The sequence below is a fragment of the Stenotrophomonas sp. STEN018 genome (assembly GCF_056760235.1).
Genome location: NZ_JBRREK010000007.1, coordinates 1 through 57,671, shown reverse-complemented (window position 1 = coordinate 57,671; position 57,671 = coordinate 1). Strand labels below are relative to the sequence as shown.

The window sequence follows — 57,671 nt, the reverse complement described above, 5'->3', positions numbered from 1 at the left end:
GGCAGGCCGATGGCCAGGCCGAGAAGTCGGTGTCGCCGGTATCGCTGGTGATCACCGCGTTCGCCCCGGTCAGCGATGCCCGCCAGCAGCTCACGCCGCTGCTCGACCGCGAAACCGAAAGCGAGTTGTGGCTGATTGGCCTGGGCGCTGGCAAGCAGCGTCTGGGCGGTTCGATCCTGGCGCAGACCCAGGCCGATCACAGCGCGCTGCCGGCATTCGCCGGTGAAGTGCCGGATCTGGACGACCCGCAACGTCTGCGCGCGTTCTTTGAACTGATCTGCGATGCACGTGAATCCGGCCTGTTGCTGGCTTACCACGACCGCAGCGACGGCGGTGCTTTCGCTGCACTGTGCGAAATGGCATTCGCCTCGCGCATGGGCCTGGACATCGTGCTTGATGCCTGGGGCGATGATCCGTTCCGCAGCCTGTTCAACGAAGAGCTGGGCGCCGTGGTGCAGATCGCCAAGGAAGACCGCGCTGCGTTTGCCGATCTGGTCGAACGCCACGCACTGACCGAATGTGCACAGCGCATCGCCCGCCCGACCACCGCACCGGTGGTACGCGTGCAGCTGGCCGGCGACAGCGTGGTGGAATGGCGCTGGGAAGAATTGTTCGATGCCTGGTGGTCGGTCACCCACGCCATGCAGAAGCTGCGTGACAACCCGGATGCGGCTGATCAGGAACGCGCCATCGCGCGCAACTTCAACGCCCCGGGCCTGAAGCCGAAGCTGGCATTCGATCCGGCCGACGATGTCGCCGCACCGTTCATTGCCAGTGGCCCACGACCGAAGGTAGCGATCCTGCGCGAGCAGGGCGTCAACGGCCAGATCGAAATGGCCAACATCTTCGAGCGCGTTGGCTTCGACGCCTACGACGTGCACATGAGCGACCTGATCGAAGGCCGCGTGCAGCTGAGCGACTTCCGCGGCATCGCTGCCTGCGGCGGTTTCAGCTACGGCGACGTGCTGGGCGCAGGCCGCGGCTGGGCAACCTCCATCCTCGAGCGTCCGGTACTGCGTGAGGCCTTCGCGGCCTTCTTCGCGCGCCCGGATACCTTCGCGCTGGGCGTGTGCAACGGTTGCCAGATGATGAGCCAGCTCAAGGACATCATTCCCGGTGCCGAACACTGGCCGAAGTTCCTGCGCAATGCCGGCGAGCAGTTCGAAGCACGTACCGCATTGCTGGAGATCGTCGAGTCGCCGTCGATCCTGCTGCGTGGCATGGCCGGCTCGCGCCTGCCGGTTGCGGTGGCACACGGCGAAGGCCGCGCCGAGTTCGACAGCGCGGTAGACCAGGCCGCTGCCAGCATCTCGCTGCGCTACGTCGATGGTGACGGCCGCGTGGCCACCCAGTACCCGCTGAATCCGAACGGTTCGCCTGATGGCATCACCGGCCTGACCACCACCGATGGCCGCGTCACCATCCTGATGCCGCACCCGGAGCGTACTCCGCGCAGCATCAACCTGAGCTGGGCGCCGAGCAGCTGGGGCGAAGATTCGCCGTGGCTGCGGATGTTCCGCAACGCGCGAGTATGGTGCGGCTGAGCAGGTAAGGAAGCAGAAGCTTCATTGCTGCACATTGAAGTTTGAAGAAGCCCGCAGGCCAAGGTCTGCGGGCTTTTTTTATTCTGCAGTGCCGATTTGTAACCCGTCGCCCGGCTGTATCCGAAAGCCGAAGAGCTTCGTAAGGGTCTCGATTGGGAGCGCCGCAGCCACAGGCATCCTGCGGTTCGAGTGAATCATCGTCTTGTGACCGCTCTGGCGAGCATCACGCTGAGCCTCTGTCGGCAAGGCGCGGCAGAGACTTGACGTTTCCGTGAGATCTATCTGGTCGTTTCGCGCTTCGGCCGGTGGCAATTGGCGCAACTGACCTTGCTGCAATGCAACTGTTCCCCTCTTTTAAGGAAGATGAATCCATTTGTTTCGTGGGCGCGTTGAGATCAGCTAAAGGCCCGCAGCCCAAGGCCTGCGGGAAGCTTAACGCCTTCATCTTCCGCGGAGCTGAAATCGATACCTCAGCGCGCAGTCGCGACTAGGCAACTGTTTCAGAAGTAATTTTTTTGAAGATCTCACTAAATTGAGAGATTTGTGGAGTTCCTCACAAAACTTGTTTTCAAGCCAAATATTTGACGAATCATGAATCGTCGATTAAGACTCCATCCATCCCGTAGTCACCCGACAGGTATGGAGTTAGGGGGGTAGACCACGACAGGCGTGAGCCTCACGTGCCCAGCTGTACCGGGACCGGGACCACAACACCACAGGGGGATCGCAGGGCACGTACGGCTCAGCGATGGCGCGTTTCTGCAAGGAAAAAACCCGTCCACTTGAGGAGCAGCAGCGATGAACCGGATCTACCGCAAGGTATGGAACAAGGCATTGGGGCAGTTGGTGGTGGCGTCGGAGTTGGCATCGTCCAGCTCGGCCGGTGTGGTCATGGATGAGCGGCATAGCGCCGGGTTGCGCCTGCAAGCCTTGTCGGTTGCCGTTGCGTTGGGTCTAGGAGCAGGTGCCTGGGTAACCGCGGCACAGGCACAGTCGGTGGAAGTGGGCGGCAACGCGCAGTGCATCGTGCTCGGCAGTGCGACCCTGGTGGATTGCGCCATCGCCAGCAGCGCCGATGCCTCGGGTACGAATGCAGTCGCCATTGGCGCTGGAACGGTGGCCTCTGCCGCTGGCAGTGTGGCACTGGGTGCAGGCTCCATCGCTGATCGCGCCAATACGGTGTCGGTCGGTTCGGCTGGAAACGAGCGTCAGATCAGCAATGTTGCCGCCGGTACCGCCGGTACCGATGCGGTGAACCTCGATCAACTCAATGCAGCTGCAGACGGCGCGCTGTTAGCCGGTCGCTACTTCAAGGCCAATGGCGCTGCCGATGGCAGCGATGATGCGGTGGCCAGTGGTGAGGGTGCGATGGCTGCGGGTGTTGGCTCGCTGGCAAGCGGCGTGGAAAGCACCGCGGTGGGTAGCTACAACGTGGCCGCTGGCGACTACTCCAGCGCGGTTGGTTATGTGAATACCGCCAACGGCGAGAACAGTTCGGCAGTTGGCAATTTCAACCAGGTTGATGGCGCCAACAGCAGCGCCTTCGGCTCCGGCAATCTGGTGGACGGTGCCAACGCGATTGCGCTGGGCAGCAACAGCATCGCCAGCGGCGAAGGCAGTGTGGTGATTGGTGACGGCGCCTATGCGGCAGCCGATGACGCCACTGCAGTGGGTTCGCGCAGTGTGGCCAGCGAGCAGGGCAGCACGGCCGTTGGCAGTGATGCTGAAGCCTCGGGTGCCTTTGCAACCGCGCAGGGCAGTCAAGCGCTCGCCTCCGGGCAGCAGGCAACGGCCAACGGTTTCCGTGCCGATGCCAGTGGTCGCGGCACCACCGCGCTTGGTGCCTACAGCTCAGCCTCTGGTGACCTCGCTTCCGCAGTGGGTTATGGCGCTGACGCCAGTGGCGACTACGGTGTTGCGATGGGCCTGGGCGCTTCCGCCTCGGCTACCAGCACCACGGCCGTAGGCGAATCGGCTATCGCTTCGGGTGAAGAATCCACTGCGGTTGGTGGCACCACCTTCGGTGGCTTCATCAGCACCGAGGCGTCGGGCACCGGCGCGTCGGCATTTGGCAACGGTGCGTGGGCGATAGGTGAGTACGCCACCGCGATTGGCTTCAACAGCTGGGCCGACGCCGACAACTCCACCGCGCTCGGTCAAAGCGCCACCGCTGCTGCAGTCAACAGCGTCGCCATCGGTGCCAATTCCTGGGCCGATCGCGAGAACAGCGTGTCGGTAGGTGATGTCGGCAGCGAACGGCAGATCACCAATGTCGCTGCCGGCACCGAAGACACCGACGCGGTGAACAAGTCGCAGCTGGACGAAGTCGCAGCGGTTGCTGAAAACACCAGAAAATATTTCAAGGCAAGCAGTAGCGCCGACAGTGATGCCGGTGCGTATGCGGAAGGCGACGCAGCGACGGCGGCGGGTGAAGCCAGCAATGCGATCGGCAATGGCGCTTCGGCCTATGGCAACGGTGCCAATGCTGTCGCCAACGGTGCAACTGCAGTCGGCATGAACGCCTTGGCCACTGGCCAGAACAGTGCCGCGTTTGGCCAGAACGCCGAGGCCACCGGTCCAGCAGCAGTCGCCGTGGGTGGCAATGCAGTCGATGCCGATGGCAATCCCTTGATCACCTTTGGCGGACAGCCGGTAACGACCGGTGCGACCAGCGCCGGTCTCGGCGGTACCGCGCTTGGTGCCAGTGCCAGTGCGGAAGGCTTCGCCGCCACCGCCGCTGGTCTTGGCGCCTTCGCGCAGGGCGCGCAGTCCTCCGCATTTGGTGCGGTAGCCAATGCAACCGGCGACTACAGCACGTCGGTAGGTAGCCAGAGTGCAGCGTCGGGCACCAGCAGCGTCGCAGTCGGTGGCCCGATCGATCTCATCCCGGGGCTGGGTTTCTTCGTTGATACACAGGCCAGTGGCGAAGCGTCCACGGCGCTGGGTGCTGGCGCGATTGCCTCCGGGGACTATGCGCTGGCATCAGGCGCACTGAGCGAAGCCGCAGGGGCGGAAAGCACCGCTGTCGGCTACTTCGCCTATGCGGCCGGCGACAACGCCAGTGCACTGGGCGCGGAGAGTTGGGCCAGCGGCGCCAACAGCACGGCAGTAGGCTTCTACAGCACCAGCCTTGGCGCAGACAGCACCGCGCTGGGTGCGAACGCCACCGCCCGCGCCGCCAACAGTGTTGCCTTGGGCGCGAATTCGCTGGCAGATCGTGCCAACAGCGTGTCGGTTGGGGCCGAAGGCGCCGAGCGGCAGATCACCAATGTTGCTGCCGGTACCGAAGGCAGTGACGCGGTCAATGTCGACCAGCTCAATGCCGTGGCTGATGGCGCGGAGTTGACCGCGCGCTACTTCAAGGCCAATGGCGCTGCCGATGGCAGTGACGACGCGGTGGCAAGCGGCGATGGTGCAACCGCCGCCGGTGTGGGTTCGCTGGCCAGCGGTGCGCAGAGCACCGCAGTTGGCAGCTACAACGTTGCTGCCGGTGATTACTCCAGCGCGGTTGGTTATGTGAACACCGCCAATGGCACGAACAGCTCAGCGGTAGGCAACTTCAACCAGGTGGACGGCGAAAACAGCAGTGCGTTCGGCATGGCCAACCTGGTCGATGGTGCCAATGCAATTGCCTTGGGCAGCAACAGCGTTGCCAGCGGTGACGGCAGTGTGGTGATCGGCGATGGCGCCTTGGCTGATGCAGACGATGCAGTTGCTATTGGCTCCGGAAGCGTTGCCAGTGGCGACAGCAGCAGTGCTTTGGGTGCAGGTGCGGAGGCCTCGGGTGCGTTCGCTACGGCACAAGGTACGCAGGCGGTCGCGTCCGGCCAGCAGGCGCTGGCCAGTGGCTTCCGCGCGGAGGCCAGTGGCCGCGGCACCACGGCGGTTGGCAGCTATGCCGTTGCCTCCGGCGACCTCGCCTCGGCGGTCGGTTATGGCGCGCAGGCCATTGGTGATTACGGCGTTGCGATGGGTTTGGCTGCAGAAGCATCCGGCGCCAGCACCACCGCAGTGGGTGAATCGGCGATTGCATCGGGTGAGGAGTCGACCGCAGTCGGCGGTACCACCTACGGCGGCTTGATCAGCACCGAGGCCTCGGGCACCGGAGCTGCGGCATTCGGCAATGGCGCCTGGGCCTTGGGTGAATATGCAACTGCAATTGGTTTCAACAGCTGGGCCGATGCGGACAACTCCACCGCACTGGGCCAGAGCGCCGTGGCCGAAGCGGTCAACAGTGTCGCCATCGGTGCCAACTCCTGGGCCGATCGTGAGAACAGCGTGTCGGTGGGTGATGTCGGCAGCGAGCGCCAGATCACCAACGTTGCCGCGGGTACCGAGGGTACCGATGCGGTCAACAAGAACCAGCTGGATGAAGTGGCTGCGGTGGCTGGAAACACCAGCAAGTACTTCACCGCAACCGGCAGCGCTGACAGCGATGCCGGCGCCTATGCAGAGGGCGACAACGCCACTGCCGCCGGTGAAGCCACCAATGCGATTGGCAGTGGTGCATCTGCCTTCGGCAGCGGCGCCAACGCTGTGGCTGATGGCGCAACCGCGGTCGGCATGAACGCCTTGGCCAGCGGCCAGAACGCAGCCGCGTTCGGCCAGAACGCGCAGGCGATGGGTCCGGGTGCGGTGGCCGTGGGCGGTAATGCGGTGGATGCGAACGGTGATCCGCTGATCAACGTGGGCGGTGCGCCGGTGCAGACTGGTGCCACCAGTGCCGGTGTCGGCGGAACCGCGCTCGGTGCCAGTGCCAATGCCGAGGGCTTTGCGGCCACCGCAACCGGTGTTGGTGCCTATGCCAAGGGCGATCAGTCCACCGCTAGCGGTGCGGTTGCCAATGCACTGGGCAATTACAGCACCGCCAGCGGCTCGCAGAGCTATGCAGAAGGTGTGGGTAGCACGGCAGTCGGCTACAACGCAGCTGCTTATGAAGATGGCAATGTCGCCGTCGGTCGCAACGCGTCGGCCTTGGGTGCGGGCAGCCTGGCTATCGGTGATGGTGCCGAAACCGGCTTTGGTTTGTTCGGTATCGGCGCGACCAATGCGGTAGCGATCGGCAGCGGCAGCTGGGCCTTTGGTGATGATGCAACTGCTGTCGGCGCCAATGCCTGGGCCTTCGGTCAGCAGAGCACCGCCATCGGCACCGGCGCCGAAGCCGGTTCCACCAATTCGGTGGCACTGGGTGCAGGCTCGATTGCTGGACGCGACAACACCGTGTCGGTGGGCGATGTGGGGGCCGAACGGCAGATCACCAATGTGGCTGCCGGTACTGAAGGAACCGATGCGGTCAATCTGGATCAGCTCAATACCGCAGCCGAAGGTGCACTACTGGCCGGACGCTACTTCAAGGCCAATGGTGCGGCCGATGGCAGTGACGATGCGGTCGCCAGCGGTGACGGCGCAACCGCCGCCGGTGTTGGCTCCGAGGCCTCCGGTGCACAGAGCACCGCCGTGGGTAGCTACAACGTCGCCGCCGGTGATTACTCCAGTGCCGTCGGCTATGTGAACACCGCCAACGGCAGCAACAGCTCGGCGTTCGGTAACTTCAACCAGGTGGACGGCGCCAACAGCAGCGCGTTCGGCTTCGCCAACCTGGTTGATGGTGACAATGCAATCGCACTGGGCAGCAACAGCGTGGCCAGCGGCGAAAGCGCCATCGTGATCGGCAACGGTGCCAGCGCCTTGGCCAGCGGCGCGGCTGCAATCGGTATGAATGCAGTGGCCAGCGGCCAGAACGCAGCAGCCTTCGGCCAGAACGCACAGGCCACCGGCCCGGGCGCAGTGGCTGTTGGTGGCAATGCGGTGGATGCCAATGGCGATCCGTTGATCACCTCCAATGGTCAGCCGGTGCAGACCGGTGCCACCAGTGCCGGTGTCGGTGGCACCGCGCTCGGTGCCAGTGCCAATGCCGAGGGCTTCGCCGCTACCGCTACCGGTGTCGGCGCGTGGGCGCAGGGCAATCAGTCGACCGCCAGCGGTGCAGTTGCCAATGCGGTGGGTAACTTCAGTACTGCCACCGGTTCGCAGAGCTACGCCGAGGGCGTGGGTACGACGGCGGTAGGCTACAACGCAGCCGCCTATGAAGACGGCAACGTCGCCGTCGGTCGTAATGCGTCGGCATTGGGCGAGGGCAGCTTGGCGATTGGTGATGGTGCCGAGACCGGCTTTGGTTTCTTCGGCATCGGTGCGACCAACGCGGTAGCGATTGGCAGCGGCAGCTGGGCGTTCGGTGATGATGCAACTGCGGTGGGCGCCAACGCCTGGGCCTTTGGTCAGCAGAGCACGGCCATCGGTACCGGTGCGGAAGCCGGCGCCACCAACTCGGTGGCGCTGGGTGCAGGCTCGATTGCCGGCCGCGCCAACACGGTGTCGGTGGGTGACGTAGGTGCCGAGCGGCAGATCACCAATGTTGCAGCCGGTACCGAGGGCACCGATGCGGTCAACAAGGACCAGCTGGATGAAGTAGCTGCAGTCGCGGCGGAAGGTCAGACCACGGCCAAGTACTTCAAGGCCACCGGCAGTGCCGACAGCGATGCCGGTGCGTATGCCGAAGGTGACAACGCCACGGCTTCCGGCGAAGCGACCAATGCCATCGGCAACGGTGCATCGGCTTACGGCAGCGGCGCCAATGCGCTGGCTGATGGCGCAACCGCAGTCGGCATGAACGCCTTGGCCAGCGGCCAGAATGCAGCCGCATTTGGCCAGAACGCACAGGCGATGGGACCGGGTGCGGTGGCCGTGGGCGGCAATGCGGTGGATGCGAACGGTGATCCGCTGATCAACGTGGGCGGTGCGCCGGTGCAGACCGGTGCCACCAGCGCCGGTGTTGGCGGTACCGCGCTCGGTGCCAGTGCCAATGCCGAAGGCTTTGCGGCAACGGCAACCGGCGTTGGTGCTTACGCCAAGGGCGATCAATCCACCGCCAGCGGTGCGGTGGCCAATGCACTGGGCAACTACAGCACCGCTACCGGGTCGCAGAGCTATGCCGAAGGTGCGGGCACCACCGCAGTCGGCTACAACGCAGCCGCCTATGAAGACGGCAACGTTGCGGTCGGCCGCAATGCCTCAGCTCTGGGCGAAGGCAGTCTGGCGATTGGTGATGGCGCCGAGACCGGCTTTGGCTTCTTCGGTATCGGTGCGACCAATGCGGTAGCCATTGGCAGCGGCAGCTGGGCGTTTGGCGATGACGCAACTGCAGTTGGTGCCAATGCCTGGGCAGTTGGCCAACGCACCACCGCGATTGGCATGGGCAGTGAGGCCAGTGGTGAGAACGCGGTGGCCTTGGGTTCCGGTTCGGTGGCCAGTCGTGACAATGCGGTGTCGGTTGGCGATGTAGGCGCAGAGCGTCAGATCACCAATGTCGCCGCCGGTACCGAAGCAACCGATGCGGTCAACAAGTCGCAGCTGGATGCTGTGGCTGGCGTTGCCGGGGAGACCAACAAGTACTTCCGCGCGACCGGCGATGGCGTGGCTACTGCCAGTGGTACCAATGCAGTCGCTTCGGGCTCGGCAGCGCTTGCCAGTGCCGAGCGCAGTACCGCGCTGGGCGCTTCCAGTACTGCCAGTGCCAATGGGGCAACCGCGGTGGGTGCGGATGCCGCAGCGAAGGCCAGCAACAGCACTGCACTCGGCCGGCAGACCTCGATCACCGCAGTCAATGGTGTCGCCATCGGCTACGGCGCGTTTGCCAGCAACGGAGTCAACAGCGTTGCTATCGGTGCTGGTGCCGGCGTCTCTGGTGCCAACTCGGTGGCCTTGGGCGCAGGCTCGCGTGCGGTGGAGGCCAATGTGGTGTCGGTGGGCGGTGGCACCGGGACCAATGGCCCGGCAACCCGTCGCATCGTCAATGTCGGTGCTGGGCGTATCGCTGAAGGCAGCAGCGATGCGGTGACCGGCGGCCAATTGCATGTCACCAACCAACGCGTCGGTGCGGTGGAAACCCGCGTTACCGACATTGATGGACGGATCGGCAGTATCGAAGGCGTAACCGCCAATGCGGTGACCTACGACGATGCCAGCCGCGACAAGCTGACCCTTGCAGGAGTCCAGGGAACCACGCTGGACAATGTGGCAGCCGGTGCCATCACTGCTGGCAGCATGCAGGCCATCAACGGCGGGCAGCTGTTCCAGTCACTGGGCAATATGGCCAGCTTCCTCGGCGGCGGTGCCGGCGTTGGCATGCAGGGTATGTTTGTAGCCCCGACCTATGTCATCCAGGGGGCCAGCTACAACAACGTGGGTGCAGCGTTGTCGGCGCTCGATGGTCAGGTCACCTCCCTCAACAACCGTATTGCCAGTAATGGGAATGGCAACGGCAACGGCAACGGCAATGGCAATGGCAACGGCAACGGCAATGGCAACGGCAACGGCAACGGCAACGGCAATGGCAATGGCAATGGCAATGGCAATGGGCCGCGAGAGGCGACTGCGGGCGGCGTAGCGCTGGGCGAGCAGGCCAAGGCCAACAGCGTGGCCGGCAGTGCGGTCGGCAACAACAGCTATGCACATGGCCCCAACGACACCGCGATAGGCAGCAACTCCCGCGTCAACGCCGACGGCAGCACCGCGGTAGGTGCCAATACCAGCATCGCAGCGGCGGCCACCAATGCGGTGGCGATGGGCGAAGGAGCTACCGTCAGTGTTGCCTCGGGTACGGCGATTGGTCAGGGCTCCAGCGTCACCGCAACCGGTGCGGTCGCCTTGGGGCAGGGGTCGATTGCCGATCGCGCCAACAGCGTGTCGGTCGGTAGCAGCGGCCACGAGCGGCAGATCACCAGTGTTGCTGCTGGTACGCAGGCCACCGATGCGGTCAACAAAGCGCAGTTGGATAGCGGGATCACTGCCGCCAATACCTATACCGATACCAAGTTCAGCGGCATGGCTGACAGCTTCGACATCTTCCGTGGCGATATCGACAAGCGTCTGCGTCATGTTGACCGCCGGCTTGATCGTCAAGGTGCGATGAGTGCGGCCATGTTGAACATGGCGACCAGCGCTGCGGGTGTACGCACGCAGAACCGGGTCGGCGTGGGTGTCGGTTACCAGGGCGGCGAATCGGCGCTGTCCGTGGGCTACCAACGCGCCATCAGTGAGCGCGCAACCATCACCTTGGGTGGTGCCTTCACCAGTGACGACAGCTCGGTGGGTGTGGGCGCCGGCTTCGGCTGGTAAGCGGTTGGGTTTTTGCCCCCGCCTGCTGCGGCGGGGGCTTCCAGGTTCATCGGTAGTGGCTGTGCTGCCCCCGCAGTACGGCTGTTGCGAGCCAGGACGGCAAAGCGATGCAGCGTTGAGTTCCATCCCTGTTCTATCAAGACGAGAGATCCGACATGAAGAAGAAGACCCAGCTTGGTTTGGCGATTGCCGGTGCCGTACTGATGGCTTCGATCGGTGTGCCTGCCGCATCTGCTGCAGAAATTGGACCTGCGAAAGTAATTGGCCTGAGTTCGTCCACGGTGGACAGCAGCGGTGGCTATCGGTTCGTGGTGAAGTACCGGGCCGGCACCAGCGAGCTGCGTGATGCGGCCACGCTCAACCGTGGTCTTGGCGCAGCGGCATCGCGTGCCGGCCTGGACCGGGCGGTGGCAAAGACTTCCCGGGCGGCTGCGCAGCCAGCGGTCCAGGCCGCGCTGCTGCGTCGGATGGGCGCGCCTGGCTGGAGTGTGGTCAAGACCTCGCGTGCGCTCAACGCGCAGGAGGCGGCCGACTTCGTCCGTGAGCTCAAGGCCAATCCAGCAGTGGAGCGTGCAGATATCGATCGCATGTACCAACGCATGGTCGACGTCGCACCGTCGATGGTCCCGACCGACCCGAATTACGCGCAGTACCAGTGGAACTTCTTCAATGCGACCTCGGGCGTACGTGCGCCGCAGGCCTGGGACATCTCGCAGGGCGAAGGTGTGGTGGTGGCGGTGATCGATACCGGCATTGTCCAGGGTAATCCGGACCTGCAGAACAATGTGATTCCCGGCTACGACATGATCAGCGACAAGCGCGTGTCGCGCCGCGACACCGATGCACGCGTGGCCGGTGGCTGGGATATGGGTGATTGGGTCGAAGCCAACTACTGCACCGGCTGGGCTACCGGTGGCTCGCACGCCGCCGATGTCAGTTCCTGGCATGGCAGCCACGTGTCCGGCACCATCGCCCAGGAAACCAACAACGGCAGAGGTCTGGCTGGCCTTGCCTACAAGGCCAAGGTAGTGCCGGTCCGCGTGCTTGGTTCCTGTGGTGGTTTTGGTAGCGATATTTCCGACGGCATCATCTGGGCCGCAGGTGGTGAAGTGCCTGGTTTGCCGCTCAACGCCAATCCTGCCGAAGTGATCAACATGAGCCTGGGCAGTGGTTCTCCCTCGGCCTGCCCGACCGAGTACCAGGAGGCCATCGATCTGGCCAACAGCAAGGGCGCCATCGTAGTGGTGGCTGCGGGCAACGACAACGCCAATGCCGCCACCTACACCATGTCATCCTGCAACAACGTGATCAGCGTCGGTGCTACCGGCATTGCCGGCGGACGCGCCTATTACTCCAATTACGGCCCCCGCGTGGACCTGTCGGCACCGGGCGGTGGTGGTGCAGGCGACGGCAATCCGAACGGTTACATCTGGCAGGTGATCAACGGTGGCAAGCAGGCACCGGAACCGACCAACTGGATCCTCGGCGGCATGGGCGGTACCTCGATGGCCTCGCCGCATGTGGCCGCTGCCGTGGCAATGGTGCAAAGCGTGGTCGACACGCCGCTGACCCTGAACCAGATGCGCGACCTGTTGAAAAAGACCGTCACGCCCTTCCCGGTAGCGATCCCGGCTTCCACCCCGATCGGCGCTGGCATCCTCAACATCAACGCTGCATTGGTAAAGGCGACCACGCCGCCATGTGATCCCAACGTGGAGCAATGCGGTCCGGACGCGACCGCTTTGGTGAACAAGGTCGCCGTGACCGGTATTGCCGGCAGCAGCGGCAGCGAGGCGGTGTACAGCTTCCAGGCCGAGGCCGGCAAGGTGCTGACCTTCATGACCTATGGCGGCAGCGGCGATGTGTCGGTGTATGTCCGCTACGACGCGGTGGCGAGCAGCACTACGTTCGACGCCAAGTCCACCCGCGCAGGTAACAGTGAAACGGTGCGCTTCAATACACCGCAGGCCGGGACTTACTACGTCACCCTGGTGGGGGCGAGCTCCTATAGCGGTGTGAGCTTGGTCGCCCGTCAGTAATTCTGACCATCTGCGCGACCTTGGAACCCCGGCGCTGCCGGGGTTCTTTTTGCCTGTAGTACGGGTTCATGTGCACGACCCGTGGGTGTGAACTGCTAAAGTTCAGCCAACACAGGAGGATTGCGTGAACGCGGTAGCCCACGACGCCCAACTTGCGCCATCACCTGCCGATCGCATCGTCACCGAACTGCTGTCGCAGGGGCGGCTGAAAGAGGCTGACCTGCAGCGTGCCCGTCAGCTGCAGGGTGAGTCCGGCGGCGACCTGCTGGTATTGCTGGCCCGGTTGGGGCTGGTGTCCGAGCGTGACCACGCCGAGGCCTGTGCCAAAGTACTGGGGCTGCGGCTGTTGGCCGCCCGCGAACTGCCCGAACACCCACCGGAATTGGTGGAAGGTGCCGAGCCGGTGCCGTTGCGCTTCCTGAAGCAGTTTCTGGTGCTGCCGCTGGGTGAACAGCGCGGCCGCATCCTGTTGTGGATGGCCGATCCACAGGACGGCTACGCAACCGATGCGATCCGCTTGGCTACCGGTTGCGAGGTTGCGCCGGTAGTTGGTGTGCGCAGCGAAGTGGATGAGCTGATCGAGCGCTGGTATGGGCAAGGCCGCACCGCGATGGGCACCATTCTGGAAACCACCGATGGTGAGCTGGCGCCGCTGGACGACATCGAGCATCTGCGTGACCTCGCGTCGGAAGCACCGGTCATCCGTCTGGTCAATCTGTTGATCCAGCGTGCGGTGGAACTGCGCGCATCGGATATCCACGTCGAGCCGTTCGAGAACCGCTTGAAGGTGCGTTATCGGGTTGATGGTGTGCTTGTCGATGGCGAGAGCCCGCCGGTCAATCTCACTGCGGCGGTGATCAGCCGCATCAAGATCATGGCCAAGCTCAATATCGCCGAACGCCGCCTGCCGCAGGATGGCCGCATCATGCTGCGGGTACAGGGCAAGGAACTGGACCTGCGCGTGAGCACCATGCCAACTGCACATGGCGAAAGTGTGGTGATGCGCCTGCTCGACCGCGAAGCGGTGGTGTTTGATTTCCAGCGGCTGGGTTTCAGCGAGGATTTCCTCCCGAAGTTCCGCAAGGTGTTGGAGCAGCCGCACGGCATCCTGTTGGTTACCGGCCCCACCGGCTCGGGCAAGACCACCACGCTATACACCGCGTTGAACCAGCTCAATACCGACAAGGTCAAGATCATCACCGTCGAAGACCCGGTGGAGTACCAGCTGGAAGGCATCAACCAGATCCAGGCCAAGCCGCAGATCGGGCTGGATTTCGCCAACGCCCTGCGCAGCATCGTGCGCCAGGACCCAGACATCATCATGATCGGCGAAATGCGCGATCTGGAAACCGCACGCATCGCCATCCAGTCCGCGCTTACCGGCCACCTGGTGCTGTCCACCCTGCATACCAACAACGCCGCTGGTGGTATTACCCGTTTGCTGGACATGGGCGTGGAAGACTACCTGCTCACGTCCACCATCAACGGCATCCTTGCCCAGCGTCTGGTGCGCAGGTTGGAGCCGACCCATGCGCAGCGCTACCGTGCGTCGGACGAAGAAGTGGAGCGCTTTGGTCTGCGCCGCTTCCAGCCGCAAGGCGATATCCATCTGTACCGCGCACAGCCCTCGGCACAGGCGCCCACCGGTTACCTGGGCCGCACCACCATCGTCGAGTTCCTGGTGATGGACGATTCCTTGCGCAACGCAGTGATGCGCAAGGCGGGCATGGGCGAGATCGAACAGCTCGCGCGCAAGGCCGGCATGCGCACCATGTACGAAGACGGCATCGGCAAGGCCCTGCGCGGTGAGACCACGCTGGAAGAAGTATTGCGGGTGACGGAGGACGCATGAGCCATTACGTTCATCCGGAGCGGAAGCACTGATGCCGCGGTACCGTTACAAGGCACTGGATGCCCGCGGCGACCTGCTCGAAGGGCAAATGGATGCGGCCAACGAAGGCGAGGTGATCGCGCGCCTGCAGGAGCAGGGTCATCTGCCGGTGGAAGCCAGGCCGGCAACCGGCTCGGCATTCGAGGGTGGCGGTTGGAAGCAATGGCGGCAACGTCCGTTTGCCGGTGCCACCCTGGTCCAGTTCACCCAGCAGCTGGCAACCCTGTTGAGCGCCGGGCAGCCCTTGGACCGGGCCTTGTCGATCCTGATGGAAACACCGGAAGACCAGCGCTCGCAACGGGTGATTGCCGACATCCGCGACAGCGTACGTGGCGGCGCGCCGTTGTCGCAGGCATTGGAGCGCCAGCACGGCCTGTTCTCGCGGCTCTACGTGAACATGGTGCGCGCGGGCGAGGCTGGCGGCAGCCTGCACGAAACCCTGCAGCGCCTGGCCGACTATCTGGAGCGCAGTCAGGAACTGAAAGGGCGGGTCATCAACGCCCTGATCTATCCGGCCATCCTGCTGGTGGTGGTAGGTCTGGCCCTGTTGTTCCTGCTTGGCTATGTGGTGCCGCAGTTCTCGCTGATGTACCAAAGTCTCGATGTGACCCTGCCGTGGTTTACCCGCGTGGTGCTGGAAGTCGGCTTGCTGGTCCGCAAGGGCTGGTTGGTCTTTATCGTGGTGCCTGCGCTGTTGCTGCTTTGGGTTGAACGCAAACGCCGCGATCCGGTATTCCGCCTGGGCTTTGATACCTGGCTGTTGAAGCGGCCGATGATTGGTGGGCTGGTTGCCAAGCTGGAGAGCGCGCGGCTTGCGCGCACGCTTGGCACCTTGCTGCGCAATGGTGTGCCGTTGCTGGCTGGGCTGGGTATTGCCCGCAACGTGCTTGGCAACCGCGCCTTGGTCGCTGACGTGAGTGAAGCCGCCGAGGCAGTGAAAAACGGTGCCGGGCTGGCCTCGTCGTTGGGCCGCAATGGGCGCTTCCCGCGCCTGGCCCTGCAGATGATCCAGGTTGGCGAGGAATCCGGCACGCTGGAAAGCATGTTGCTCAAGACCGCCGATACGTTTGAGCAGGAAACTGCCCGCGCCATCGACCGCATGTTGGCGGCCTTGGTGCCGGTGATCACCTTGTTGTTGGCGTCGGTGGTAGGCATGGTCATCATCGCGGTACTGGTGCCGCTGTATGACCTGACCAATGCCATTGGTTAATCCCTGAGTTTTTGCGAAGGATGAAGAAATGAGGCGAACCCTGAAACAACCCATGTCGCGCGCAGGCCAGGCCGGCATGAGCTTGTTGGAAATCATCATCGTCATCGTGCTGATCGGCGCAGTGCTGACCTTGGTCGGCAGTCGCGTGCTGGGCGGCGCCGATCGTGGCAAGGCCAACCTCGGCAAGACCCAGATCCAGACCCTGGCGAGCAAGGTGGAAAACTACAAGCTCGACACCGGCCGTCTGCCGACCAAGTTGGAAGATCTGTCGACGCAGCCTGCAGGCGTACCGGGCTGGCTGGGCCCGTATTCCAAGCCGGCCGAGTTCAATGATCCGTGGGGCAATCCGGTGCAGTACCGGGTGCCGGGCGAGGGGCGTCCGTTTGATCTGATCAGCCTGGGCGCCGACGGCCAGCCCGGTGGTGAAAGTTACAACGCCGATATCCGCTACGAATAAGCCTTGATGGTCGCGCCGCGTTTTCCGCTCCCGCTTGCCGCCGTGCGTGTAGTACCTGCGCGGCGCAGTGCAATGCGCGGCATGTCCTTGCTGGAGATGGTGCTGGTACTGGCGCTGGTGGCCGCGCTGGCTTTGATGGCGGCGATGGCGATGAGCGGCGGCATGGATGGCATGCGGCTGCGTTCGGCCGGCAAGGCCTTGGCGGCCGAGTTGCGTTACACCCGCACCCGCGCGATCAGCACCGGCGTCGTCCAGCAATTGCAGATCAACCCGGGCAGTCGGCGCTGGCAGGGCGCGGATGGTCATCATGGCGAGCTGCCGCAGGCGCTGACGGTGAGCTTCATCGGTGCCGGTCAATTGCAGGCGCGCAGGGACGAAGGTGTCATACGTTTCTTTGAGGATGGCGCCTCCAGCGGTGGCCGCATCGAACTGCGTGCAGGCGATGCGGTGTGGCGTATCGATGTGGCGTGGATCACCGGCGAGGTCAAGGCCGGCCCGCTGCGCGAGGGCGCTGGATGAAGCGCCAACGCGGTTATTCACTGATTGAAGTGATTGTCGCCTTCGCCTTGCTGGCCTTGGCGATGACGCTGTTGTTGGGCAGTCTGTCTGGTGCCGCGCGCCAGGTCAGCTTGGCTGATGGCTATGGTCGCGCTGCCTTGCACGCGCAGTCGTTGCTTGCATTGGCCGGCGTCGAGGCGCCGTTGAGCGCTGGTCGCCAGCAGGGCGAGTGGGAACAGGGCCGCTATCACTGGAGTCTGCAGGTCTCGCCTTATGTGGAGCCACGCCAGCAACAGGCGCGGCTATGGTTGCTGGATCTGCAGGTACGCTGGGGCGAGAGTGCGCAGGAACAACTGCGTTGGCGCACGCTGCGGCTGCGTGGCAACGCGCCGCTGGAGGCACCGCCATGAAGCGTTCACTGCGCCCATGGCGTCCAAGGCGTATGAGCGGCTTCACCTTGATCGAGGTGCTGCTGGCCACTGTGTTGCTTGCCGCCGGCATGGCGCTGGCATTCGCCGCGGTGCGTTCGACGCTGGCCATCAGCAGCCGTGGTGAGGCGATTGCCAGTGGCAATGAGCGCATGCGTGCGGTCGAAGGTTTCCTGCGCAGGCGTCTGGTTTCGGCGATGCCATTGCCTTTGCAACGAGATGCGCTGAGTGGCAACGCCAAGGTGTTTTCCGGCACGCCGCAACAGCTGCAGTTTGTCGCCAACGTGCCGAATTATCTGGGCCGCGGCGGTCCCTATCTGCACACGCTTGAGGTCAGCGGCAGCGCTGACAAGCAGGAGCTGCGGATTGGCCTGACCCTGCTGCAGAACGGTGAGCTGCTGGAGGAGAACCCGCCGCGCGGCAGTGAGTTGCTGGCCGACGATCTCAAACAGGTGAAGCTGCGCTATCGCGGCCCCGACCCGAACACCGGCGCAATGGGCCGTTGGCAAGACAGCTGGGATTCGCCGGGTCGCATGCCGGCCTTGGTCTCCATCGAGATCACCCCCGCACGTGGCCCCGCGTGGCCGCCACTGGTCGTCGCATTGCCACAGCACGGCGCCGCCGGGAGCTGGCGATGAAGATGCGCGGTGCGGCCCTGGTGTTGGTGCTGTGGGTGGTGGCGCTGTTGACCACCACCATCGCTGCGTTCGCCCTGACTGCGCGGGTCGAACACCTGCAGGGTCGGGTGACCGGTGACCTGGCCGGTGGCGAACAGATCGCCCATGCCGGCATTGACTACGCGCTGTCGCGGATGCGTGCCACGCCCACCCAGCCCAGCTGGCACCCCGACGGGCGCCCTTACCGCTGGCAGTTTGACGGCCATGCGGTGGAGCTGCGTATCGTTGATGAGGCCGGCAAGGTTGATCTGAACAAGGCCGATCTGGACCTGCTGCAAGGCCTGCTACGTGCAATCAATGTGGCCCCGGACAAAGCGGCACGGCTGGCTGGGGCCATCGTTGATTGGCGTGACGTCGATTCGCTGCTGCAGGTCTCCGGCGGCGCGGAAACCGCCGATTATCAGGCCGCTGGCCTGCCCTACGGCGCCAAGAACGCGCCGTTTGACAGCATCAGCGAGTTGCAACGCGTTCTCGGCATGGAACCCGCACTTTACGCACGGTTGGCACCGCTGGTGACGGTGTACGGTAGCGGCCGGCCCAGCCCGCGTTTCGCTCCGGCACCGGTGCTGACCGCGATGGGGATGGATGCGGTGTTGATCATGGCCCAACGCGAACGTGAAGACGGCAGTGCCGGGATGGGCGAAACTTCACCCATGGGGGGCGACACCGGCACATATAGTGTCGAAAGCAAGGTGCAGCTGCTGGCCGAGCGGCAAGCGGTGACCCGCGCCGTGGTCCGTCTTAATCCCGGTGCTATGGCCGGTGCGCCGTATACGGTGCTGCAGTGGGAACAGGGAGCGATGTCTAGATGACGGGGTTGCGTGAACGACTGGGGCAGGTGAGTGCACGCATCGTGCCGGGTGCCGGTGGCTTCTGGGCGTGGTGGTCGCAGGCGTTGCTGTCCTGGCTGCCTGCGCGTTGGCGGGCACTGCTTGGTGTCTCCGATGCGCGCTTGCTGCTGGAGCTTGTCGACGCGCAGCTGACGGTGTCGCTGTTGCAGGGCGGCCAGCGGCAGCTGCTGCAGGCGTTGCCCATCGGCGCGACACCCGATGCGGTGGACGCGGCCTTGCCTCCGCGCGCTGTTGGTCTGCCGCGTTTCGGGCTGTTGTCGGCCAGCGCGGTACTGCGCAAGCCGCTGCGCATGCCTGCTGCGGCCGAGCCGCGCCTGCGCGAAGTGCTGGGCTTCGAGATAGACCGGCAAACTCCTTTCAGTACCTCGCAGGTCTACTACGACGTGCGCCTGTTGCAGCGTCGGGCTGATGGCCAATTGGATACCGAACTGGTGGTTGCGCCGCGGCCACTGGTGGACGCGTTGCTGGGCCCGGGTGAGGCGTGGCAGCAGCAGCTTGATGGTGTGGATGCAGTTGCTGCGGACGGTCAGCCCTTGGGCGTGAATCTGTTGCCGCCGGCGATGCGTCGGCAACGACATGATCCGATGCGCCGACTCAACCGCCTGCTGTTGATCACAGGCCTGGCGATGATGGTGCTGGCTGCCTGGCAGTTGCTGGACAACCGCCGCGCCGCTGCCGCACAGCTGTCGGCGCAGGTGGATGCCGCCGCAGTGCGCGCGCGTGCAGTCGCAGCGCAGCGGCAGCAATTGCAGGATCTGGTCGATGGCCAGCAGTTCTTTGCTGCGCAACGTGCCCAGCAGGCATCTGCCACCGAGATCATCAACGAGCTCAGTCAGCGGTTGGGCGATGACACCTCGCTGGAGAAGCTTTCGATCGAAGGCGGGCGCATGCAGTTGATCGGCATGAGCAGCAGTGCGTCCTCGCTGGTCTCCAAGCTGGAGGGCTCCACCCTGTGGAAGACGCCGTCATTGACCGGCGTGCTGCAGGCCGGTCAAGGCGCCGGGCGCGAGCGCTTTACCTTGACCGCTGAACTGCGCGGCCCCAACCAGGAGGCTGCCGATGGCACCGCACCCCGCGCGCCGTGATCGCTGGTTGGCCCTGGGTCTGTTGCTGGCCGTATTAGGCGTGATCTACCTGCTGCTGGTACAGCCCTTGTGGACCCGGCCGATGCAGGCGGTGGAAGCAGAAATCACCGCCTTGCAGGAGCGCCAGCAGCGCATCGGCATGCAGTTGCGACAGGCACCGCAAGTCGCACAGCGGTTGCAGCAGGCGCAACAGGCGCTGGCCGATCAACCCGGTTTCATGGCCGAAAATTCGGTGGAGCTGGCGACTTCCAAGCTGGTGCAGCGGCTGGAAGAAGCCGCGCGCCTGGCCAGCCCGGATCAGCGCAGTTGTGCGATCAGCGACCGCTCGCCGTTGCCGGCTGACAGCAGTGGCCGCTTTCCGCGGGTGGCGGTGCAGGCGCGGCTGCGTTGCGGCATGAACGAATGGATGAGCGTGTTGCAGACACTGGAAACCGGAACGCCGCAATTGCGCGTGGACCGGCTCGACATTCTGTCTGCAGGCATGGGCGAAGGCGGTGGCGGCCTGGACGTGAGCTTCGAACTCAGCGGTTATCTGCGCCCCGGCGTGGTCGCGCCAGTGACGGAGGTTGCCAATGCGCAATGACGTAGCAGGTCTACGCACCTGGTTGTTGGGCGCATTCGCTGGTTGGGCGCTGCTGGTGTGGGCGGCGTGTCTGTTCGGTCTGGGCAGCAGGATTGGCAGTAGCAATGCAGCGCTTGAACTGCCTGCTTTGCCGGCGGTTCCGCAGACCGCACAGCTCGCCGTTGCCGACAATGCCGAGGCCTTGAGCCGGCCGCTGTTTGCCAGCGATCGGCGGCCGCATCCGTTTTTCATCGGCGAAGCAGGCGCACCAACAGCGGCCAGTGTGCGCTTGACCGGGGTCTTGATGACGCCGGGCCTGGACATGGCCACGCTGACTACCGAACAGGGAAAATCGCTGCGCCTGCGTCTGGGGGGCGAGGTGCAGGACGGTTGGCAACTGCTGTCGCTGCAGCCGCGCAGCGCCGTGGTCAGTGGGCCGGCGGGCACGCTCAACCTGGAGTTGCAGGTATTCAGCGGTGGCCCCAAACCGCCAACCGATGGCGGTACAGCGCCTGTGCCGGGTAGCGCTCCGCCGATTGCCGCGCCCGTCAGCGTACCCATGCCACCGCCAGCCGCCGAGCCGATGGCACCGTCGGCAGACCAGATCAAAGCGATCCGTGATCGCATCCAGGCCCGCCGTCGGCAGGCTCAACAGAATCAGAACGGCAGCTCCGGCCGCCAGAACCCGTAGAGTGAGCGTATGACATCACGCATAGTTGCAGTCAGCCTGCTGATCGGTGCCTTGAGCGGCTGCGCTACCACGCCGCCGCCGGAGGTCCGTCGCAATGCTGCGCCGAACACAAGTACACCTGCTCCCGGCGAGGCCGCGCGTACCAACCCCTTGAGCGTCGAAGAGGCCCCCAAGCCTGATGACAATCAGGGTCGTGCGGTGATCCGCCGTGGCAATGGCACGGTGATCAACCGCGCCGCCGCCTCGGCACCAGCGCCGGCCTTGACCGCGGCGGGCAATGGGACAGCAGTATTCAACTTCGAAGGCGAATCGGTGCAGGCGGTCACCAAGGCCATCCTTGGTGACATGCTCGGCCAGAACTACGTCATCGCCCCGACCGTGCAGGGCACGGTAACCCTGGCCACGCCCAAACCGGTATCACCGGCGCAGGCGCTGAACCTGCTGGAGATGGTGCTGGGCTGGAACAACGCCCGCCTGATCTACAGCGGTGGCCGCTACAACGTGGTGCCGGCCGACCAGTCGTTGGCCGGCACGGTAGCACCGAGTACCGCACCGGCCTCGGCCGCGCGCGGTTATGAAGTGCGGGTGGTGCCGCTGCAATACATCTCCGCAACCGAGATGAAAAAAGTGCTGGAGCCGTATGCGCGCCCCAACGCCATCGTCGGCGTCGACGGTTCGCGCAATGTGATCACCTTGGGCGGCACCCGCACCGAACTGGAAAACTACCTGCGCACGGTCGAGATCTTCGACGTGGATTGGCTGTCAGGCATGTCGGTGGGGGTGTTCCCGATCCAGTCCGGGCGTGCCTCGCAGGTGGCCAATGATCTTGAGAAGGTGTTTGGCGAAGCCAGCAAGACGCCCAGCGCCGGCATGTTCCGTTTCATGCCGCTGGACAACGCCAATGCAGTGCTGGTGATCACGCCGCAGGCCCGCTATCTGGATCAGATCCAGCAATGGCTGGACCGCATCGACAGTGCCGGCGGCAGTGCCCGTCTGTTTTCCTATGAGCTGAAGTACATCAAGGCCAAGGATCTTGCCGACAGGCTGGCCGAGGTATTTGGCAGCAGCGGCTCGCGCGGCCAAGGCGACAGCGGCACCTCGCTGGCACCTGGTGGTAGCCCGGTATCGCTGGGTGGGCGCGGACAGGATGGCGGCCTCGGCCAGAGCGATGGATTGAAGCCCAGTGACATCGGCACGGCGGGCAGTGGCTCGGGCATGTCCGGCGGCAGCAGCGGTGGCGGGGCGGGCGAGACCATGCAGCTGCCCAACCACGCATCGGGTAATGGCAGCGTCACCCTGGAAGTGGAGGGCGACCGCGTCGGTGTATCGGCGGTGGAGGAAACCAATACCTTGCTGGTGCGTTCCAGCCCGCAGGCCTGGCGTTCGATCCAGGAAGTGGTGGAAAAGCTCGACGTGATGCCGCTGCAGGTGCATATCGAAGCGCAGGTGGCCGAAGTCGCGCTCAACGGAGAGCTCAGCTACGGCGTGAACTGGTACTTCGAGCAGGCGGTGGATGGGGCGATTGAAGGGAAAAACAACATCGGCATGACCGGGGCTGGCCTGCCCAGTGCGGTTGGGCGCGGTATCTGGGGGGATATCGCCGGCAAGGTGACCGGCAGCGGCATGGCGTGGACCTTCCTCGGCAAGAACGCCGCCGCCATCATCACTGCGCTGGATAAAGTGACCAACGTACGTCTGCTGCAGACGCCCTCGCTGTTCGTACGCAACAACGCGGTGGCCACGCTCAATGTGGGTAGCCGCATTCCGGTCAACTCCACCTCGATCTCGACCATCGGCGAAAACTCGTATTCGACCGTGCAGTACATGGAAACCGGCAACATCCTCAAGGTGCGCCCGCGGGTGACCCGTGATGGCATGGTGTTCCTGGATATCGTGCAGGAGATCAGCGCCCCGGAAGGCGAAGCAGACAAGAATGGCAACTACCGCATCAATACCCGGCGCATGCAGACCGAAGCCGCGGTGAGTGCCGGTGACACGGTGATGCTTGCAGGTCTGATCGATGACAGCAGTACCAATGGCTCTTCTGGCCTGCCGTTCCTGAGCCGGTTGCCGGTGGTGGGTGGCCTGTTCGGCACCAAGACCCAGAATCATCGGCGCAATGAAGTGATCGTATTGATCACCCCGACCATCGTCCGCAACCCGCAGGAAGCGCGCAATCTCACCGACGAGTACGGTAGCCGCTTCCGCGCACTGGACCCGATCGACAAGCCCAAGGCAGGTCGTTAAACATGGCGCTGCCGGTCATTCTGTTGCCCGTTGGCGTGGATGATGCAGCGCTTGATGCCTGCCTGGCGGCATTGGAAAAACACACGCCGGCGGGTACGCCGGTGTGGCTGGCCGATGATGGTCAGAGTGGCCCGCGTGGGCAGGTGGTGATCGAGCACTGGCTGGCGAGCACCCGTCTGCAGGCCGAGTACACACGCCGTCCACGCCCGATCGGCGAGGCAGCGCATCTGGATGAGATGCTGAAGGCCTGCGGCGATGCTGACGTCGCCGTGCTGGCGCCCGATGCGTTGCCGATGGCGGGCTGGTTGCAGCAGCTCAGCGACTGTCTGGCGCGGGATGCCTCCATCGCTACCGCCACGCCGTGGAGCAATGCCGGCGAAGCCGTATCCTGGCCCCGTGCCGGCGAACTCAATCCGCTGCCCGCCGATCCGGCGCGGTTGCTGCAGGCTTTGGCGGCAATGCCCTTGCTGCAGCCTGAGCTGCCCTCGGCGGTTACCCACGCGGTGTTGATACGCGGCAGTGCGCGCCGGCGTGCAGGCGGTCTGGATATCCATAGTTACGGCTCGTGGTATGCCGCGCTTGTGGACCTGAGCCTGCGCATGAGTGGGCTGGGCTGGCGCAATGTGCTGTGTGACAACGCCTTCGTCGGTCGCCAGAGTGAGGGCCGGCCAGCCGAGGGCGACATGGAAGTGCTGGCCAATCGTTGGCCGGTATGGACCGCGCGGCTGGCCGCATTCCTGATGAATGACCCGCTTTACGCGCACCGCCAGCAACTGCAGCAGTTGTGCGAGCAGGCGATAATGCCGCAAGCCCAGCCCGACCTGTTCGACGCCTGTGGTTCCCTTCCAGGCGCGGAGCCGGTGTGAGCGATTCGATTGCGGTTGTGGTGGTCAGTTACGAGAGTGCGAGCACGCTGGATGAATGCCTGCAGCGGCTGCGCGCGGCAGAGGACGTTGCCGAGATCAGGGTAGTGGACAACGCTTCACGTGATGGCTCGCTGGCCATCGCGCAGCGTCACGCCCTGGCCGATACGCGGGTGCGTTTCATCGCCAACCCGGACAACCCCGGTTTTGCCAGCGCCTGCAACCAAGGTGCGCGTGAATGTCATATGCCGTGGCTGGCCTTCATCAATCCGGATCTGATGGTCGAGCCGCAGACCCTGTCGCAGCTGCGCTGCTTGGGTCAGCCCTTGGGCGATTGCCTGTTGGGTGTGGAGCAGTTGGACGAGAACGGCGTGGCCGATGCAGCCGTGCGTCGCCGCGACCCGGACTTCGCCGCGATGCTGCGCAATCCAGGTGCGGGCTCGCGGCTGGCGGTGGAAGTGGACCACTCCGCAGCGTTGCAGCAGGTGCAGGCCTTGTCGGGCGCCTTGTTGCTGATGCCGCGAGGATTGTTCGATCGCCTGCATGGCTGGGACGATGGCTACCGGCTGCATGCCGAAGATCTGGATCTATGCCGACGCGCGCGTCAGGCCGGTGCGGTGGTGGCCATCGCCAATGATCTGAAGGTGCTGCACGTGCGCGGTGTGTCCAGTCGCTCGCGACCGTTCTTTGTGGAATGGCATAAGCATCGCGGGCTGTGGCGTTACTTCCGCAAGTTTGAAGCCAGCCAGCGCAGCCTGCCGGTCAGGGCAGGGGTGTGGTGCGCGATCTGGGCGCATGCGGCCTTGCAGCTGCCTCGGCTGTTGCTGAAGTAGGTTTGGGTCTTGGGGTTGTGGGGCAGCACCCCTCCCCAGCCCTCCCCTTGGCTACGCCGAAGGGAGGGAGCACAGGCATGGGCAAGCTCCGTCCCTTGCGCAACGCGCAGGGGAGGGTTGGGGAGAGGTGCTCTTCGAGCAGAAGCCAACAGGCCTAACCTCTGCTCCCGCCACCGACCATGAACAAGCCCCCGCGCCTGCCTGAACCCGGGCCGGCAGCCAGCGCATAATGCGGGGCATGATCATCCAATCCCTGCTCGACACCGACCTCTACAAATTCACGATGATGCAGGCGGTACTGCACCAGTACCCGGGCGCCGTCGTCCAGTACCGGTTCAAATGCCGTACGCCTGGGATTGATCTGGCTGCGTACATGGACGAGATCAGCACCGAGATCGATCATCTGTGCAGCCTGCGCTTCACCGCCGACGAGCTCGAATACATGCGTGGGCTGCGTTTCGTGAAACCGGATTTCGCCGACTTCCTCGGCCTGTTCCATCTGGACCGCAAGTACATCAGCCTGCGTGCATCCGAAACCGTGCCGGGCGAAATCGAGCTGGATATCACCGGCCCGTGGCTGCACACCATCATGTTCGAAGTGCCGCTGCTGGCGATCATCAACGAGGTCTGGTTCCGCAATACCACCACCGCTGACTTCGCCGAGGGCGAGCGCCGCCTGCAGGCCAAGACCGCGTTGCTGCGTGATACCGCCGGGTTCGAGAACTGCCGCATCGCCGATTACGGCAGCCGCCGGCGTTACTCGCGGCAGTGGCATGGGCGGATGCTGCCGATGCTGCGCGATGCGCTGGGCTCGCAGTTTGTCGGCACCAGCAACGTGTACTTCGCGCGCATGTACGGCATGACCCCGCACGGCACCATGGCGCATGAGTATCTACAGGCCTTCCAGGCGCTGGGGCCACGCCTGCGCGACTCGCAGGTGGCGGCGCTGGAGTCGTGGGCGCGTGAATACCGCGGTGACCTTGGTATTGCACTGTCGGACGTGGTCGGAATGGAGGCATTCCTGCGCGACTTCGACATGTATTTCTGCAAGCTGTTTGATGGCGTGCGGCATGACTCTGGCGACCCGTTCACCTGGGGTGATCGCATGCTGGCCCACTTCAAGGCCAATCGCGTCGACCCGATCAATAAAGTGCTGGTATTCAGCGATGGCTTGAACATTGAGAAAGTCATGCAGCTGTATGACCACTTCCGTGGCCGCTGCCAGGTTGCCTTCGGTGTTGGCACCCACCTGACCAATGATCTGGGCCCCACGCCGCTGAACATCGTCATCAAGATGGTCCGCTGCAATGGCCAGCCGGTGGCAAAGCTCAGCGACTCACCTGGCAAGAGCATGTGTGATGATCCGGGCTATCTGTCCTATTTGCGGCAGGTATTTCAAGTAAATCAGTGAGTTGCATTCCTATCGCAGGGTGTTCACAAGGTGGTGACTAATTACTGCTGCATATAGTTTTCTCTTACGTTTGTGATGCAGTTCTCAGTTTAAGGACATCCTCGGCACACCGGTGTAATATCTGTGCCCACGTACATGTGGGTACGATGTTGTTTTGACCGGGGGGGCAATGCGGATTTTGTCGGTGTTTGGTACCCGTCCTGAGGCGATCAAGATGGGGCCGTTGGTACAAGCTCTAGCTGCCGCTCCGGGAGTTGAATCAATCGTTGCGACCACTGGACAGCATCGAGCGATGCTGGATCAGGTTCTGGAGCTTTTCCAGATCGTCCCGGACGTCGATCTGGATGTGATGACTGGCAATCAGACCTTGAACGGATTGTGCGCTCGCTTGTACGAGCGACTGGATGATCTGTACGCAAAGGTTCAGCCTGATCTCGTTCTGGTCCATGGCGATACAACCACGGCGATGACCGCCGCGATGGCAGCTTTCCATCGGCGTATCCGGATCGGCCATGTCGAAGCCGGACTACGCACTGGCGATCTGCACAAGCCGTGGCCGGAGGAACTGAATCGTCGTGTCGTGGACCTGGTCGCAGACTATCTGTTTGCACCGACCGAGAGCTCGCGGCTGAATCTGGCCAGGGAGAACCCGGCCGGACAGGTCATCGTCACTGGGAATACTGTCATTGATGCGCTGAAGCTGAGCGTTGAACGACTTGATGGCGATCTGGAACTGCAGGCTTCGATCGATGCGGGACTGCCGTTGCGAGCGGGTCGCCGGGTACTTCTGGTAACCGGCCATCGACGTGAGAGCTTCGGTGAAGGCTTCAACAACATCTGCATCGCCTTGTCCGCACTCGCCGCTGAGCCCGATCTGGATATCGTCTATCCGGTTCACTTGAATCCCAACGTGCAGGGGCCGGTCCATGCCCATCTGGCAGGCAAGGACAACATCCATCTTCTGCCGCCGCAGGATTACCTGAGTTTCGTGCGCCTGATGCAGCGGGCGGATGTGATCCTTACCGATTCCGGCGGCGTGCAGGAAGAAGCGCCCGCATTGGGCCGCCCTGTGCTGGTCATGCGGGACGTCACCGAGCGTCCCGAAGCTGTCGCCATGGGCGTGGTCACCTTGGTGGGAACCGCATCGGATCGCATCGTAAGCGCGGTCCGGCAGGCGTTGGCGCAGCCAGCGCGGGTGGCTCGTTTCGATCCCCATCTGAGTCCCTACGGCGATGGAGGGGCGAGTGAGCGCATTGTCGCGGCATTGATCAACGCGCCGTACCGCGAGTTCGTCCCGGATGGATCTGCCGAAGTATCCAAGAAGCGCAACCAGTCAAACCCAACCGAGTGTGCCTGATGACCTTTTACGTACGTAAACCTGGCACCAAGGGTGTCACTCTGCCTATGCTGGTGCTGGCATTGAGCATTGCTTTGCCGGTGTCTGCTGCCGATACAGCGGGCGGCCAGTTCCGCGAGTGGAGCAGCAATGCCCTCGTATCGCGCAACATGACCTTGCGCGACCTCGGCTTCACCCAGCCCATCAGCCTGCGCGGTCAGGACAACCAGCGTGAGATCTATCTGCCGGTGCCGGCCGGCATTGCCACCCAGAACGCGCAGCTGCAGCTGGATGCACGTTATCTGCGTGGTCATCCAGGGCGCACTTCCAACCTGCTGAGCATCGATGATGATGCGGTGGCAGCGCGCACCGTCACCGATCCCCAGGGCGACCTGAGCCAGCTGATCGGTATTGATGGATTTCCACGCTCCAGTGGTTTTGTGCGCTTCGGTGTGGGTTGGTGGTCGACCGTTTCGGACTACCAGTGCGCTGACCAGAGCGCACCGGCCAACGTCCTGCGGATCGCGCCGGAAACGCGTTTCAGTTATCAGTTCGATGGCCGTGCCATCGATACCGTGGCCAAAGCCTGGAGCGCGCTGCCACGCAGCGTGCGTTTGCTGGTGGACGGGCGGCAACTGGACGCTGCCAGCTACGACACCGCCTGGCGCGTTGGCGCGGTGCTGGAGTCAGCTGGCAAGCGGGTGACCGTGACGGCGTTGCCCAAAGTGGGTGACAGCATCGATCTGCGTGGTACCCAGGTGCCGACCAGCCTGATGGCGGTACCGGCCTATGCAGCGCTGGCCGCAGGTGACGCGCAGCATCGGGTTGGTAGCGAGGCCGAGGTGGGTGCGCTGCTGTCGCTGGGCCGCAACAGCGGCCTACCGCTGGATGTTGCCGTCGCCAGCCCGGCACTGCGCACTGCGGTCAAGCGCGCGCTGGATGCACTGGCCATGCAGGTGGGCAGTGCCGATGCCGAAGGCGCCGCGGCATTCGCTGCTTGGCGCAAGAGCAGCATGTCTACTCTGGAAACCGCCGTGGAAGGCCGCAATGTCGGCGCCGGCGTGGTGGCCGGGCAGCCGATGCTGGTGGTGGGGACCGGTGCCGCCGCCGAGGTTGCCGGTCTGCTGGGGGCGCAGTGGCGTGCCTACGCACTGGGCCGGAACCTGCAGGTCAACAAGGCGCAGCCGCTGGTCAACGAAAAGGGTGTAGTGCTGTTGGATCGTCTGGGCACCTTCTCTGGTACCCAGGACATCATCGCTCGCAGCGACCGCACCGCCAACGCCGACCTGGGCCTGCTTTCCAGCGAGGGACGGTTGCCGCTGGAGGTGGTCATCGATGTATCCGGCGCTCCCAATGCTGCTGGTGAAGGTGCCGTTGCCTCGATCTTCTTCAACGACTATCTGCTCGGCGCAACGGTGCTCAATACCAACGGCAAGCCGCAGCGCATTGCCGCCAAGGTGCCGCTGTACGCGATTGCCGCACGCAACGAGGTGCGGGTGTCGTTCCTGCGCCAGCCGGCCCGGCCGCACTGCCATGATCCGGCGACGCCTTACCCGGTGTCGTTGCTGCCAAGCAGCCACATCGTGATGGGCGAGCGCGGTACCGCAGCGGACTTCGTGGGGGCTGCCGCGCACCTGTCCGGCGCGCACAAGGTGCTGGTGCCGGAGGCGTGGCTGCAGAACGCACCGACCACCCTGCAGACCGTGATCCGTATCAGTAATTCGGTGGGTGCAGCAGTGGAGCGGGCCACGCTGGAAGTGGTGAAAGGCAAGTCCTTGCCGTCGCAGGATCAGTCCTACCTCGCCTTCAATCTGCAACCTGAAGGTGTCAAGAGTGCTGCCGTGGTGGACGGCGGACATCTGCGCATCAGCGGCAAGCAGGACGACACCGTGCTGGACCTGGCGGGACTGGACAATGCAGCGTTGGTTGAGGTGACCGGCAACAGTGACAAGCAGGGCGTTATCTACCGGGAACTGGGTAACCGCATTCCCAGCATCGCCGAGCCGTTCCGGCTGATGCGCGGCTCGGTAGCGCTGCTCGATGGTCGCGGCTTGGTACAGGATTTCGACAGAGACGACCCGGAAGGTCTGCGTTTGGCTGTTGATGGCAACCCGCAGCCTGCCTGGCAGCGTCACATGGTGTGGCTGCTGCTGCTGATCGGTGTGATCGTGTTCCTGCTGCTGGCTGCACGCGTGGCGCAGATCCGTAGCCGTCGCAAGCTCACCGACGTGCACTGATAGGTCATGGACTCCGTCTACTGGAACATCCAGCTGGCCAACTACTACGCGGGGCTTGAAAAGGCCGCGGTGGTGTTGGCCGTGCTGATCCTGTTGTCCAGCCTGGACGATCTGTTCATTGACGTGTGGTACTGGACGCGGCTGGTATGGCGCAAGTTGACCGTGCTCAAGCGATCCTCGTACCGCCCACTGTCAGCCACGGATCTGCTTGCGCGCGACCAGCAGCCGATTGCGATCATGGTGCCCGCCTGGGCCGAGTACGACGTGATCGCGCAGATGGTGGAAAACATGATCGACGTACTCGATTACCAGGAGTACGTTGTATTTGTCGGCACCTATCCCAATGACAACCACACCATCGCCGAAGTCGAACGCATGCGTCGGCGCTACCGTCGCCTGCAGCGGGTGGAAGTGCCGCATGACGGTCCGACCAACAAGGCCGACTGCCTGAACTGGCTGGTGTTGTCGATCTTCGACTACGAAAAGCGCAATGGTATCGAGTTCGCCGGCGTCGTTCTGCATGACAGTGAGGACGTGCTGCACCCGCTGGAGCTACGTTTCTACAATTACCTGCTGCCGCGCAAGGACATGATCCAGCTGCCGGTGACCTCGCTGGACCGCGAGTGGTATGAGCTCGTGGCCGGCACTTACATGGATGAGTTTGCCGAGTGGCATGCCAAGGATCTGGTGGTGCGGGAAAGCCTGTCCGGCACCGTGCCATCGGCAGGTGTGGGTACCTGTTTCTCGCGTCGCGCGCTGTTGGCCCTGAGTACCGAGACCAACAACCAGCCGTTCAACACCGACAGCCTGACCGAGGATTACGACATCGGCGCGCGCTTGGGACGCATGGGCATGCAGTCGATCTTTGCCCGCTTCCCGGTGGAGTTCCGGGTGCGGCGCCCGTCGTCGTGGTTTGGCTGGGGTGGTGCGCGCGAGCGCAAGCTGAGCATGGCCTAGTGCGTGCGCGAGTACTTCCCCGACAACTTCCGCGCCGCCTATCGGCAGAAGGCGCGCTGGGTGCTGGGTATCGGTATGCAGAGCTGGGAAACCCTGGGCTGGGGCGGCAGCCCGGCCAACCGCTACCTGCTGCTGCGTGACCGCAAGGGCATCATCACTTCGTTCGTCAGCATCCTGGCCTATCTGCTGTTTGCGCAGCTGATGTTGTTTTGGCTGCTGAAGGTGACGGGTGTGTGGCAGATGGAGTTTCCCACGGTGTTCCAGGCGGGCTCCTGGCCCATGGCCATTGCCCTGTTCACCACCGCGGCATTGGTCATGCGGGTGCTGCAGCGCATGTATTTCGTCAATCGCTTGTACGGGTGGGAGCACGCCGTGATGTCGGTGCCGCGCATGATTGTGGGCAATGTCATCAACTGCGCAGCCACCGCCCGGGCCTGGCGCCTGTTTGCCGGCTATCTGCTGTTCGGCAAGCGTCTGGTCTGGGACAAGACAATGCATGACTTCCCGACCAACACCCAGCTGGTGCAGATCCGTCGGCGGCTGGGCGAACTGCTCAGTGTCTGGCAGGCGGTGGAGCCGGAGCGGCTGCAGCAGGCGCTGGACCAGCAGGAGGGAGGACGCCAGCAACCGCTGGGCCGCATCCTGGTGGCGCAGGGCTGGCTGGATGACGAGACCCTGGCAGAGGCGATCTCCTTCCAGGAAGATCTGCCGCGCGCCGCTATTGATGTGGACTATCTGCAGCAGGGGAATTTTCTGCTGCCGGTGGATGCCTGCGTGCAATGGCGCGTATTGCCGCTGCCCAGTGCCGCACCGGAGGCCATGCGCCTGGCCGTGACCAGCACGCTGCCTGACAACGTGCTGGAGGCACTGGCAAAAACCGCAAAGGTCGAGCGTGTTGAACAGTTCATTGCCCGCGAAAGCGAGATCAATGCTGGTCTGCGCCTGATCTGTGGTTCCGATTACCGGATCGACGCGGTGCCGCTGCTCGGTGATCTGCTGGTGGAAATGAAGCTGATCACGCGCGAGCACTTCCAGGCCGCGCTGGACGAGTATCGGCCGCACCGTGATGGCCGTATTGGTGACTACCTGGTGCGCCGCGGCGTGGCCAGTGAGCAGGCCATTACCACCGCTGTGGAAGAACAACAACGACGTGCGCGCGAAGCACGTCTGCATCCGGACGTGTTCCTGGCATGAGCAAGAAACTGTTGAAACCCCTGGTTGCCCTCGTGCTTGCCGGTGCCGGTGCCTGCGCGCCGGCGATGGCCGACGAACTACCACTGTCCGGCGCCGCCTATCGCAATGCCGAACAGGCCTATGCGGCGTATGCGCGTGGTGACTATGACGAAGCCGTCAGGCAGGCACGTGAAGCGCTGCGGTTGCGGCCGGACCTGACCACGCTCAAGGACCTGCTGCGCACTGCGGAGCAGGCCAAGCGCGCGGCCAGCGGCGTGCCTGTGCCGCCGGCACGCGTGCAGGCACCCAAGCCGGCTGTGAGTGATACGGCACCACGCAACAAGCAAGCCGATCGCGCGCAGCAAGCCTGGCAGGCCGGCGACGCCGCGTACAAGGCCTATAACAGCGGCGCGTTCGAACAGGCCGCCACCCTCGCACGGCAATCAATGACGCTGGGTGCTGACAATGCCGCGCTGCGTACCTTGCTGGTGTACGCATTGGAGAAGCAGGAAAGGTTGGACGCGGCCGTGGATGCCGCAGCCGCAGCGGTAAGCGTGTTCCCGGACGATACGACGTTATCGGCCCTGCTTGATCGACTGCGACGTCGCCAGGCGACCGTGCCTGCGGCTGAAGCCTGGCGCGCATACGAGCGCAAAGACTATGTGGGAGCGCTTGAGGCTGCGGCACGGGCCATCCAGCTCGCACCTGATGTGGCGGGCTACCGCTATCTGCAGATCACCTCGTTGCTGGAATTATCGAAGCTGGTCGAAGCGCGGCAGGCAGCGTCTGCGGCGCTGGACCAGGACGAGCTGGATGTGCCGGCGTTGTCGATGCGCGCCTACGCCGCCGCGCGCAACGGCGACAAGGCCGCTGCTGACGCCGACCTGGAGTTGGCGTTGGCCCAGGATTGGTTGCCTGAGGAACAGATGGCCGTGCTCAAGCGCATGGCGGGTGAGATCCGCAGCGCGCCGGACCGCATGCCGGCGCCACGGGTGTTCTGTACCGGCGAGGGTGAGCAGATGATCTGCAGTGTTGCCCTTGGCGGCGGCGCGGCGGTGGGCAGCCCTGCTTACATAGCGGCTGACCAAGCCTACAAGGCCTATGCATCCGGCCTGTATCGTGAGGCTGCGGCTGCAGTGGGCACTGCGTCGGAAGCCGAGCCGGACAACATCGCCTACCGTGTGCTGCATGCTGATGCATTGGCGATGAGTGGCCAACAGGCGGCAGCCCGCACGCAACTGCAGCCGCTGCGCACACAGGTGCTGCCTGCTGACCAGATGCTCGGTGCCGGTTATGCCGCGCAGCGTGCCTATCGCAACGACTGGGCGGCAACGTGGTTCAGCAAGGGCGTGGACGCCATCGACGAGGGCCAGCTGAGCCAGGATCCCAAGGTCCGCCGCAACCTGACCGAGGCGATCTCCGACCTGGAGCGGCAATGGGGTTTCAACGCGGCGCTGGGCTACGGCACGGTCGGAGTGATGAACCCTGCGTTCGCCCCCTCACTTTCTGCGCGCAAGACCCTGCAGGCCAGCCAGGAGGTGTTCTGGCGTCCGCCAGTGATTGGCAATCGCAACGGCGCCCGCGTCGAGCTGTATGCACGGATGGGCCAGGCCCTGTACGACGGCACGGGTGGCGCGACCGGCATGTCGACCAACCAGGCGGTGCTGGGTGCGCGTTGGAAGCCGTTCCGCACGCAGAATGTCGTCGTCGCGGTGGAGCGCTTCCTGCGTGCCGGTGACAACAGCCGCAATGATTGGCTGCTACGTGCGGCATGGTCCGAAGGGCGTGGCGGTGGCCTGCGCCAGGACGTCAGGAACTGGAACTACTGGCAGGTGTATGCCGAAGCTGATCGCTTCACCGAGCACCCGCAGACGCTGGGTACGCTGGATGTGCGCTACGGCCGCGCGTTCCGCATGGACCAGGCCAGCCCGCGGCTGGTGCTTGTGCCTTACGCCGGTGTGAGTGGTGGCTACGACAACCTGCTGGCCCGCGAAGGCACGTTGGGAATCGGGCCTGGTGTGCTGGCGCGCTACTGGTTCCGCGGTGACAGTCACCATGCCGAGCGCTCCTTTGTCGAACTGAACCTGCAGTATCGCCTGCGCGTGGCCGGGGACGACCGTTCCAAGGGCATGTTTGCCGGTCTCTATTTCTCTTATTGATCCAGGAGTAACGCATGCCCGTTTTCAAAGGCGTGATCCATTGCGCCGTCCGCTGCTCGATCTGGATGGCCATAGTTCTTGTGCCGCTGCAGGCCGCCGCGTCACCGGCAGGTTCTGCGGCGCGCGATGTCGCGCGGCTATACGCGTTGCCACCGGAGGGCTCCATCTATGTACGCGTTGCCAACGCCCAGGCGGCACCGCTCAGCGTGCAGGTGGGTGAGGGGCGCGGCGAGCAGGTTTCGGCCGGTGGCAAGGTTGCAACCGACTACTACGTCCAGCCTGGCGGCCAGCCGTTCCGCGTGCGCGTCAATGGCAAGCCGCTGCAGGTGGCGGCGCCAGCACCGGCCAGCGGCTTTGTGACCCTGCTGGTTGGCGTCGGTGCCGGTGTGCGGGTCGTGCAGGACCCGCAGGCCACCGGCAATACCGGCTTGAAGGCGGAGCTTGCGCTCTACAACCTGGTGCCCGGCTGCAATGCGCGGCTGGAGCTGAGCTCTGGTGACGTGGTGTTGGCATCGGTAAGCGAGGCAAGCCGTGGCACGCGTGCGATCAACCCGGTGCAGGCGACGCTGCTGGCGAAATGTGGTGCGCGTGCGTCCGCGCCGCTGCAGCTACCAGCGCTGAAGGCCGGTGACCGTTACAGCCTGTTCGTCACCGGTACTGCCAACGCGCCGGTGCTCAAGGGGCAGGCTGCACGCACAGAACCCTATCGTGCACGTTGAGCATGTTGTTCAACGCAGACGATCGTAATTCACAGGAAGAAGATTCAATGCCGAACACGATTCGATTCCTGCCACGACTGGCCAGCGCACTGATGGTGACGCTGTTTGCGACCAGCGTGGTCGCCCCGGCCTCCGCGCAGGCGGTGCTGGTGGGCAAGGACAACTGGCTGTTCTACGCCGGTGATGATATGGGCCAGGCTGGCACGGCAGCAATGCGCGAGAACATCGCGCTGATGCGCGATGCCAATGATCTGCTCAAGGCCAAGGGGATTGGCCTGGTGGTGGTGGTGGTGCCGTTGAAGGCACGCTTCGGCCAGGGCAACCTGCCTGATGGCAGCGCGATCAGTGCAGCCGCACAGCCGCGCTATGCCGCCGCGCAGGAACAGTTGAAAGCCGTAGGCATCGTCAGCGTCGATCTGATGCCGGCGTTGACTGCCGTCGAGCAGAGTGGGCAGGGTGCGTTCTTCCGCAAGGATTCGCACTGGACGGCCTGGAGTGCGGAAGCTGCAGCGGAGGCCACCGCAGGCGTGATCCAACAGCATTGGACGCTTTCCGGCGAGGCTGGTACCGGCAAGGCGCTGGGGGATTGGATCAAGGAGCGTCGGTTCAGTGACTTCACCGAGCTGATGACCACCGCGCAGCGCAAGGCGGTAGGTCAGGAGATCTACACCGTACGCAAGCTGGTTGACCAGGGCGGGCTGCTGGATGATGACGTAGCGGTGGTGCAGGTCATTGGCAACAGTGCGGTGCAGCCCTATCTGGGCTTCCCGCAGATGCTGTCCAACAAGCTGGACCGGCCGGTTGGCCTGACCTGGAAGTACGGCAACTTCGGGCCGTGGTCGGTGTTGTTGGAGTATCTGGAGTCCGATGTGTTCGCGCAGCACAAGCCAGATGTAGTGGTATGGCAGCTCAACGAGTCGCAGTTGCTGTTCGGTCCGGATGTGGCCGGGCAGTGGGATGCCTCCGCGCTGCTTGCACCGGCAGCATGGCGCAACCGGGTGCAGGCGGCGTTGGCCAAATGAGCGGGCAGCCAGTGCAGGAACCGACAACAGACGCACAGCAGCACCCGGCCCATCGCCGCGTCGCTGCCGTGTGGTTGGCATTGATGGCTGTGGGCATGGCATACGCGGCCGTGCAGCTGAAGGGAACGGACGCAGTGCCGGCGTTCAACGCCAGCAGCGCATGGGTAGGGAAGGCCGCGCGCGGCGTCGAGGAAAGTCTGCAGCTGCCGTTCAAGGAGCCATTGGAAACGGCCGATGCCGCGTGGCGCTATCGCATGCTGGGGCAGCTGGGGCCGCAGGTGTTGCAGGGTTGCCCGGGCTGGCTGTTCTACGCCGACGGCCTGCGTTCGCCGGCCGGTACCGATCTGGCGCAGGCCCAGGCCGTGCGCGTACAGGTAATGCAAAAGGTTGCTTCTGCGCTGCGCGAGCGCGGCGTGCAACTGCTGGTGGTGACCGTGCCGGACAAGTCACGCATCGCCACCCAGCAGTTGTGTGGACTGTCCCGTCCCGCGCCCAGCCAGATGCAGCTGGAGGGCTTCGTACAGGCGCTCGATGAAGCCGCTGTCGCGCATGTCGATCTGCGCCGGACGCTGGCCGAAGAGACCTTGCCGCTGCCGTACTACCGCACCGACGTGCACTTGGACCAGGCCGGCGCTGAGCGAGCCGCGCGCGCGGTCGCTGACACGGCCAGGCCGCTGCTGGGTGGTGAGGGGACGCAGCAGTACACCATCTCCGAAGCTGCCAGCGAACAGCCACGCATGGGGGATCTGATCGTGCTGGCAGGCTTGGAACGTGCGCCTGACGGTTGGCGCCCAGCGTTGGACAAGGAGGTGCCGCAAACGATTGAAATGGTCGCAAGCGGCGGCCTGCTGGATGACGGCCCGACGGCGCGCATCCTGCTTGCAGGCAGTTCCAATTCCCGCCGCAGCAATTTCGCCGAGCAACTCGGCCGTCATCTGCACGAACCCATCCTCAACCAGAGCCGCGATGGCGGGAAGTTCGCCGACGCGGTGCTGGACGTGCTGAAGACACCCTTGCCGGATGGCCTGCAGCTGGTGGTGTGGGAGCTCTCGGAAATGTCGCTGTTGCAGCCGCTGTCAGCGCTGGAACGCGAGACGGTAGGCATGCCAAGCGCCGCCAACGCTTCACAAGGACACTGAAATGCCTGCAATGAACTGGTTGCCGAAATCGACCGATTGGGTAAAACGTCTGGATGCGGCCACGCGTGCTGACGAGGTCCGTTGGGATCTGCTGGTTGGGCTGGCCAACGAATCGCTGGACTTCCTCCAGGTAGCCAAGCTGGACAAGCGCGTGTTGGGTGCGTTGCAGGATGGAAAGCTGCAGGTGGCGGACAGCGCCTGCGTGCGCGTGGCGGTACTCGGCGCGTCCACCCTGGAGCACCTTGCACCGGGGTTGCGCATTGCAGCGATGCGTTGGGGCATGCAGGCCGAGATCTACTTTCCGGATTACGCCCAGTACTACCAGGAGTTGCTGAACCCCGGCTCAGGGCTGCATTCGTTTGCGCCGCAGGTGGTGGTGTGTGCGATGGACCCGTGGCACCTGCTCGGGCAGGGCGTGGCGCTGTTGACCCGGCAGGAGGCCGATGACCGGATCGCCGCTGTGGTCGCGCAGTTGCGCGGCGTCTGGAAGCTGGCACGCGAGGCATTTGGTGCGCAGGTCATCCAGCCCAGCCTGATGCCGGTGTTTCCGGTATTGATGGGCAACAACGAGCACCGCTTCAGTGGCGTAAGCAACGCGATGCTGCGGCAGATCAACGCAGCGCTGCGTACTGCTGCAGACGAAGAGGGTGTGGACATCCTTGCATTGGATGACGCCTGCCAGCGTGACGGCCTGGGTGAGTGGCATGACGCTCGCCTGTGGCTGCGTGCCAAGCAGTACGTCTCTCCGGCTGCAGCGCCGATGTTCGGCGAACTGGTCGCGCGCCTGGTTGCGGCGCGGCGCGGCGCTACCGGCAAATGCCTGGTGCTGGATCTGGACAACACCTTGTGGGGCGGCGTGATTGGTGATGATGGGCTGGAGCGCATCGTGCTCGGCCAGGGCAGTGCGGAGGGCGAGGCTTTCATCGCGTTCCAGCGTTATGCCCTTGAGCTGTCCCGGCGCGGCATCATCCTGGCGGTCTGTTCCAAGAATGACGACAGCAACGCCCGTTTGCCCTTCCAGTCGCACCCGGAGATGGTGCTGCGTACCGACGACATCGCCTGTTTTGTCGCCAACTGGGACGACAAGGCCAGCAACCTGCGTTCGATTGCGCAGCAGTTGAACATCGGGGTGGATGCATTGGTGTTCGCCGACGACAACCCGTTCGAACGCAACCTGGTCCGTCGCGAGCTGCCGATGGTACGCGTCCCCGAACTGCCGGAGGACCCGGCGCTGTATGTCGAATGTGTCGCCGGTTCTGGTTACTTCGAATCGCTGGCGCTGACCGCGGAAGACCGTGAGCGCGCCAGCCAGTACCAGGCCAACCAGCAGCGTGAGCTGCTGCGGGGCAGCCAGGGTGACCTGGCCGGTTACCTGGCCAGCCTGGCGATGGTGCTGGAATGGGCGGCCTTCAACGCCACCGATCAAGCCCGCATTGTCCAGTTGATCAACAAGACCAACCAGTTCAACCTCACCACCCGCCGCTACGGCGATGCGGAGGTCGAGCAGCTGATGGCAACGCCAGGGGCGGTGCTGTTGAGCTTGCGCTTGTCCGATACGTTTGGCGACAACGGCATCATCTCGATCATCGTCGCACTGCCAAGCCGGGAGGCAGACGCGGAGTGGATCATCGATACATGGCTGATGAGCTGCCGGGTGCTGGGCCGGGGCGTCGAACAGGCTGCGTTGCAGGTGCTCGTCGAACAGGCGTGCAAGGCCGGCGCCAAGCGCCTGGTGGGACAGTTCCGGCCGACGGCAAAGAACGGCATGGTCGCCGCACATTACGAAAAGCTGGGCTTCTCACTTCGCTCGCAGGATGAATCCGGCAGTGATTGGGTGCTGGAACTTGAACAATTCAAACCGGGGGATGTCCCCATGCAGATCAGGAGCAAGCAATGAACAACGCGGAAATTCTCGCCATCCTCCAGGAAACCCTGCGTGATGTTTTCGACGATGAGTCGGTGGTGATCACCGAGGCATCCAGCGCAGCCGATTTTCCTGCCTGGGATTCGCTGAGCAACGTCAACATCATGGTCGCCACCGAGATGCGTTTCGGCGTGCGCTTCAAGGCTTCGGAAGTGGAGGGGCTGCGCAACATAGGTGAGCTCATCGCGCTGATCCAGAAGCAGAAAGGCGGTTGATCCAACCCGGCCGGGCCACAAGCCCTGCCTCAACGAAGCGAAGCCATGCTGTTCAATTCACTCCCGTTCCTGCTGCTGTTTCTTCCCATCGCTTTGGGCGGCTACTACCTTGTCGGCGGTATTCGTCCCAGCTTGGCCGCGATATGGCTGAGCGTGGCATCGCTGGTGTTTTACGGCTGGTGGAACCCCACCTTCGTCGTGCTGTTGATGGCGTCGATCGTATTCAACTACCTGCTCAGCCTGGTGATCCTGTCCACCGAGGACAGGCCGAAGCTGCAGTTATGGGTTCTGGGTTTTGGCATCGCGGCCAACCTGGCCGTGCTGTTCTACTACAAATCCTTTGCAGCGCTGCTGGGCGTGCTGGATGGTTGGGGGTTGGTCGCGCACAGCACCAGCGACATCATCCTGCCGCTGGGCATCTCGTTCTTCACCTTCACCCAGATGGGCTTCCTGCTCGACTGCCGTGCTGGCGTGGTGCGCGAGCGTGGCTTTTCTTCCTACGTGCTGTTCGTGACCTTCTTCCCGCACCTGATCGCAGGGCCGATCCTGCATCACAAGGAAATGATGCCGCAGTTCGCCGACCGCGCGAACTATCGCTTCAAGGCAGAGAACCTGAGCGTGGGCGGCGCGCTGTTCGTGATTGGCCTGGCCAAGAAGGTATTGCTGGCCGACAACATCGCGCCATGGGCCGAGACAGGCTTTTCGGCGCCGGGTGATCTGCAGCTGTTGGGCGCGTGGAGTGCCGCGCTGGCCTATGCGTTGCAGCTGTACTTCGATTTCTCCGGCTATTCGGACATGGCGATGGGCCTGGCCAAGATGTTCGGCATCCGCTTCCCGATGAACTTCAACTCGCCTTACAAATCGACAGGCATCATCGAGTTCTGGACGCGTTTCCACATGACGCTGACGCGCTATCTCACCGCATACCTGTACAACCCGGTTGCCTTGGCCATTACCCGCGCACGGGCGCAGAAGGGGCTGCCAGTGGGCCGCAAAGCCACTGCAACCCTGCGTGGTTTCTCCAGCATGGTGGTGTTCCCGACGGTGCTGACGATGGGGCTGGCCGGCGTCTGGCATGGTGCCGGGCTGCAGTTCCTGATCTTTGGCCTGCTGCATGGCAGCTACCTGGCGATCAATCACGCTTGGCGCCAGTTCGGTCCGGCCCCGCTCGGCACGGTTGCACGCGGTTGGCATCGTGTTGGCTATGTACTGCTCACCTTCCTGTGTGTCGTGGTGGCGCTGTTGTTCTTCCGGGCCAACAGCACCGCTGATGCGTTCCGCATCCTGGCGGGCATGATCGGCTTGCATGGCATGGAGTCGCTTACGCCTGTGCTGTTCCCGCTGCAGGCAATGTTTGCTGGCAATCCGGACTGGAGCAGCGGTGATCTGCTGCGCATGCTGTTCGAGCGTTGGGCCTCGGGCCTGATGATTGCGACGCTGCTGGCGATCGTGTGGCTTGCACCGAACTCCAACCAGATCATGGGGGCCTATTCGCCCGCGCTGGAAGGATCGGCGCCGGCACCGCGTGCATGGATGCGGTGGCGGCCGAACCTGGCTTGGCTGGTGCTGACCTTGCTGGTGCTCGCCTATGCGATGTTGAACCTGGACAAGACCGCTCGCTTCCTCTACTTCCAGTTCTGAATCCGGCAATCGGACCGGTTGTTTTCCCATTTCTGTCGCAGGTGACCCGCAATGCTGGAAAAACTTGGCTGCACCTTTCATCACATTGGCGTTGCTTGCAAGGATTTCGCACTGGAACAGATGGTGTGGGAGCAGCTTGGCTACCATCAGGAAGGTGAGGAATTCGAGGACCCGGTACAGCGGGTGAAAGGGCGCTTCCTAGTTGGGCCGGGGCCGCGCTTGGAGCTGCTGGTTCCAACCTCGGCCGACTCGCCGGTGCAGGGTGTGCTCAGCCGACGCACACGTATGTATCACCAGGCGTTCGAGGTGAAAGATTTCGATGTGGCGTTGGATGCGCTGGAAGATGCTGGCGCACGCCGAACCGCTGAGCCGGCCGCAGCAGTTGCATTCGGTGGCCGCCGCATCGTTTTCCTTTTCCTGCGCAACGGGCATCTGCTGGAACTGATCGAAGCCGCCTGACCGCTCTTGCTGTGCGCTCTGGCAGCGCTATAAACCCCAGGCTCGCCGCAGCGCTTTGGCCTGGGGCGTGTCCTGTGAGAGCCAGGGCTCCAGTGCATACACCAGCACATTGCCGGCACCGCTGGCGCGAGCCCAGTCCAGTTGCTGCTGTACGCGGGCGAAGTCGGCGCTCTCAGCGTGGAACTGGCTCCCGTCGCCTGCTGGCGGCGGCAGCTGGCGGAACAGTTCGACGATGGCATCAAAGGCCACGCCGCGTTGCTTGAACAGGGCCAGCAGCGGCGCCAATGCTTGGTGGTTGTCCTGGCCGGCCACGCCAATGCCGTCCTGCACCATCGGACGCAGGGTTGTGCCATCAAGCACGTGTTGCCATAGGCCGACCAATGTCCCCTCGGTCTGCAGGCGGCTGAAGTAGGTGGATATGGCGCAGTCGCCACCGCGCGCGATCGTCGCTTGCTGCATATCGTGCAGCCAGCCAACCAGCAACTGCAAGCGTGCAGGTTCGGCCCAGTGGTATTGCTCCAGCTCGTAGGGCAGGTACCAGCCGGCGAAGCGCCGCTGTCGGCTCAGGCTGCTCAGGTCCAGCCAAGCGCGGGCGCGCTGCAGGCTGTCGGCAAAGAAGTCGCGCAGCTGTGTTTCATCGGCACTGATCACCTGCCACCAGCGTTGCTCGAACGGCAAGCCGACGCGCACGTTGATGTTGGCATGGTCAGCGGCGTTGAACAGCATTGCAAAGCTGGTGTCGGACAGGTGCCAATCGCCTTCCGCGCCGCCGAGGATGCCGCTCCACTGCACTACCAGTTGGCGGCAACCAGCGCGCTGGGCCAGCGCCATCGAGCGTTGCCAGTCCGCGGCGGTCCAGTTCTGGTGGTCGCGCCAAGGCTGCAGGAAGGTGCCATCCACTTGTTCTGGTAGCGAGCAGCCAGGTAGTCCGGCCAGCGCCGCCAAGGCTGGGATCAGCACAGCGGCCTGCAACAGACGCCGACGGTTGTGCGAGACGGCGGTAGCGAGTGGGGCGGCGGTCATGGGTACGCAGGCACCTTAATCAGGACCCGCACATGATCCCAGAGCGTGCCTCCGTTGTGGTGCATGCGTGGATGAAGCAGGTGGGCGGTTCAGCAATGCGTGACCGGCTGCCATCTGCGCGTCTTCCCTTGGCGGAGGCGCGATCACGCTGGTCGATCTGGCGCGTGAGCTGTGGGCAGACTGATGTGCTCTGGTCGTCGATGTCACCGGTTGCGACTCACCTATCGGATGGCCATGGATAACGGGTACGGAGCCCGGCAGGTCTCTTCTGACCTACCGGGTACTGTTGGGACTGTCACGGGTAGGTGACCACTACCAGGTAGCCGCCATTTCCCGGTTGGTCGGGGCGAGCCTGCAGCGCATAGCTCTGGGAAAAAACCCGCGCGTGTGCTTCGCCTGCATGTGCCACCAGGCCAATCTGCTTTTGATAAGCGGCCAATTTGATGACATCGCCTGTAGCCAGGGTGGACACCTCCAGTTGTGCGCCTTGTGCAGACATCGGGCAGCTATCCAGGTTCAGCTGCTGCTGATCATGCGCGAGCCCAACGTTGCAGCCCGAATCAATGATGCGCCCTGCGAAGCGAATGGTGCCCTGGCTGGCATGGCTCATGGATGAGAGAGAAAGCAACGCCGCACCGAACAGGAGAAAACGAATCATGGCCGTACTCCGCGTTAGGGAGCTTGAGTAGGCGCTTGGGAGAAGCAGAGCAGAAGAGGCAACATCGCGTTCTGCTCGTACACATCACGCACGTTGAGTGATCAAGATCAAATCGCTATTGAACTGCGGCAGAGGAAATTCCTGACTGGTCGACTGTGTTGAATGAATTCCGGGTACACGGAAGCTGCTGCACCCGCTGCGTGCGCAGAAGTCATGCGAAGGCCTGCTGGATATTTTGCTGGGACGGCCAATTGGCAATTTATGTGGAGAGCATCACATTTGTTCCTGATAACTTTTCGTCCAGTGCTCGAACCGCAGTTGTCGAGTTCTGCTCGGGAAGCGAGTCAAGGACTGAGTGTTGCTTCGTTGAATTCCTTGCTTGCCCCGTACCCACTTCTACTTAATCAGGGCAAGGTAATCGCAATGCGCAACGTCAATATCATCGCAGTACTCGTACTGGCCGCAGCTCCACTCGTTGCCAGCGCTACAGACGGCACCATCACTTTCAATGGCGAGATCACCGATAAGACCTGCACCGTTTCTACCCCGCAGGGCAAGGATTTCACCGTAACGCTGCCGACAGTGGGTGCCAATGCGTTGGCTGCCAGTGGACAGGTTGCTGGTCGCACGCCGTTCTCGATCAACCTGACACAGTGCGATACAGGCAATGTGGCGACGTACTTTGAGCCGGGCGCCACAATCGATGCAAGCAGTGGTCGTTTGAACAATACAGCCACCGCCAACGGCGCAACCAAGGTGCAGCTGCAGCTGCTGGGCAGCAATAATCTTGCGCTGGCGGTGACGGCTGCTAGCGCGGGCCAGTCACAGACCAACTCGCAGTGGGCGACGGTTGCCGCGGATGGTTCGGCAACCTTGAACTACGCCGTCGAGTACTACGCGCAAGGTGCTGCTACACCGGGTGAAGTATCCAGCAGCGTGAAGTACACGATCATCTACAACTAAGAGAAGTTGTCGGCACCCTCGGCCGGTGATGTGTCCGGGCGAGGGATTTTGTTCCGCGGATAGAAGCAGCGGCAGCGATGAAATTACTTTTCCCCAGAGCACTGCTCGGCGCAGCGTTGATGGCGTCATGTTGTCCGCCGACCGTGGCGGGCGTGGTAATCAGCGGGACGCGCGTTATTTACCCCGAGCAGGTGCGGGAAATAACTGTTCAGGTAAACAATGTCGGCGAGGCGCCCTCGCTGGTGCAGGCATGGATCGACAGTGGCAGCCCCGAGCAGACGGCAGAGAACAGCGATGCGCCATTCTTGCTTACGCCGCCTATCGCCCGTGTCGAGGCGGGACGCAGTCAGGCGTTACGGGTGATTTTTACCGGTGCTGATTTGCCGAAGGATCGCGAGTCGTTGTTCTGGTTGAACGTGCTGGATGTGGCGCCCTCGCCGAAAGAAACCGGGGAAGAGCAGAACTATCTGCAGGTTGCTTTCCGTTCGCGGATCAAGTTGTTCTATCGCCCCAAAGGGTTGCCGGATGCCGCCAACGATGCGCCGCCGAAGCTGCGTTGGAGTTGGTCAGGTGGAAAGCTGCGGGCAGACAATCCGACGCCTTATTACGTGACGTTGGTTGAGGTGTATGCGGTCAATGCCAGCACAGACAAGGTCATTGAAGAGAAGGGAAAAATGGTAGGCCCCAACCAACAATTGGTGCTGGATGCCGGCGGCCCCATGGGCAAGGTGCGCTTCATCACCATCAACGACTACGGCGGAAGGGTAGAGGGCAGTGCCAGTGTGATGGCTGGCCCTGAGTAGCAGCTCGATGGATTGAGCGTGTTCGCGGTTGCGATAGTTTTGAAGGAAGCCGGTGTGATTGAGAGCAGGTTGTCGTCATCAATTCGGAGATCAATCGTCGGTGCAGCACCGGGCAAGGACCGATTGCTGCCGATGTTTCTGCTCGCCGCAGGCGTGGCGATGCCGTTGCATGCCTGGGCGGCACCGGCACCTGCTCCTGAGCCAAGCGGCAATCTCGGCGAGCAGGCGCTGTTGGTTGGCGGTGGTCCGGGCAGGCTTGCCGCTCCCGAGGTGGCGCAATTCGACTCCAACTTTCTTTCCGGCTCTGGCACCAAGGTCGATCTGTCCGCCTTCGCCAACGGCAATCCGATGGTGGCTGGCGACTATCGAGTGGATATCTACGTCAATGGCAGTTGGATGGGGCGGCGCGACCTGCCGTTCCGTGCCAACGGAAACGGCCAGGTAGGTGCCTGCCTGGACATCGCGCTGCTTGAGGAGCTTGGTGTAAATACCGAGCAGCTGCAGGCAGTTTCCGCTGACGCCAACGCGGCAGATTCCTGCTACCAGGTGCAGGAGCGCATGCCAAATGCATTCGGTATCTATGACAGTGGCAATCTGCGCTATGACTTGAGCATCCCGCAGGTCAACCTGCGCCGAGAGGCACGCGGCTATGTGAATCCGGCGCTATGGGACCGTGGCATCAATGCGGGCTTCGTTGGCTACAGTTTCAATTTGGTGGATGGGCAGACCCGTGGTGCGCGGAGTAAGCGCAATCGGAGCGCCTATCTTGGGCTGAACCTGGGTTTGAACCTTGGTGGATGGCAGCTTCGCCAGGACTCCAACCTGACCTGGAGCGAGGGTGCGGCTGGCCATTGGCAGCGCATCGCAACCTATGCCCAGCGGGGATTCGCCGGGGTGGCTGGGGAGCTCACCGTTGGCGAGGCCTATACCAGTGGTGAGTTGTTTGATTCGGTTGGCTATCGCGGTGCCAGCCTGGCCACTGACGATCGCATGCTGCCTGATTCGTTGCGTGGCTACGCGCCAGTGATACGCGGTATCGCCGAGACCAACGCGCGTGTGGAGATTCGGCAGAACCAGCAGCTGATCTATTCCAGCACGGTATCGCCGGGTAATTTCGTTATCGATGATCTTTACCCCACCGGCTACGGTGGCGACTTGGACGTCAGCGTTGTCGAGGCCGATGGTCGCACTCGTTCCTTCAAGGTCCCGTTCGGCGCGGTTGCGCAGATGTTGCGCCCGGGAATGTCGCGGTATGCCTTCACCGTTGGTCAGGTGCGCAACGAGAATCTTCTGGATGAGCCATGGTTGGCGCAGGGTACCTATCAGCGGGGCATCGGTAATCGTCTGACCTTGTACGGCGGTGGTCTGTTGAGTCAGGGCTATGCAGCGCTGCTGTACGGGGCAGGTCTGGCAACACCGGTAGGTGCGCTGTCGTTCGACCTGACGCATGCACGCTCGCGCTTTCAGGGAGGCCAGGATACGCTGGGCTCGAGCATGCGGCTGAGCTACAGCAACTTGATTGGTCAGCTGGGTACCAATGTGACGCTGGCCGCATACCGGTATTCAACCCGTGGCTACTACAGCCTGCAGGACGCCTTGAATCATCGTGACGCGATTTCGCGTGGATTCGATGCCCAGCGCTACGGGCGGCAGCGCAGTCAGTTCCAGTTGACCTTGAACCAGCCACTGGTCAAAGGTTGGGGCGCACTGTATGTGACTGGATCGGTGCGTGACTTCTATGATGTTGCGGGTAGCAGCGTGCAGTACCAGGTGGGCTACAACAACGCCTGGCGCGCGGTGAACTTTGGTTTCTCGGCGGTTCGTACCGAAGAAGGCCTACCAGCAGTCCGTGATACCCAATATCTGTTCAGCATGAGCATGCCATTGGGAAGGCGTAGTCGGCCGATGGCGTTCAATGCGGATGTAGGCATGCGCGACGGTGGTGCAAGAGGTCGCAGCCGCGGTTATGAAAGTAGCCGGGTCGGTATCAGTGGTTCGGCTGGCGCTGACTCCGATGTCGACTACGGGCTGACCCTGACCGACAGCCGCAGTGGCAGCACCAGTGTGATGGCATCGTTGGGCTATCGGGGGCGCTATGCAACGCTTGACGGCGCCTATGGATACTCCGATGACTTCCGTCAGTTGTCGCTCAGTGCCAGTGGCAATGCGGTTGTGCACGGCGGCGGCGTAACTTTTGTTCCGTATCGTGGCGACACCATGGTGCTGGTACATGCTCCAGGTGCGACTGACGCCCGCTTGACGAATGTCTTGGGTCTACGGGTAGATGGACGCGGTTATGCCGTGGTGCCGTATGTGTCGCCATACCGGCTCAATGCCATCACCCTTGATCCGGCAGATATGTCGCGTGATGTTGAACTGGAGTCCAGTAGCCAGTCAGTAGCACCTTACGCCGGCGCGATAAGTCTGCTGCGCTTCCAGACGCGTAGTGGTAAGGCACTGCTGATCAGTGTTCGCGGTGCAGCAGGGCAGTCACTACCGCTTGGGGCATCGGTCAAGGATGAGCAGGGGCAGCTTGTTGGCCTGGTCGGGCAGGGCGGTCGTCTTTATGTTCGTAGTGAGCGCGATAGCGGCAGGCTGCAGATTGAATGGGGAACGCAAGCGTCGCAACGCTGCATGCTCGACTATCAGGTGCCTGCCGCTCTGGGTCAGGAACAACTCGGAGTAACCTCAGTGGAGACGACATGCTTGTGATCCATCGTTCGGTACGGATTATTGCTTGCGGCATGCTTGCGACATCGTCACTCCTTGGTGCCGAGCGTGCCTTGGCAGGCTGTCGGGTGAACCCTTCCATATCCTTTTCTACTCAGGATATAGATGTGAACCTTGGGGAGGTAAGCGTTCCACCTAGCCTGCAGATCGGTGCAGTGATTCTTACCCGCAGCTTTCCGGTCACTGCGAAGGCCTCCAATACATTCCTTTGTGATCTGGCAGTGCCTAACCAATCGCGATTGGCATTCTTTGCACCTTGGACTACAGCTATGGTGCCCGGCATGACGTCTGTCTGGACGACTGCGGTTTCCGGCGTTGGGATCAGGATACGACAGACCGTCATTGTTCAAGGGGGAGGGATCAGTACGCTGTACTATCCTGCCGACGTGAACTATGCGGCTTTTCAGTCATTCGGGATTCCGAGTTCCAGCGTGGTAGTGGAGTTGATAAAGACCAGTGCCACTGCTGGTAGTGGCCCCCTTGGGCCTACTGGAGTATTCGCAGGCCAGCAGCTCTTTTTTGCTGACAAGCCGATGCTCACCCTGAGTATTCGCAGTGGCGGGGCAACCATCAAGCCTCCGACCTGTAAGCCCAGTGCGGGTAGCCAGAACATCGCTGTGAATTTTGGTTCCGTTTCCGCCAGCAATTTTTCTGGAGTTGGAACTGTAGCTGCGAACCGAGATTTCAATATCGAACTTGACTGCCAGAGCTCCGGTGCGGCCGGTTCTACCGTCGGTGTCCGCATTGATGCCGTGCAGGATACTTCGAATTTGCCCGGCGTGTTGCCAGTGGCCGTGGCTGCTGACGCCGCTTCAGGAATTGCCATCGAGATGGTTCGGCGTGGAGCACAGGGCGAACAGTCGCTGCGCTTCGGTGAGAACATCGTTCTTGCCACGGGAGCAGTGAGCGCTGGAACACTGGTGTTGCCCTTGCGCGCCCGTTACATCCAGACCAGGGCTGGCCCAGTAGGTCCAGGGCGGGCTGGAGGGATGGCAACGTTTGTCATCCAGTACAACTGAGTTGTTGATGTGTGCAACGTTCGTTGGTTTGTGAGTCAGTGTGCAGGGGTAATTGTGCCTTGAGATTGCATGCGCAGTGCTGCATTTTGCAAGGCCCTGTTGGTGCCAATGGTCAGGTGGAATTTACGTTGGCCCCGTGATTGCGTGTATCGGTCTGTCGAGTTGTCTTGAATGGATCTGGCTGGCAATGTTGTACTCACGTGCATGTCCGATGGTAACGATTGTGATGTCGTGCATTGATTCCGGCACAGATGGTGTAATCGATACGCATGCTTGCGTTCGATCAAGTTTGCAAACGGAGGTGCTTGCCTATGTGCTTGGTTATGCCGATCAAGGTGCTGGCTGTCTGAGCTGAATCACCAACTTTCCTGCCGGAAAATCAGCAGGTACTGTGGCATTGCGGGTTGATCGAGCTCCCGTTGTAGCAGTGGTTGGTTCCGCGATTCTGACTTGATCTTCAACTACAGCTGACGCTACGCGTCGGATCGCACTGCATTCAATTGCAGCCTGCGCACATACGAAATACCTGTGAGCATGTTCGGCCGCGCTGCATGTACAGCGCGTACGTCGCAGGCCTGTGCGAAATTGAACAACCGACTTCCCGCCTGCGTGTAGCGCCAGGTGGCAGGCACCGTTGCGGCATCGCTTGTCAATCGCTGGTCCGTTGCTACCTTACGGCCGGCTTCCATAACGATGGAGGCAATATGACATCGATCCATGGGCGTGCCCGCGCGTTGTGGGCAGCATCGTTTTCCGTGGTGGTGTGGCTGGCGCCGGAGGCGCAAGCCATGTGTACCTTGAGCGTCAGCACTTTCGTTCCGCAGGACGTACAGATGGACATGGGACAAGTGGTGATACTGCCAAGCTTACCGGTGGGCGGCTTGATCAAGGAGTTGGTGGTAAGCATCGATCCGCGCGATCGCGTCGGACAATGCACCGGTATCGGCAGTGCCAACGGGCGTTACGTCAACGCGGCGCAGCAGACGTTGCTGGCGGGCTTCAGCAACGTCCATGCGACCGATGTTGCTGGCGTAGGTATTCGGGTCTACCGTGACTCCGGTGCCATCCAAACCTTCTATCCGCACACGTTGGCACTGAATACCAACGGACCGGTCAGTCTGGCCGGCGGCACGTTCCGGGTGGAGTTGATCAAGACGGCAGCTGTCACCGGTTCGGGATTGATCGCTCCCAACGGCAGGTTCACCACGTACTACTTCGATGGTGATGGTTCGATCAAACCGATACTGGTCTCAACCTTCAAGGGCTCGGGGACTACCGTGGTCAACCCCACCTGCTCGGTGCAGGCGGGCAGCCGCAATATCGTGGTCGAGTTCGGATCGGTACCTGCCAGCACCTTCACCGGCGTGGGTACGCGCGCCATCAATCGCGACTTTGATATCCGCCTGGATTGCCAGGGCAGCAATGTCGCGCAGTATCAAAGCCGGATCGGGATCCGGCTGGATGCGCTCCAGGACAGTTCCAGCCTGCCGGGCGTATTGCCGCTGACTGTTGCTGCAGGTGCGGCTGGTGGCATCGCGATCGAGCTGGTACAGCGCAATGGCACTGCCGAGAAAGCGGTGCGATTTGCCGAGAACATCGATCTTGGCGCCAGCGTGGCCGGTGCCAGCACGATGAGCCTGCCGTTGCGCGCGCGCTACATCCAGACCCGGGCGGGCAGGGTGACTCCCGGTAAGGCCAACGGCACGGCGACGTTCACCATTCAATACAACTAGGGCGGCATCGAACTGGCGCCGGCTGCCGCGGATTTCCGTCTGCAGCCCCCGGCGCGCATGCGCGGTGGCGGGCCTTCGCGGGCGGCCAAGCCACTGCGGGTGTGCTTTGTCGGATCAGGATTCCCAGCTGCGATGGCGAAGATTCTTTGCCTCGTTCTAGAATGCTGGCTTGTCATCAACGGGGGGCGATGCATGGGGATGCACGTCGACACCAGCTGTATCAACTGTGATCGCGTAGCCAGCGGTCCCGATCAGAAGTACTGCCCGAACTGCGGGCAGCCAACGCCGGTGCACCGTATTGACTGGCATTTCCTGAGCCATGAGTTGGAGCACAGCGTGCTGCACATGGACCGGGGCATCCTGTATTCACTCAAGCAGTTGATGCTGCAGCCGGGTAGGCTGCTACGTGACTACATCGAAGGGCGGCGTGGCAACCAGGTCAAGCCGCTGCTGCTGATCACGATGATGGCGGCGGCAGTGGTGTTATTGAATCGTCTGGTCACCGGCGGCGGCGTGATGGATGGCGGTGCAAGCCAGGCATTGGCGACAGCACAGTCAATACCTGCCGAGATGGTAAGGGTGATGGCGGCCTATGGCGCGGTCGGGGCCTGGGTAAATACGCATTTTGCCGCGTTCACGCTGATGTTGTTGCCGATTGAGGCGTTGGTGTTCTGGCAGGTATTCCGTCGCTACAGCAAGTTGAACTACCCCGAGTGGTTGGTGATGATCACCTTGCTGACCGTGCAGACCTTCGTGATCTGGTCGTTTCTGGTGTTGCTGCACCGTTGGCTGCCGCAGGCACAGCTCATGGCTGCATTGCTGGGCACGATCTACAGCGCGGCTTCGCTGGTGCAGTTCTTCCAGGATCGACCGTTGTGGTCGACGATATGGCGGACTGCCGTGTCGCTGGCGTTGTTCTCGTTGGTCAGTTCGTTCGCGGTCATAGCCGCTGCGCTGGTCGTGCTGCTGGTCGGATGACCCGCTCACATAGGGGTTGAGTAAGGCCTGTGATCACTCCAGTGCGTAGCGCAGCACAAACAAGCTGGCCACCAGCCACACTGCCGGGTGCACTTCGCGCCAGCGGCCGGTGCCAGCCTTCAGTGCTGCATAGGCGATGAAGCCGAAGGCCAAACCGTTGGCGATGGAGTAGGTGAATGGCATCGCCAGCGCACACAGGGCAGCCGGTACCGATTCGGTCAGGTCATCCCACTTCACTTCGACCAACTCGCGCAGCATCAGCCCGGCGACGAACAGCAAGGCCGGTGCGGTCGCATACGAGGGCACCATCGCCGCCAGTGGCGAGAACAGCAGCGCGGCCAGGAACAGCGCGGCAACCACCAGCGCGGTCAGGCCGGTACGACCGCCCACCTGCACGCCGGAGGCGCTTTCGGCAAAGGCGGTGGTGGAGCTGGTGCCCAGCAGCGAGCCAGCGACAATTGCGCTGCTGTCGGCCAGCAAGGCGCGGCTGAAGCGCTTCTTGCTGTCTTCCAGCTTCAGCAGGCCAGCGCGGCCGAGCACGCCATACAGCGTGCCGGTGGCATCGAATACTTCGACCAGCACGAACACCAGCACTACCTGCAACAACACTGCCAGCGGCGCACCGCCGTCGTGGTGCAGCAGGCCGGGCAGGTCCAGTTGCAGGAAGGTCGGGGCCAGGCTCGGTGGCAGCGAGACGATGCCCTGGTACTGCACCGAGCCAATCGCCCAACCAATGCCGGTGACGGCGAGGATGCCGATCAGGATCGCGCCGCGCACCTTGCGCGCCTCCAGGATCGCGATCAGCAGGAAGCCGGCCAGCGCAAGCAGCGGCGGCGCGGTATTGAGCGGCCCCAGGGTCAGCATGGTGTCCTGGTTGGCGATGATCACGTTCGACTTCTGCAACGCGATGATGGCCAGGAACAGGCCGATGCCAGCCACGATCGCCGAACGCAGCGAGGCGGGAATACCGGCTACCAGCCAGGCGCGGATGCCGGTCAGCGACAACACCCAGAATACGATGCCGGAAATGAAAACCGCCGCCAGCGCCTGCTGCCAGGGCAGGCCAGCAGCACCGACCACGGTGAAGGCGAAGAACGCATTCAAGCCCATGCCCGGTGCCATGCCGACCGGGTAGTTGGCCGCCAACGCCATCACTGCCGAACCAATCGCCGCCGCCAGACAGGTCGCCACAAATACCGCGCCCGGATCCATGCCGGTGGTGCCGAGGATTTCCGGATTGACGAAGACGATGTAGGACATCGTCAGGAAGGTGGTGATACCAGCCAGCACTTCGGTGCGGACGCTGGTGCCGTGCTGTTGCAGTTTGAAAATTCGGTCGAGCAGGGACATGGGGAATTCCGACGGACAGGAGGAGCTGGCTGTTCCTTCTCCCGCGCGCGGGAGAAGGTGCCCCGAAGGGGTGGATGAGGGGGAGCTTCATCCGTTTTTCAGCTCTTCAAGCTTTTTTTGACTAAAACAAGCGATGCCAGTTCCTGCGCAGAGCCTGCCCTCACCCCAACCCCCGCTTCGCGCCCAGGCCCTTGCGCAAGGTCGTTCGATGGGCAGCGAACCGGTGGTTCGCGAGCTGCGCCTCTCACCCCGCAGGCGGGAGAGGGGCTCAATCGGCGGTTGCGCGATCTGCGGGCACCGCCAAAAGCAGACGGCCGCACTGGGCGGCCGTCTGTCGGGTATTACTTCAGCGCCTTGAAACGCAGACGCTTGGGACCTGCATCGTCGCCGAGGCGACGCTTCTTGTCGTCCTCGTATTCGCGGTAGTTGCCCTGGAAGAACTCGACGTGCGAGTCGCCTTCGAAGGCAATGATGTGCGTGGCGATACGATCCAGGAACCAACGGTCATGCGAAATGACGAAGGTGTTGCCCGGGAACTCCAGCAACGCATCTTCCAGCGCACGCAGGGTTTCGATGTCCAGATCGTTGGACGGTTCATCGAGCAGCAGCACATTGCCACCCTGCAGCAGGGTCTTGGCCATGTGCAGGCGGCCACGCTCACCACCGGACAGCGAGCCAACCATCTTCTGCTGGTCCTGGCCCTTGAAGTTGAAGCGGCCGATGTAGGCACGCGACTGGATCTCGACACCGTTGATGTTGAGGATGTCCAGGCCGCCAGCAATTTCCTGGAACACGTTGTGGTTGCCCACCAGCGCGTCGCGGCTCTGGTCCACGTAGGACAGCTGCACGGTCGGGCCGGTCACGATCTCGCCGGAATCCGGCTTTTCCAGGCCGGTGATCATCTTGAACAGGGTCGACTTACCGGCACCGTTCGGGCCGATGATGCCGACGATGGCACCCGGCGGGATGATCATCGACAGGTTGTCGATCAACAGGCGGTCGCCAAACTTCTTGGAGACGTTCTTGAACTCCATCACCGAGTTGCCCAGACGCTCACCCGGTGGGATGAACAGCTCGTTGGTCTCGTTGCGGCGCTGGTAATCAACGCTCTGCAGTTCGTCCAGGCGGGCCAGACGGGCCTTGCCCTTGGTGCGACCACCCTTGGCATTCTGGCGCGACCATTCCAGTTCCTTCTGGATCGCCTTCTGGCGAGCCTTTTCCTGGTTATCTTCCTGCTTCAGGCGCTCGTCCTTCTGCTCCAACCACTGGGTGTAGTTGCCCTTCCACGGAATGCCGCGGCCGCGGTCAAGTTCCAGAATCCACTCGGCGGCGTTGTCCAGGAAGTAGCGATCATGGGTAACGGCCACCACGGTGCCGGTATAGCGGTGCAGGAACTGCTCCAGCCATTCGACCGACTCGGCGTCCAGGTGGTTGGTCGGTTCGTCGAGCAGCAGCATGTCCGGCTTCTGCAGCAGCAGGCGGCACAGTGCCACGCGACGCTTTTCACCACCGGACAGGTTGCCGATCACGGCCTCCCACGGCGGCAGGCGCAGCGCGTCGGCGGCCACGTCCAGCTGCTGTTCCACGGTGTGTGCGTCACCGGCGGCCAGAATCGCCTCCAGGCGCTCCTGTTCCTTGGCCAGCGCGTCGAAATCGGCGCCTTCTTCAGCGTAGGCGGCGTACACGGCTTCCAGCGCGGCCTGTGCCTGCAGCACGTCGCCTACGCCTTCTTCCACGGCCTGGCGCACGGTGTGCTCCGGGTTCAACTCCGGTTCCTGGGCCAGGTAGCCGACCTTGATGCCGGCCTGCGGGCGGGCTTCGCCCTCGAAATCGGTGTCCACGCCGGCCATGATCTTCAGCACGGTGGACTTGCCGGAGCCGTTCAGGCCCAGCAGGCCGATCTTGGCACCGGGGAAGAACGACAGCGAGATGTCCTTGATGATCTGCCGCTTGGGCGGGACCACCTTGCTGACGCGGTTCATGGTGTAGATGTATTGCGAGGACATGACGTCTCCGTAGCGCACGCCTGCGCCCGGTCCAGATAAGGACAAGGCCCAAGGCAAAAGGGAATCCCCCATTATAACCGGAACCCCGGCATGGCCGCCGGCGGTGGTTGGGGCGCTTGCTGATTTATGAATGGGAAAGGCCGTAACCGTTTCCAGCCGGAAACCGTTCAGATCAAGTGAGCATTATGGAAACCGTCCACCAACCCAGTGAGGGCCACCCATGAAGATGAACCGCTTTGTTGTCGCTGCGATGACCACCGTATTGGCGTTAGGTGCCACCGCCCCGGCCTTTGCGGCGGGTGACCGCGATGACCACGACCGTGGCCGCCACGGCTGGGATGACCGCGGCAGGGGCCACGATCGCGGCCGTGGTCACGGCCATGACCGCGACGACCGTCGTGATGACCGCCGCCATTACAGCAACGGCTACCGCGAGGGTTACCGCGATGCCCGCTACAACGACCGCCGCTACTACGCGCCGCCGCGCGTGGCCTACCGTCCGTACGGGTTTGAACGTGGCCACCGCTACAGCAACTACTACGGCGGCCCGGTCTACGTGGTCAACGACTACGACCGCTACCACGTGCGTCGCCCGCCTTACGGCCACCGCTGGATCCGCGACGACCGCGGCAACATGCTGATGGTGGCCATCGCCACCGGCATCATTGCCGACATTGTTTTCAATCATTGAGCCAGGCTGCGGCCGGTTCTCTGGAAGGCGCCCTGAGGGGCGCCTTCTTCATTTGCGGGCCGTGATGTTGGTTGCAGATGGCACCGCCCGGCACCGGGCCGGGGCCCGAAGGAAGCGCTACAATCGACAGCTCCCTCGCCCCCGTACCAGGAGCTGTGATGTTCCCGCGTGAAGCCCGTATCGAGTCCTACGATCCCGAGTTGGCCAAGGCCATTGCCGATGAGTGCCAGCGTCAGGAAGACCATGTCGAGCTGATTGCCAGCGAGAACTACGCCAGCCCGATGGTGATGGAGGCGCAGGGCAGCCAGCTGACCAACAAATACGCCGAGGGTTACCCGGGCAAGCGCTACTACGGTGGCTGCGAGTACGTGGACATCGCCGAGAAGCTGGCCTTGGATCGTCTGAAGCAGCTGTTTGGCGCCGATTACGCAAACGTGCAGCCGCACAGCGGCTCGCAGGCCAACCAGGCCGTGTATTTCGCGCTGCTGCAGCCGGGCGACACCATCCTGGGCATGAGCCTGGCCCACGGCGGCCACCTTACCCACGGTGCCAAGGTCAATGCCTCGGGCAAGATCTTCAATGCGATCCAGTACGGTGTGAACGAAGCCGGCCTGATCGACTATGACGAAGTCGAGCGCCTGGCGCTGGAGCACAAGCCGAAGATGGTGGTGGCTGGTTTCTCGGCCTATTCGCAGATCGTCGACTGGGCACGCTTCCGCGCCATCGCCGACAAGGTCGGTGCTTACCTGTTCGTGGACATGGCGCACGTCGCCGGTCTGGTCGCTGCCGGTGTGTACCCGAGCCCGATCGAACACGCGCACGTGGTCACCTCGACCACCCACAAGACCCTGCGCGGTCCGCGCGGCGGCATCATCATCGCCAAGGGCGCTGGCGAGGAGATCGAGAAGAAGCTGCAGTCGATCGTGTTCCCGGGCATCCAGGGCGGTCCGCTGATGCACGTCATCGCTGCCAAGGCCGTGGCCTTCAAGGAAGCGCTGGAGCCGGAATTCAAGGCGTATCAGCAGCAGGTGGTGAAGAACGCCCAGGCGATGGCCACCACGCTGATCGCGCGCGGCTACAAGATCGTCTCCGGTGGCACCCAGAACCACCTGATGCTGGTCGACATGATCGGCAAGGACGTGTCCGGCAAGGACGCGGAAGCCGCGCTGGGCAAGGCCCACATCACCGTCAACAAGAACTCGGTGCCGAACGACCCGCGTTCGCCGTTCGTGACCTCGGGCCTGCGCCTGGGTACCCCGGCCATCACCACCCGCGGTTACCAGGAAGCCGACTGCGTGGCGCTGGCCAACTGGATTGCCGACGTGCTGGACGCACCGGCTGACGAAGCCGTCATCGCCCGTGTGCGTGATGCGGTCAGCGAGCAGTGCCACAAGTACCCGGTTTATGGCTGATCGGCGTCGGGTGCCAGCGGTTTGTGGCGCCCGGTCTGCCCACAGTTGACCGCATTACCCCGGGTTGGGCGCTTGCCCCGGCCCGGGGTTTGTTGTATCTGCGTTACAGGTTTTCCACGTCGCATGCGCGGCGCCTGATGTCCAAGGCTTGAAACATGCATTGCCCGTTCTGCCAGCACACTGACACCCGCGTGATCGACTCACGCGTTTCCGAAGATGGTGCCACCATCCGTCGCCGCCGTGGTTGCGAGGCCTGTGGCGAACGTTTCAGCACGCTGGAGACCATCGAGCTCAAACTGCCGGTCATCGTCAAGAGTGATGGCGGCCGCGAGGCCTTCGATGCGCGCAAGCTGCGGGTGGGTTTCGACCGCGCGCTGCAGAAGCGACCGGTATCGGAAGAACGCATCGAGGCGGCAGTGCGCGCAGTGGTGCACCAGCTGCGCATGTGCGGCGAGCGCGAAGTGCCGTCGATCAAGGTCGGTGGCTTCGTGATGGACGAACTGCGCAAACTCGATCATGTCGGCTATGTGCGCTTCGCCTCGGTCTATCGCAGCTTCGAGGATGTGGCCGATTTCCGCGACGAGATAGAAAAGCTCGAGCGCGACCATTCCGCAGACAATGATCAGTTGCCTTTGTTGGAAGGGGCGGGTTCGCCGGATGGCAGGACCGCGAAGTCGGCGAAGCGTTGAGCTTTATCCGCTGGGGCGGAAGCTAGAATGTGATGCAAAGGCTTGGTTTGCCTCTGCCTTCTGTGGGAGCGGGGGGGGGGGGCCCGGGGGCCGGGGGGGGGAGGGGGGCCGGGGCGCCGGCGGGGGGCCACCCCCCAGCGCGGGGGGAGGCGCGCGCCCCACCCACCCCCC

Annotated in this window: 41 protein-coding genes and 1 pseudogene (1 of these 42 running past the window's edge); 38 read left to right on the top strand and 4 right to left on the bottom strand. The window is 63.1% G+C overall.

The window, feature by feature from the left end; all coding sequences use genetic code 11:
* The 29 genes and pseudogenes from purL to ACVOMB_RS04340 all read left to right on the top strand — a co-directional run.
* A protein-coding gene (gene purL, locus ACVOMB_RS04480) for a phosphoribosylformylglycinamidine synthase (RefSeq protein ID WP_481530070.1) crosses the window boundary here: on the top strand, positions 1–1,544 show its final stretch. Its footprint begins 2,338 nt before the window's first position; the window shows 1,544 of its 3,882 coding nt (coding positions 2,339–3,882); its start codon lies beyond the left edge, outside the window; the stop codon is at positions 1,542–1,544.
* A 798-nt stretch (positions 1,545–2,342) separates the two neighbouring features.
* Entirely contained in the window at positions 2,343–10,721 is an 8,379-nt protein-coding gene (locus tag ACVOMB_RS04475) for an ESPR-type extended signal peptide-containing protein (RefSeq protein WP_481530069.1), read from the top strand.
* Positions 10,722–10,876: 155 nt separating this feature from the next.
* Complete coding sequence (locus ACVOMB_RS04470; RefSeq protein ID WP_481530068.1) at positions 10,877–12,760, top strand: S8 family serine peptidase; 1,884 nt, start codon at positions 10,877–10,879, stop codon at positions 12,758–12,760.
* Positions 12,761–12,884: 124 nt separating this feature from the next.
* A complete protein-coding gene (gene gspE, locus ACVOMB_RS04465) occupies positions 12,885–14,612 on the top strand; it encodes a type II secretion system ATPase GspE (RefSeq protein ID WP_481530067.1) in 1,728 nt (575 codons plus the stop codon).
* A 31-nt stretch (positions 14,613–14,643) separates the two neighbouring features.
* Positions 14,644–15,861 carry a type II secretion system protein XpsF gene (xpsF, locus tag ACVOMB_RS04460; RefSeq protein WP_481530066.1) on the top strand — a complete coding sequence of 406 codons (1,218 nt, stop codon included), beginning with the start codon at positions 14,644–14,646 and terminating at the stop codon, positions 15,859–15,861.
* 28 nt (positions 15,862–15,889) lie between these two features.
* Positions 15,890–16,318 carry a type II secretion system major pseudopilin GspG gene (gene gspG, locus ACVOMB_RS04455; protein WP_481530065.1) on the top strand — a complete coding sequence of 143 codons (429 nt, stop codon included), beginning with the start codon at positions 15,890–15,892 and terminating at the stop codon, positions 16,316–16,318.
* A gap of 72 nt (positions 16,319–16,390) precedes the next feature.
* A complete protein-coding gene (gene xpsH, locus ACVOMB_RS04450) occupies positions 16,391–16,837 on the top strand; it encodes a type II secretion system protein XpsH (protein ID WP_481530121.1) in 447 nt (148 codons plus the stop codon).
* Positions 16,834–17,226 carry a type II secretion system protein XpsI gene (gene xpsI / locus ACVOMB_RS04445; protein ID WP_481530064.1) on the top strand — a complete coding sequence of 131 codons (393 nt, stop codon included), beginning with the start codon at positions 16,834–16,836 and terminating at the stop codon, positions 17,224–17,226. The genes xpsH and xpsI overlap by 4 nt, the downstream gene beginning before the upstream one ends.
* Positions 17,223–17,882: a prepilin-type N-terminal cleavage/methylation domain-containing protein gene (locus tag ACVOMB_RS04440; protein WP_481530063.1), complete on the top strand. Its 660-nt coding sequence runs from the start codon at positions 17,223–17,225 to the stop codon at positions 17,880–17,882. Before xpsI ends, ACVOMB_RS04440 begins: the two co-directional genes overlap by 4 nt.
* Positions 17,879–18,733 carry a type II secretion system minor pseudopilin gene (locus ACVOMB_RS04435; RefSeq protein WP_481530062.1) on the top strand — a complete coding sequence of 285 codons (855 nt, stop codon included), beginning with the start codon at positions 17,879–17,881 and terminating at the stop codon, positions 18,731–18,733. Before ACVOMB_RS04440 ends, ACVOMB_RS04435 begins: the two co-directional genes overlap by 4 nt.
* Positions 18,730–19,857 carry a PilN domain-containing protein gene (locus ACVOMB_RS04430; protein ID WP_481530061.1) on the top strand — a complete coding sequence of 376 codons (1,128 nt, stop codon included), beginning with the start codon at positions 18,730–18,732 and terminating at the stop codon, positions 19,855–19,857. The genes ACVOMB_RS04435 and ACVOMB_RS04430 overlap by 4 nt, the downstream gene beginning before the upstream one ends.
* A complete protein-coding gene (gene gspM, locus ACVOMB_RS04425; RefSeq protein WP_481530060.1) occupies positions 19,832–20,440 on the top strand; it encodes a type II secretion system protein GspM in 609 nt (202 codons plus the stop codon). Before ACVOMB_RS04430 ends, gspM begins: the two co-directional genes overlap by 26 nt.
* Positions 20,430–21,110 (top strand): type II secretion system protein XpsN, encoded by a 681-nt coding sequence (locus ACVOMB_RS04420; RefSeq protein ID WP_481530059.1) that lies wholly within the window; start codon positions 20,430–20,432, stop codon positions 21,108–21,110. The genes gspM and ACVOMB_RS04420 overlap by 11 nt, the downstream gene beginning before the upstream one ends.
* Positions 21,111–21,119: 9 nt before the next feature.
* Positions 21,120–23,357 carry a type II secretion system secretin GspD gene (gspD, locus tag ACVOMB_RS04415; protein ID WP_481530058.1) on the top strand — a complete coding sequence of 746 codons (2,238 nt, stop codon included), beginning with the start codon at positions 21,120–21,122 and terminating at the stop codon, positions 23,355–23,357.
* 2 nt (positions 23,358–23,359) lie between these two features.
* Positions 23,360–24,223 (top strand): glycosyltransferase family 2 protein, encoded by an 864-nt coding sequence (locus ACVOMB_RS04410; protein ID WP_481530057.1) that lies wholly within the window; start codon positions 23,360–23,362, stop codon positions 24,221–24,223.
* Complete coding sequence (locus ACVOMB_RS04405; protein WP_481530056.1) at positions 24,220–25,053, top strand: glycosyltransferase family 2 protein; 834 nt, start codon at positions 24,220–24,222, stop codon at positions 25,051–25,053. Before ACVOMB_RS04410 ends, ACVOMB_RS04405 begins: the two co-directional genes overlap by 4 nt.
* Positions 25,054–25,291: 238 nt before the next feature.
* Positions 25,292–26,464, top strand: a complete 1,173-nt coding sequence (gene pncB / locus ACVOMB_RS04400) for a nicotinate phosphoribosyltransferase (RefSeq protein ID WP_481530055.1) — start codon at positions 25,292–25,294, stop codon at positions 26,462–26,464.
* 169 nt (positions 26,465–26,633) lie between these two features.
* Positions 26,634–27,821, top strand: a complete 1,188-nt coding sequence (wecB, locus tag ACVOMB_RS04395) for a non-hydrolyzing UDP-N-acetylglucosamine 2-epimerase (RefSeq protein WP_481530054.1) — start codon at positions 26,634–26,636, stop codon at positions 27,819–27,821.
* Positions 27,821–30,037, top strand: a complete 2,217-nt coding sequence (locus tag ACVOMB_RS04390; RefSeq protein ID WP_481530053.1) for a cellulose biosynthesis cyclic di-GMP-binding regulatory protein BcsB — start codon at positions 27,821–27,823, stop codon at positions 30,035–30,037. Before wecB ends, ACVOMB_RS04390 begins: the two co-directional genes overlap by 1 nt.
* A gap of 6 nt (positions 30,038–30,043) precedes the next feature.
* Positions 30,044–31,150 (top strand): annotated as a pseudogene (locus tag ACVOMB_RS04385) (glycosyl transferase family protein); the annotation flags it as partial.
* 45 nt (positions 31,151–31,195) lie between these two features.
* Positions 31,196–32,188: a cyclic di-GMP-binding domain-containing protein, MshE-related gene (locus ACVOMB_RS04380; protein WP_481530120.1), complete on the top strand. Its 993-nt coding sequence runs from the start codon at positions 31,196–31,198 to the stop codon at positions 32,186–32,188.
* Entirely contained in the window at positions 32,185–34,326 is a 2,142-nt protein-coding gene (locus tag ACVOMB_RS04375) for a bacteriophage N4 adsorption protein A (RefSeq protein WP_481530052.1), read from the top strand. Before ACVOMB_RS04380 ends, ACVOMB_RS04375 begins: the two co-directional genes overlap by 4 nt.
* A 14-nt stretch (positions 34,327–34,340) precedes the next feature.
* A complete protein-coding gene (locus tag ACVOMB_RS04370; protein WP_481530051.1) occupies positions 34,341–35,045 on the top strand; it encodes an alginate O-acetyltransferase AlgF in 705 nt (234 codons plus the stop codon).
* A gap of 47 nt (positions 35,046–35,092) precedes the next feature.
* Positions 35,093–36,067 carry an alginate O-acetyltransferase AlgX-related protein gene (locus tag ACVOMB_RS04365; protein ID WP_481530050.1) on the top strand — a complete coding sequence of 325 codons (975 nt, stop codon included), beginning with the start codon at positions 35,093–35,095 and terminating at the stop codon, positions 36,065–36,067.
* The gene (locus ACVOMB_RS04360; RefSeq protein WP_481530049.1) at positions 36,064–37,206 is read left to right on the top strand and encodes an alginate O-acetyltransferase AlgX-related protein; all 1,143 of its coding nucleotides are present in this window, start codon (positions 36,064–36,066) and stop codon (positions 37,204–37,206) included. Before ACVOMB_RS04365 ends, ACVOMB_RS04360 begins: the two co-directional genes overlap by 4 nt.
* Position 37,207: 1 nt before the next feature.
* Positions 37,208–39,103 (top strand): HAD-IIIC family phosphatase, encoded by a 1,896-nt coding sequence (locus ACVOMB_RS04355; protein WP_481530048.1) that lies wholly within the window; start codon positions 37,208–37,210, stop codon positions 39,101–39,103.
* Positions 39,100–39,345 (top strand): acyl carrier protein, encoded by a 246-nt coding sequence (locus ACVOMB_RS04350; protein ID WP_481512217.1) that lies wholly within the window; start codon positions 39,100–39,102, stop codon positions 39,343–39,345. Before ACVOMB_RS04355 ends, ACVOMB_RS04350 begins: the two co-directional genes overlap by 4 nt.
* 45 nt (positions 39,346–39,390) lie before the next feature.
* Positions 39,391–40,986, top strand: a complete 1,596-nt coding sequence (locus ACVOMB_RS04345; protein ID WP_481530047.1) for an MBOAT family O-acyltransferase — start codon at positions 39,391–39,393, stop codon at positions 40,984–40,986.
* Positions 40,987–41,037: 51 nt separating this feature from the next.
* A complete protein-coding gene (locus tag ACVOMB_RS04340; protein ID WP_481530046.1) occupies positions 41,038–41,445 on the top strand; it encodes a VOC family protein in 408 nt (135 codons plus the stop codon).
* Between the two features lie 27 nt (positions 41,446–41,472).
* Here the strand turns inward: ACVOMB_RS04340 and ACVOMB_RS04335 are convergent, their stop codons facing one another.
* Together ACVOMB_RS04335 and ACVOMB_RS04330 are read right to left on the bottom strand one after the other, a co-directional pair.
* The gene (locus tag ACVOMB_RS04335; protein ID WP_481530045.1) at positions 41,473–42,468 is read right to left on the bottom strand and encodes a DUF4434 domain-containing protein; all 996 of its coding nucleotides are present in this window, start codon (positions 42,466–42,468) and stop codon (positions 41,473–41,475) included.
* A 295-nt stretch (positions 42,469–42,763) separates the two neighbouring features.
* Entirely contained in the window at positions 42,764–43,126 is a 363-nt protein-coding gene (locus ACVOMB_RS04330; protein ID WP_481530044.1) for a hypothetical protein, read from the bottom strand.
* Between the two features lie 423 nt (positions 43,127–43,549).
* Here ACVOMB_RS04330 and ACVOMB_RS04325 point away from each other — a divergent pair, with 423 nt between their 5' ends.
* The 6 genes from ACVOMB_RS04325 to ACVOMB_RS04300 all read left to right on the top strand — a co-directional run bounded on the left by ACVOMB_RS04325 (position 43,550) and on the right by ACVOMB_RS04300 (position 51,352).
* The gene (locus ACVOMB_RS04325) at positions 43,550–44,089 is read left to right on the top strand and encodes a fimbrial protein (protein WP_481530043.1); all 540 of its coding nucleotides are present in this window, start codon (positions 43,550–43,552) and stop codon (positions 44,087–44,089) included.
* Positions 44,090–44,166: 77 nt separating this feature from the next.
* The gene (locus ACVOMB_RS04320; RefSeq protein ID WP_481530042.1) at positions 44,167–44,892 is read left to right on the top strand and encodes a fimbrial biogenesis chaperone; all 726 of its coding nucleotides are present in this window, start codon (positions 44,167–44,169) and stop codon (positions 44,890–44,892) included.
* 132 nt (positions 44,893–45,024) lie between these two features.
* Positions 45,025–47,604: a fimbria/pilus outer membrane usher protein gene (locus tag ACVOMB_RS04315; RefSeq protein WP_481530041.1), complete on the top strand. Its 2,580-nt coding sequence runs from the start codon at positions 45,025–45,027 to the stop codon at positions 47,602–47,604.
* Entirely contained in the window at positions 47,595–48,641 is a 1,047-nt protein-coding gene (locus ACVOMB_RS04310; protein WP_481530040.1) for a fimbrial protein, read from the top strand. The genes ACVOMB_RS04315 and ACVOMB_RS04310 overlap by 10 nt, the downstream gene beginning before the upstream one ends.
* A 704-nt stretch (positions 48,642–49,345) precedes the next feature.
* A complete protein-coding gene (locus ACVOMB_RS04305) occupies positions 49,346–50,374 on the top strand; it encodes a fimbrial protein (protein ID WP_481530039.1) in 1,029 nt (342 codons plus the stop codon).
* Between the two features lie 192 nt (positions 50,375–50,566).
* Positions 50,567–51,352 (top strand): DUF3667 domain-containing protein, encoded by a 786-nt coding sequence (locus ACVOMB_RS04300; protein WP_481530038.1) that lies wholly within the window; start codon positions 50,567–50,569, stop codon positions 51,350–51,352.
* 33 nt (positions 51,353–51,385) lie between these two features.
* Here ACVOMB_RS04300 and ACVOMB_RS04295 read toward each other — a convergent pair whose 3' ends face one another.
* Both ACVOMB_RS04295 and ettA read right to left on the bottom strand, forming a co-directional pair.
* Positions 51,386–52,702 (bottom strand): NCS2 family permease, encoded by a 1,317-nt coding sequence (locus ACVOMB_RS04295; RefSeq protein ID WP_481530037.1) that lies wholly within the window; start codon positions 52,700–52,702, stop codon positions 51,386–51,388.
* A 341-nt stretch (positions 52,703–53,043) separates the two neighbouring features.
* Positions 53,044–54,708, bottom strand: a complete 1,665-nt coding sequence (ettA, locus tag ACVOMB_RS04290; protein WP_481530036.1) for an energy-dependent translational throttle protein EttA — start codon at positions 54,706–54,708, stop codon at positions 53,044–53,046.
* 220 nt (positions 54,709–54,928) lie between these two features.
* Here ettA and ACVOMB_RS04285 point away from each other — a divergent pair, with 220 nt between their 5' ends.
* The 3 genes from ACVOMB_RS04285 to nrdR all read left to right on the top strand — a co-directional run bounded on the left by ACVOMB_RS04285 (position 54,929) and on the right by nrdR (position 57,500).
* A complete protein-coding gene (locus ACVOMB_RS04285; RefSeq protein WP_481530035.1) occupies positions 54,929–55,399 on the top strand; it encodes an RcnB family protein in 471 nt (156 codons plus the stop codon).
* Between the two features lie 158 nt (positions 55,400–55,557).
* Complete coding sequence (glyA, locus tag ACVOMB_RS04280) at positions 55,558–56,811, top strand: serine hydroxymethyltransferase (protein ID WP_481530034.1); 1,254 nt, start codon at positions 55,558–55,560, stop codon at positions 56,809–56,811.
* Positions 56,812–56,966: 155 nt separating this feature from the next.
* On the top strand, positions 56,967–57,500 hold the full coding sequence (nrdR, locus tag ACVOMB_RS04275; protein ID WP_481507937.1) for a transcriptional regulator NrdR: 534 nt from the start codon (positions 56,967–56,969) through the stop codon (positions 57,498–57,500).
* Positions 57,501–57,671: the final 171 nt, after the last annotated feature.

Coding starts and splice junctions, on each gene's coding strand:
- ACVOMB_RS04300 (WP_481530038.1), top strand. CDS start 50,567: ATGGGGATGCACGTCGACACCAGCTGTATCAACTGTGATCGCGTAGCC.
- ACVOMB_RS04435 (WP_481530062.1), top strand. CDS start 17,879: ATGAAGATGCGCGGTGCGGCCCTGGTGTTGGTGCTGTGGGTGGTGGCG.
- ACVOMB_RS04440 (WP_481530063.1), top strand. CDS start 17,223: ATGAAGCGTTCACTGCGCCCATGGCGTCCAAGGCGTATGAGCGGCTTC.
- glyA (WP_481530034.1), top strand. CDS start 55,558: ATGTTCCCGCGTGAAGCCCGTATCGAGTCCTACGATCCCGAGTTGGCC.
- ACVOMB_RS04285 (WP_481530035.1), top strand. CDS start 54,929: ATGAAGATGAACCGCTTTGTTGTCGCTGCGATGACCACCGTATTGGCG.
- ACVOMB_RS04355 (WP_481530048.1), top strand. CDS start 37,208: ATGCCTGCAATGAACTGGTTGCCGAAATCGACCGATTGGGTAAAACGT.
- ACVOMB_RS04470 (WP_481530068.1), top strand. CDS start 10,877: ATGAAGAAGAAGACCCAGCTTGGTTTGGCGATTGCCGGTGCCGTACTG.
- ACVOMB_RS04305 (WP_481530039.1), top strand. CDS start 49,346: ATGACATCGATCCATGGGCGTGCCCGCGCGTTGTGGGCAGCATCGTTT.
- xpsH (WP_481530121.1), top strand. CDS start 16,391: ATGCGCGGCATGTCCTTGCTGGAGATGGTGCTGGTACTGGCGCTGGTG.
- ACVOMB_RS04330 (WP_481530044.1), bottom strand. CDS start 43,126: ATGATTCGTTTTCTCCTGTTCGGTGCGGCGTTGCTTTCTCTCTCATCC.
- ACVOMB_RS04420 (WP_481530059.1), top strand. CDS start 20,430: ATGCGCAATGACGTAGCAGGTCTACGCACCTGGTTGTTGGGCGCATTC.
- wecB (WP_481530054.1), top strand. CDS start 26,634: ATGCGGATTTTGTCGGTGTTTGGTACCCGTCCTGAGGCGATCAAGATG.
- ACVOMB_RS04310 (WP_481530040.1), top strand. CDS start 47,595: ATGCTTGTGATCCATCGTTCGGTACGGATTATTGCTTGCGGCATGCTT.
- ACVOMB_RS04390 (WP_481530053.1), top strand. CDS start 27,821: ATGACCTTTTACGTACGTAAACCTGGCACCAAGGGTGTCACTCTGCCT.
- ACVOMB_RS04475 (WP_481530069.1), top strand. CDS start 2,343: ATGAACCGGATCTACCGCAAGGTATGGAACAAGGCATTGGGGCAGTTG.
- gspD (WP_481530058.1), top strand. CDS start 21,120: ATGACATCACGCATAGTTGCAGTCAGCCTGCTGATCGGTGCCTTGAGC.
- ACVOMB_RS04345 (WP_481530047.1), top strand. CDS start 39,391: ATGCTGTTCAATTCACTCCCGTTCCTGCTGCTGTTTCTTCCCATCGCT.
- ACVOMB_RS04380 (WP_481530120.1), top strand. CDS start 31,196: ATGTTGTTTTGGCTGCTGAAGGTGACGGGTGTGTGGCAGATGGAGTTT.
- ACVOMB_RS04295 (WP_481530037.1), bottom strand. CDS start 52,702: ATGTCCCTGCTCGACCGAATTTTCAAACTGCAACAGCACGGCACCAGC.
- ACVOMB_RS04360 (WP_481530049.1), top strand. CDS start 36,064: ATGAGCGGGCAGCCAGTGCAGGAACCGACAACAGACGCACAGCAGCAC.
- pncB (WP_481530055.1), top strand. CDS start 25,292: ATGATCATCCAATCCCTGCTCGACACCGACCTCTACAAATTCACGATG.
- ACVOMB_RS04375 (WP_481530052.1), top strand. CDS start 32,185: ATGAGCAAGAAACTGTTGAAACCCCTGGTTGCCCTCGTGCTTGCCGGT.
- ACVOMB_RS04335 (WP_481530045.1), bottom strand. CDS start 42,468: ATGACCGCCGCCCCACTCGCTACCGCCGTCTCGCACAACCGTCGGCGT.
- gspM (WP_481530060.1), top strand. CDS start 19,832: ATGGCACCGCACCCCGCGCGCCGTGATCGCTGGTTGGCCCTGGGTCTG.
- xpsF (WP_481530066.1), top strand. CDS start 14,644: ATGCCGCGGTACCGTTACAAGGCACTGGATGCCCGCGGCGACCTGCTC.
- xpsI (WP_481530064.1), top strand. CDS start 16,834: ATGAAGCGCCAACGCGGTTATTCACTGATTGAAGTGATTGTCGCCTTC.
- ettA (WP_481530036.1), bottom strand. CDS start 54,708: ATGTCCTCGCAATACATCTACACCATGAACCGCGTCAGCAAGGTGGTC.
- ACVOMB_RS04430 (WP_481530061.1), top strand. CDS start 18,730: ATGACGGGGTTGCGTGAACGACTGGGGCAGGTGAGTGCACGCATCGTG.
- ACVOMB_RS04350 (WP_481512217.1), top strand. CDS start 39,100: ATGAACAACGCGGAAATTCTCGCCATCCTCCAGGAAACCCTGCGTGAT.
- ACVOMB_RS04370 (WP_481530051.1), top strand. CDS start 34,341: ATGCCCGTTTTCAAAGGCGTGATCCATTGCGCCGTCCGCTGCTCGATC.
- ACVOMB_RS04365 (WP_481530050.1), top strand. CDS start 35,093: ATGCCGAACACGATTCGATTCCTGCCACGACTGGCCAGCGCACTGATG.
- ACVOMB_RS04340 (WP_481530046.1), top strand. CDS start 41,038: ATGCTGGAAAAACTTGGCTGCACCTTTCATCACATTGGCGTTGCTTGC.
- gspG (WP_481530065.1), top strand. CDS start 15,890: ATGAGGCGAACCCTGAAACAACCCATGTCGCGCGCAGGCCAGGCCGGC.
- ACVOMB_RS04325 (WP_481530043.1), top strand. CDS start 43,550: ATGCGCAACGTCAATATCATCGCAGTACTCGTACTGGCCGCAGCTCCA.
- nrdR (WP_481507937.1), top strand. CDS start 56,967: ATGCATTGCCCGTTCTGCCAGCACACTGACACCCGCGTGATCGACTCA.
- ACVOMB_RS04410 (WP_481530057.1), top strand. CDS start 23,360: ATGGCGCTGCCGGTCATTCTGTTGCCCGTTGGCGTGGATGATGCAGCG.
- ACVOMB_RS04315 (WP_481530041.1), top strand. CDS start 45,025: ATGTTTCTGCTCGCCGCAGGCGTGGCGATGCCGTTGCATGCCTGGGCG.
- ACVOMB_RS04320 (WP_481530042.1), top strand. CDS start 44,167: ATGAAATTACTTTTCCCCAGAGCACTGCTCGGCGCAGCGTTGATGGCG.